The sequence below is a fragment of the Flavobacterium sp. Root935 genome (assembly GCF_001429295.1).
Classification (GTDB): Bacteria; Bacteroidota; Bacteroidia; order Flavobacteriales; family Flavobacteriaceae; genus Flavobacterium.
This window is the reverse complement of the sequence record NZ_LMJL01000008.1, coordinates 652,815-697,311: the sequence shown is the minus strand read 5'-3', so window position 1 is coordinate 697,311 and position 44,497 is coordinate 652,815. Positions and strand designations below refer to the sequence as shown.

Sequence of the window (44,497 nt, the reverse complement as noted above, 5' to 3'; positions counted from 1 at the left end):
TGTTCCTACTTCAACATTTGCACTGTTTTTCCAGGAATACGTTACTGTTCCCACAGCATTTGTTACTATGCCGNCAGTACTTTCACCAAAACATAAAACATCTGTTTTAGAAGAAATTCCCAAAGTTAAAGCAGCGATTGGCTGATCGATTGTAACCGAATTAGGTTGAGAAGAACAAGAATCTGTTACCGTTAAAGTATAAGTTCCCGCAGGCAGATTTGAAACAGAAGCTGTACTTCCTACTTCAACATTTGCGCTGTTTTTCCAAGAATAATTTACTGGTCCCACAGCATTTGTTACAGTGCCGGCAGTTACAGTTCCAGTACTTTCTCCAAAACATAAAACATCTGTTTTTGAAGAAACTGCAAGGGCTAAAGGAGCATTGGGTTGTAAAATACTAATTGTTATTGTTCCTTGGCAGCCATTGGCATCAGTTGCTGTAACCTCATAAACTCCAAATCCCAAATTATTTAAAGTTTGAGAAGTTCCAGCATAGGCAGAACCGTTCTTTTTCCATGAATAAGTGTATGGAGCAACCCCTCCAGAAGCATTATTTACAGTAATTGAGCCAGTAGCTTCATTAAAACATTTTACATCTACGTGCGAAGCAGTTAATTCTGTAACTATAACGGTGCTTTTGGTAATTACGACTGGTTTTATATCGTAACAATTAGAAGTATTTGTTCCTTTGATATAATAAGTTCCAGGAACGGCAGTACTAAAATTGGCATACGGAAGAGTCGCAGCAGCATCAGTCCAATACGTATAAGTCAAACCTGATGTGCTGCCAGCAGTGATATTTGCAGCGGTTAAATCTACTGTTGCTGCTGGTGCACAAATAGGAAGTGGATTGGTTATAGTTATTGTTGGTTTTGAATTTATATTGACTACAATTGCTTTTTTAGGACCAATACAGGCATTAGTTTTTCCTTCTGCAACATAATAGGTAAATTGTCCTGCAACAGCAGTAGAAGGTGTTAATGTCTGCTGGCCTGTTGAAGTGGTAGTTTGGTAATAGTATAATGTATACTCGGGTTTGCTTGGTACCGCAGTTAAAGGAAGCGCATTATCGCTAATACAATAGTTTACGGGATCTGTAACAGTTGGCATTGTTGTAATGCTTTCAACTTTTATCGTAAATTGAAAGTAACATCCGGCAGCAGCTCCGGGAGGAATTGCATAATAAGTTGATGTTCCCACTGTCGCAGGGAAAGGGTTGTTAATCGTATATTGGGTTGCTGTTCCCGCTACTACTGGGTATGCATTGTAAAATGTGGAACCAGAAGGAAACGAACCCGTTACATCTGTAATTGGAATTGAGGATGCATTATTACAAAAAGTAAAAGAAATAGTTGGTGAAGTAGCCTGACAATTCACATTTGTATAATTTGAAGAATCTATAGTAGTTTGAAGCGGTGCAGATATAGTAGTTCCTGTACAACTTCCAGAGGTTGTATAACCTAAAATTAAAGGTTTGTCGGTTACTGTTACAGTCGAATTTACACCTTGTCCGCTTAACGAGCCGTTTACTTGAATTACATTACTGCAGTTTGAGTTTTTAAGCAAAGCACAGTTTTCTGTAGATTTTAATTGGAAGGTCAGCTCCGCCAAAACAGTATTTGGATCAGATGGTAAAGGTAATGTGCCAATGTTCCAGACAATAGATCCGTTGGCGCCAATTGTAGGTTCGTAAGTAAGCAAATTTGGAGAAGGCGCTGGAGTGAAATTCACTGTTTTAGCTAAACTTCCGCTAACAAATGTGGCATTGTACGGAATTGGAATAACAATCTTGCTGTTTTGAATCGCTTCAGAACCTCTGTTTTTTATTTGTATTTTATAACCAAGTTCTTGACCTGGCAAAACAGTGTAAGGACCAGTACCAGCAGAACTTCCGTTAATAGTTGTAGCTGTAAGAACACCTTCAATTTCTGGTACGTAAGCATCAATTGCCATTACGATCGAGAAAATCGTATAGGTGTCAACCGTAGATCCATATTTAAAAGTCGTAGACGTCTGATTGTTTCCAATAATATCTTTGTTACTGTTTGGAAGTTTAAACATGCTGATATCAAGTCCCGAATTATTAACCAAATTCGGATTTCGGTTGTTTCCACCAGTGCTAATAGAAGAATTAAAAAAGTTATTGGCAGAATTTCCAGTTCGGCTTAAGCTTAAATAATTGTTGGTATTCAATTTTTGAATCTGAAAGTAATCACCCTCATAGTTCACATCACCTTCGCCGGCCATAACTCCAAGTTTAACATCGACAGGCCCAGATGTTACAGAGTTAAAGCCCGAAACAGGAAAACTATGTTCTGCGGTTATATTATTTTGCACAAAAGCGTGTCCGTCAAAAACAGTAATATCTCTGTTTTTCATGTTAGAATTTTCATAAACCACGACCAAACCCCATCCCGCATATTTTCCTATCGCGCCTCCGTCAGCACCTTCAGTTGCCGCGATGTTGGCCGCAAAATATTCACCAATTCCGTTTGTTCTTACATAATCCGTAACCTCCGCGTAAGCAGTAAACATATTGTTATCTGCATTTGTCGGAAAATAAATATCTGTCGCCGTAAATTCATCATAAGTACTGTCATTAGGTCCTTTAAACAGAATTTTTCTTTTATCTAAAGTTTTAGTCACGCCATTTTTAGTCACATTAAAAGAGTTTGGGCTGTAAGCAGCATCAGAAACTCTCCCAGTCCAGTACAATCCAGCATAAACAATATTATAGCAGTTCGTTAATTTAACTCCGCTGTCATTTAGCAAATCCAAAGTTGCCGCAGAAGAGTTAACAGTTTGATTGTTATTATCCTTATCTACATATACCATCGGGAAAGGTCCGTTGGTTTCACCAGCGTCGTAATTCTGCATAGTTAGATTAGTGTTTCCAATCATCGTAAAATCTCCTTTAATTTTATAAATCGTTTTGGTAGGAGAATAAGAAGATGTTCTTTCTTTAAACGGTTTTATAACCTGCGCATTTGCTTCAGTAATACCAATGATAAGCATCAAAAAGAAATAAAAAACCGCAAAATATTGAGAGTAGATTTTTTTCATAATAGTAGTTTTTTAAATTATCCGCCTATAGAAATTTTATACAGAAGAACATATTTTGAAGTATCATTTTTTATCAAATTATTGATAACAGAAGGATTAGTCCCAATTCCTGAAATGATGAAAATGTATTTTAATTTTTCGAAAGCGGAGAAAGCATTCAGATCGATGGATTGGTTTAAATCTGTCGTTTTTTCAATTTTAATCGATACAATTTCGATGTCACTTTTTGTAGCAATAGAAGAATTAAGACTATTAACCGAACTAATATCTGTGAACAAAGCAGTAGGCTGGTCGCCGTAAACATTTATATCTCCAGAAGAAACATAAACAGCTGATTGTAAATCGTAAAGAAGATGTTTGAGATCACTAAGCTTAGAATCCTGTCCCGAATTTTCTAAGTTGGTTAAGTACGAATCCACATTTTCACTTTGAGCAAATGAAAAAGTTGTTGTTAAAAAAAACAGCACGAAAAAAATGTTTTTTTGAAAGATGTTCTTTTTGAACGAAAAAATAAACTTACAATTGTAAACAAATTTTACTGCTTTTTCAAGAGTAGATTTAGTTCTCATAACTTAAGACTTTGTTTTGAAGTATTTATAAAATTTTAACAGAATCAAAGTTATAGGGTCTATTTATTTTTGATTTTTTTTGTCTGTAACTAACCTAAAAACTCGTTGAAATGTATTTTTTGTATATAAAACAGCGTCAAAAAGTATTTTTTTTAACACAAAAAAGCCAAATTTTTAATACATTTTTTTTGCTTTTTTGTTGAAAATAGAGCGTTTTTAAATATTGTAAGTTGTTAAAAATCAAATATTTAGTTAAAATTTTGAAAATTTAAAGAATATCGACTAAATACTCATTTTATAGATGAAGTACATAAAAAAGAAAAATCTGCGTTTTATGTTATACTTAAAAGTTAACGATTAATAAACTATTCATTCTTGTTAAAATTTGGATATAATGTTAACACAAATAAAAAAAAGAAAAGGTTTAAAATATCTTTTGTAAATTAGAACTTAATTAAAAATATAAGTCTGCAAGTCAGGTTTTTAAATTTATTGTTTATGAAAAATCTTATTTTAATACGTCATGCTAAATCAAGTTGGGAAGCACCATTAAAAGATTTCGATCGTCCGTTAATGAAAAGAGGAATCTTAGACGCGCATGATGTGTCATTAAATATCTCAGATTACCTTCCTAAAACCTATATAATTTGGAGCAGTACTGCAGCAAGAGCTTCAGAAACAGCTTTAATCTTTGCACAAAACATTTCTTACCCTATAGAAAGCATCGTTTATAAGGATGACCTTTATACTTTTGATGACAAACAACTCGAAAAAGTTATCAAATCGTGTGATAATAGTTTTGAAAGCGTTATTCTTTTCGGACATAACGAGGCTATTACAAATTTTGTTAATAAATTTGGGGATGTTTTTATAGAAAATGTTCCAACATCTGGCTTTGTCTCATTGCAATTTGATACCGACAGATGGAACACAATCGATAAAGGCAAAACACATAAAACTATTTTCCCCAAAGATTTAAAATAATTACAGTGTACGAACAGAAATATATCGATAGAGAAAAAAGCTGGTTAGCGTTTAATGCAAGAGTGCTTCAAGAAGCAGCAGACAACACGGTTCCACTTTTAGACAGACTGCGTTTTGTTGGAATTTTTTCAAACAATTTAGATGAATTCTTTAGAGTTCGGTATGCAGCCATTCGTAGATTGAGTCTCTCTGGAATTTCTGGCGAAAAATATTTGGGAGGTATTTCTGCCCATCAATTAATTAAAGATATTACAGAAATCGTAATTCAGCAGCAGTCTGAAAGTTTACGTATTTTAGGAAATATCGAAGCAGAGCTTGAATCTGAAAACATTTTTATTATCAACGAAGATCAGATCACGCCAAAGCAGGAATGCTTTTTAAAAGATTTTTTCACCCAAAAATTAAGTCCAGAATTAGTAACAATCATTCTGAATGATTTGGCTGTTTTTCCAGTATTAAAAGATACCTTAGGATATTTGGCAGTACGTTTGGAATTGAAAAATGATGAAGTTCGATATGCATTAATTGAAATTCCGAAAAACATAAACAGGTTTGTCGTTCTTCCTTCAGAAGACGAAAAACAATATGTAATTCTAATCGATGATGTTATTCGTTTTAAACTGAAAAACATCTTCAATATATTTGATTATAAGACTGTTTCTGCGCACATGATCAAAATTACTCGTGATGCGCAATTGGACATTGATAGTGATTTGAGTAAAAGTATGCTCGAAAAAATTGCTACATCTGTAAAAGACCGCCGAATAGGAGAACCCGTTCGTTTTATTTATGATAGTTTAATCGAAGAAGATACGCTGCGTTTCTTCCTAGATAAAATGAAAATCGTCGAAACAGATAGTATTATTCCAGGAGGAAGATATCACAACCGACGTGATTATATGAGCTTTCCAAATTTAGGACGTTACGATTTATTGTATAAGCCAAACGAGCCGCTTCCGGTTCCGGGTTTAAGTTTAGAAGGAAGTATTTTAGAAAAAATCAGTAAAAAAGATTATTTGGTACATGCACCATATCAGTCTTTTTCTTATTTGACAAAGTTTTTGCGCGAAGCAGCTTTAGATCCTAAAGTTACAAGTATTAAAATTACTTTATATCGTTTAGCAAAAAATTCACAGATTATCAGTTCGCTGATTAATGCTGCTAAGAATGGAAAAAGGGTAGTGGTTCAAATCGAGCTTCAAGCGCGATTTGATGAAGCTTCGAATATTTCCTATGCAGAGCAAATGCAGACAGAAGGTATCGAACTGATTTTTGGAATGAAAGGTCTTAAAGTACACAGTAAAATATGTGTTATTGAAAGGACAGAAGAAGATAAAAACCGACGTTACGGATTTATTTCAACTGGAAATTTCAACGAATCGACAGCAAAAATTTATACCGATGTTACGCTTCTTACCTGCCATCAGGGAATTTTAAAAGACACATCAAAAATATTTGAATTTTTTGACATCAATTATAGAGTTCACAGATACAAACATTTAATTGTGTCGCCGCATTATACCAGAACAAAATTTATAAAACTGATTGATCGTGAAATTCTTCATGCCTTAGCGGGTAGAAAGACACATATTAAATTAAAAATGAATAGTTTATCCGATTTTAAAATGATCGATAAATTATACGAAGCCAGTAATGCCGGTGTGAAAATTCAGCTTCAAGTGAGAGGAATTTGTTCTTTAATTCCTGGAATTCCGGGAATGAGCGAAAACATTGAAGCCATAAGCATCGTTGATAATTATTTGGAACATTCAAGAGTTTATATTTTTGGAAATGCAGGTTTAACAGAAGTTTACATTTCATCTGCCGATTTCATGACCAGAAATCTTGACGGAAGAGTTGAAGTAACGTGTCCGATCTATGACCTTGAAATTAAAAAAGAACTGATAGATAATTTTAACATTGCCTGGAAAGGAAACGTAAAAGTGAGATATCATTCGTATAAATTAGATAATAAATATAAACCTAAAAATCATCATGCCCCATTTAGAGCACAATTTGAGACCTATAAGTATTATCAGAATAAAATAGCAATGCTGGATGAGGTTCCTCAAAAAGTAAATTAATAATAAAACAATTTCAAATCATATAGTGAGCATGATTAATATAAGGAAGTTTGCAGCGATAGATATCGGTTCAAATGCCATGAGGCTTCTGATATCCAACGTTGTGGAACAAGATGGGAAAGAACCACAGTTTAACAAAAGTTCCCTTGTTCGTGTACCAATTCGTTTAGGACAAGATGCCTTTACAGTTGGAGAAATTTCACCAGAAAATATAGACCGAATGGTTGATGCTATGAAAGCATTTAACCTTTTAATGAAAGTACATAAAGTAGAGCGTTATATGGCATTTGCAACTTCTGCAATGCGTGAAGCCTATAATGCAAAAGAAGTCGTAGCTTTAATTAAGAAAAAAGCCGACATTAAAATCGAAATTATCGATGGTAAAAAAGAAGCAGCAATTATTGCTTCTACAGATTTACATCATTTATTAAAAACAGACGAAACCTATCTTTTTGTAGATGTGGGAGGTGGAAGCACTGAATTTACATTATTCTCAGATGGAAAAATGATAAATTCGAGATCTTTTAAAGCTGGAACCGTTCGTTTGCTGAACAATATGGTTCATGATGTGGTTTGGGACGAAATCGAAAAATGGATCAAAACGAATACAGCTGGATACGAGGAAGTTACTTTAATTGGTTCTGGAGGAAACATTAATAAATTATTTAAAATGTCTGGAAAGCAGCAAGAAAAACCGCTTTCTTACATTTATATTAATTCACAATATGCGTTCTTAAATTCTTTGTCTTACGAGCAAAGAATTGCCGAATTAGGTCTGAATTCTGACCGTGCTGACGTTATTATTCACGCTACCCGTATTTATCTAAATGCGATGAAGTGGAGCGGCGCACGCCAGATTTACGTTCCAAAAATTGGACTTTCTGACGGAATCGTAAAAGCGATGTATTACGGAAAAATTTAAAGTACAATAACTTTTTTTGCCACGAATTCCACAGATTTACACAAGTTATATTTTACAAAGCATAAAAAACCGTGTAAATCTGTGCAATTCGTGACAGACTTTTTTAACCTATAAGTTGAAAACTTAAATCTTAGTAAATGAATAAAACTAGACTTGAAGCCTTTAGTGATGGTGTTTTGGCAATTATAATAACTATTATGATCTTAGAAATTAAAGTGCCTGAAGGAAACGAGTTTGCAGATCTAAAACCATTGATACCTAAGTTTTTAAGTTATATATTGAGTTTTATTTACGTTGGAATTTACTGGAACAATCACCATTATTTACTGCACGGTTTATCTAAAGTAAACGGAAAAATTTTGTGGAGCAATCTGCATTTATTGTTTTGGTTATCCCTAATTCCAGTTTCGACAGGATGGATGGGAGAACATAATTTCTCAAAAGCAGCAATGGCACTATACGGAGTCATTTTGTTGTTGTGCGCAATAGCTTTTGTAATTCTTCAAAAAATAATTGTTGATACAGAAGGAAAAGATTCGCTCTTGGCTAAAGCATTAGGAAAAGATTTAAAAGGAAAAGCTTCTGCAGTTTTGTATATAATAGGAATAATAGCTTCATTTTATAACGAATGGATCTCAGGAGCTGCTTATTTTATAGTAGCAATGCTATGGCTTATTCCTGATAAAAGAATTGAAAGAGTTTTTTCTTAAAGTTGATATTTAATAAATGAGGTCAATTTTCCAGTCCATTCAAGATTTTTCTCAGGAAGAATTAGATCTTTTAGATGATTTAATCACATTTCGAACACTGAAAAAAGGCGAACTTTTATTAACAGAGAATCAGGTTTGCAATGAAATTGTATTTATAAAGAAAGGAATTCTTCGTTCCTTTTTTATCAATCATAAAGGAGATGAAATCACCAATTGCTTTGCCTTTGAAAATGAATTTATGGCTTCGTTTGCCAGCTTTATAACAGAAGAAAAAGCAGAAGAAAGCATTCAGGCCTTAGCAGATACAGAATTACAGGTTTTAGATCGAAAAAGCCTGGAAGAATTATATAAATCAAGTTTTAACTGGCAGGAAACGGGCAGGAAATTAACAGAACTAGAATTTGTAAACCTTCAAAAGAGAATGATTTCTTTTCAGAAATTATCAGGCGCACAGCGTTATGAAGAACTTTATAAAAATCAGAAAAAATATTTGGAGTTAATTCCGTTGCAATATTTAGCTTCCTATTTAGGAGTAACTCCAAGACATCTAAGCCGAATCAGAAAAGCAGCGATATAGTATTTTTTGTTTTACACAGATTTTGCAGATTACGCAGATTTTTTCAATCGTTTCTTCAGATAAAAAATCTGCTAGAAAATTAAATCAAGCAATTTCAATATTCAGGACATTTGTCCAGTAAAAGAAATAAGTCGAATAGTATTTTTGAAAAAAGAACAAAATGAAAAAAATACTGATTATAAACGGGCATCCAAATCCTGACAGCTTTAATTTTGGCATTGCAGAATCCTATAAAAATGGAGCCGAATCTTCTGGCGCTGTAATAGAAACTATTACAATTGCATCTCTAGATTTTAATCCCAATTTAAAATTTGGTTACCAAAAACGAACCGAATTAGAACCCGATTTGTTGGAATCTTGGGATAAAATCAAAAGAGCAGATCATTTGGTATGGATACATCCCGTTTGGTGGGGTGGACTTCCAGCTATTACAAAAGGCTTTATCGATCGTTTATTTCTCCCAGGAATGGCTTTTCAGTACAGAGAAAATTCAGTTTGGTGGGATAAACTGCTAAAAGGAAAAACTGCACACATTATTACAACTTTAGATCAGCCGAGCTGGTATTATAGATTTGTTTACGGAAGACCAAGTGTTAATCAGTTAAAAAAATCTACTTTAGAATTTTGTGGTATAAAGCCTGTAAAAGTAAGTTATATCGGAATCATAAAAGGTTCTGAAGAAAAGCAGAGAAAAAAATGGCTTGATAAAGTTTATAATTTCGGAATTCGAAATCTGTAAGCAGAAATAAAAAAATTAATCTTTCAAATCCAATCCAAATGTTGAACGTAAAAGTTCGATGTTTGGATTAATCTCTAAGAAACGATTATAACGGTCCTGATTGTTATAACTTCTTTTAGCTTCTACTTTTTCATTTACAATAACTTCAATAGTAATATCATGATTGTGTAAATGTCCTTTTAAATGCCCTAATAATCCATTAATCTGACTTTCAAACTCTAGTTTTGAACCTTCGTTTGGCAGTTCGTAAAGAATTCTTGTTCCATCCAAAACAGGATCGTTGATTAATAAGATAGATTCCATAATCTTAAATCCTTTTTGACCTAAACGTTCGGCATATTTGTTCCAATGCAATAACATTTCAGTTTCTGTAAATTCCTCAGTAGGTAAAACAGATGAGGGTTTTACGTAAGATTTACTGCTTGCCTCAAGTTCTTTCTTTTTTCGGATACTTGCCAATGAAAATGCAGAAACCTTAGGCGTATTGCTTGTTTCTGTTTTCGGAGTTTCCGTAGTTTGAACTTTTGGAACTTCTACAGCTGGAGTACTATTTCCAGTTTTTGGAACGTTAGAATTATCGTTTTCGCTGCCATTTTGATTGACATCGATATTGATTTTTTCTTCCGTATTTGGATTTTGGGATTTTAAATCTGGGGTTTTAACTTCCGTTATAGAGAAGCTTCCATTTTTATAATAAGTGGGCGGAATTATGAATTGCTCAACTTTTTTTTTTCTCCATCAAAGTTGATAGAGGCCAATTGCATCAAACATAATTCTACTAAAAGTCGCTGATTCTGACTCAATTTGTATTTCAAATCGCAGTCGTTTGCAATATCAATTCCTTTCAATAAAAATTCCTGAGTACATTTTTGAGACTGAGCGCCATACATTTGCTGTGCTTGTTCTCCCACTTCTAATAAAGCAATGGTAGAAGGCGTTTTGCTGACTAGTAAATCTCTAAAATGAGAAGCCAATCCAGCAATAAAATGATGTCCGTCAAAACCTTTTGCAAGAATATCGTTGTATGCTAATAAAAGATCTGGAATTTTATTTTCCAAAATCAAAGCGGTAATCGAAATGTAAGTTTCGTAATCTAAAACGTTTAGGTTTTCGGTTACGGCTTGACGTGTTAAATTAGTTCCGCAATACGAAACCACACGGTCAAAAATAGACAAAGCATCACGCATTGCACCATCTGCTTTTTGAGCAATAATGTGCAGTGCATCATCTTCAAAATTGATTCCTTGACTTTTTGCAACTTCAGCTAAATGTTCTTTAGCATCTTTTACTGTAATTCTTTTAAAATCAAATATCTGACAGCGAGATAAAATCGTCGGGATAATTTTGTGTTTTTCTGTTGTTGCTAAAATGAAAATAGCATGTTTTGGCGGTTCTTCTAATGTTTTAAGAAAAGCATTAAAAGCAGCCGAAGACAACATATGAACCTCGTCAATGATATATACTTTGTATTGTCCAGTTTGCGGCGGGATTCGAACCTGATCAATCAAGCTTCGAATGTCATCAACTGAGTTGTTTGAAGCAGCATCTAACTCAAAAACGTTAAAAGCAAAATCTTCATTTGGATCGTCATATCCAGGCTGGTTTATTTTACGAGCCAAGATACGCGCGCAGGTAGTTTTTCCAACTCCACGTGGTCCAGTAAACAAAAGGGCAGAAGCAAGGTGATTGCTGTCAATAGCATTCAACAAAGTGTTGGTAATGGCTTTTTGCCCCACAACATCCTTAAAGGTCTGCGGGCGGTATTTACGAGCCGATACTACAAATTGTTCCATATTCTGTTTTTATTCGATAGCAAATATAGGCTGAAAATTACCAAATCACAAATCTGAAAATCATAAAACTTTTAAAGGTTTTTTGAGTGGATTGAGTATTAGAAGATAATAGAGTTTATTAGCTAAATATCTTTTTTAATTAAGTCATTTTATAGGTTGAAATGAATATTTTTACAGAAGTAAATTATTTTAAAGTGAGATAAGTTTATAATTAAAAAACTCAATTAAATGAAAATATCTTGAGATGAATAAAAAAGAATTGAATGAACTAAAATTGCATGTTGCGGGTGCAACAGTAAGTCACAAGTCTCCTTTTGAAAATTTATATTTGTTTAAAAATGATTTTGAGTTAACGGAAAATTTTATTAAAAGATGGGTAATGCCATTCTACATGAATATTAGCGATATAAGTGAAGAGTGGATTAGAAAATTGATTGATGTAAAAAATGAAATCTCACCTGAAATTATTCAAAGCAATCTTGGTGATTTTAATTGGCGAACAAGGCAAACCGGAGCTTTTTTTTCTGCAATCACAAATCAAACACAATTTATAGATATTATTGGAACTCATCTATTAAAAAGTGAAGTCTGTTATGCAGGAACTGTATACTGTAAAGTCTTAGCGCACTTTAATTCAGAAAAATGTGTCGAATATTTGAATTTATATCTCGATTATTACTTAATAAAACCAGATTTATGGTTTGATCAAAGATCAGCACTGGAGGCTATTGCATATTTAGATAAAGTAAACTCAACAAATCATCTCGAAAGACATTTTGATAATTGGATGAAATTTTTAAATAACAAACCATTTTGGAGTAAAGAAATTTCAACAGTAAATTTAGAAAAACAGCTGGAATTAATTGAATTGGTGGAACGTTTTTAATTAATGTAATTTATGCAACAATATAATTTATCAAATAATACCTTAAATTTAAAAGTAAAAAAATCTCCGTTCTTAGTAAGAGTAGTGATGTTTTCCTTAGCTTTTTCTTTTTTTATTTTTCCAATAGTTGGGGCAGTTTTTAGTGTCGCACTTGGAAGTGGTTTACATATTGGCTTCTTTATCGGAATTGGTATATTCTCTCTAGTAGGTTTTCATACACTTAGAGTTTCTCTGTGGAATACTTACGGCGAAGAAAATATTCAGTTTTTAGAAAACAAAATCATTTATGAAGCCAATTACGGCTGGTTTAAAGATGGAAAGAAGGAAATATCAATTTCAAATCCAAAATTTTATGCTTTGGCTGCAGGATATGAAGAAGATAAGGAGGGAACTTTAGTAATAACTTCTAATGAAGCTGAAATTGATACTGTTGTAAAAATGCCAATGACTGAAGTAGGTGAATTAGTCTTATTGTTAGAAACTCTCAAAAATAAATCTAGCTTATTTTTACTGGAAAAGATATAAAATTCATTAGCATATCCTATAATGTTTTGATATTTAAACTGTTTAATTTTAGATAGTTAATTATTAAAACTTTATTATTATGAAAATCAAATCAATTTTATTGGGAATCGGTCTTTTTGTTTCACTTGCAGCATGCGCTCCTAAAGATGCAGATATAGAAAAAGCAATCAGCGAAAAATTAAGTGACACACCAAACATACAAGTTACTGTGCATGAAGGTGTCGCAACAATTACTGGAACTTGCGACGACGAAATTTTCAAAAAGAATATCGAAAAAAGTGTTAGAGCAACGAAAGGTGTAAAATCTGTAGTGAATACCTGCGAAATTGCAAGAGCTAATCAAGAACCTGCTGCAGCAACTGTGGTAATCAATTCAGATGCTGAATTAGATAAATCGATACATAAAGTTGTAGACTCGTATGATGGGGTAAGTGCAACTGTTGTAGGAGGTGTTGTAACACTTTCGGGAGAAATAAAAAGAGACAAATTACAGCCTCTATTACAAAGCATACAGGAATTGAAACCCAAAAAAGTTGATAACAAATTAACTATTAAATAAAGCATCATGAGTTTACTAGATAAATATAGAGAATTGACAAATTTGGCAGCTGAATTAGGAATCGCCAATTTGCAATTAAGAGAGCAGGATAACGTTTTATATATCGACGGAGAAGCAAAATCTGCTGAGGACAAAGAAAAACTTTGGAATTCTTACGCTAAAATTGATCCAGATTACAGATCAGGTGATGTGGTCATGAATATTCAAGTTGCCGCAAGACCAACAACAGATTATACTGTAAAAAGTGGTGATTCGCTTTCTAAAATTGGAAAAGAATTTGGAGTTTCCTGGCAGACAATCTTTGAAGCTAATAAAGATGTTATTTCAAACCCTGACTTAATTCAACCTGGTTGGAAATTGAAAATACCAACGGCGTAAATTAAATTACGCTTTTTGCATAAAAGTCCGTTTTATTGACGGGCTTTTTTTGTGGAGCATATTTAAAGTAAAAAGACGTTATAGTAAAAGAAAGTGGAAGGAATTACCAATTTTTGGTAACTTTATAATTCTAAAAATTAAGCATGGGAAGAAATACTTCTATATCATTAGGAAATCATTTTGAAAATTTTATTAAAAATAGACTTTCTGAAGGAAGATATAAAAATGCAAGTGAAGTTGTGAGAGCTGGATTGCGTCTTTTGGAAGAAGAAGAAAATAAATTATAACATTAAAAAAAGCTGTGAAGAAGGACAATACAGTGGTCATGTAGAAAACTTTGATCCAATAAAACATCTTAAAAGTTTAAAAGCAAAGAAAAAAATGGATTTAAGTTTTTAATGTTTTGAATCAGTTTTTAAGGTTAAAACTAACACATTTTTACAATAATTCTTTCCATTTATATCATCTCGACGAAAGAGAAATCGCATTTTACTTTACAGCATTTTAGTGTGATTTGTTTTTCGTCGAAATGACAAAAGTTAATAAACTACCTTCCTCTAATACTTAAATCAAATAAAAATTTAGCTGTTTCCTGATCTGAATCGGCTGAAAAACCAGCTACATACACGCCCTTTTTGCCGTTAGTAGATTTAATTCCGTATACAACTGCCTCATCCGCTGGGTCTGATTCCCCTTCGTATCGATACACATGAACAATTTCAAATTTCTCAGGATTCTTTTTAATCATGTCAGCATTTCGATTAAAATCACATGTAAATCCTTTTTCATTCAATTGATCTAAAGCCTTTGAGACAGTTGCGTAATGATACATTCTTTTCATGATAACTGAATTTAAATTAATAGATTTTTAAAGATAACTAATTTAAAATTAAAAAGTTATGATGAACTCATAAAATCGGAAATTTAAAACCAATATAGTTAAGTGATAAAATTGTACTTTTGCCGCGCAGACCGCCTTATCGTCGTTCCAATTTATTGGGAGGGAGGAAAGTCCGGACACCACAGAGAAGCATAGCGGGTAACACCCGTCGGTCTCGTCCCGAAGTCTCGGGATCGGGATTAGGACAAGTGCAGCAGAAAGTATGTACAGGTAATGCTGTAGTGAAAACAGGTAAACTCTATGCGGTGAAATACCAAGTATATCAGCATTTAAGGGCTTCTCGTCCGTTGCTGAAGGGTAGGTAGCTTGAGTCATGCAGTAATGCATGATCTAGATAAATGATAAGGTATTGTCTCGTTGTAAAATGAGACAAGAACAGAATCCGGCTTATAGGTCTGCATTTTTTATATATTTGTGAAACTATCTAAACCTGCTTCATGAATATTTCTACTCCAAATCCTTCTTCCAAAACTAATAAAAGTCTTTTCCGCGCTGTAATTACCAATTTGACTTTTTGGGTTTTAATTGCAATTATTGCCGGGATTCTGCTTGGACATTTTTCTCCTGAAAATGGAGTAAAAATGGAAATTTTGGGTAAAAGATTCGTTGATATTATCAAGTTTTTTATTGGGCCAATTATTTTCCTAACAATTGTTTTAGGAATTTCTGGAATGGGAAATCTAAAGAAAGTAGGGCGCATTGGGATAAAAGCTCTTGCTTATTTTGAGGTAGTTTCTACAATAGCATTGGCAATTGGCGTTGCGGTTGCTTATTTATTTCAACCAGGAAAAATAGATAAATCAGGATTAACTCTCGGAGATGCAAGTCAATATACAAATTCGAGTGCAGAGAACTTTTCGTGGATTCAATTTTTCTTTTCCAATTTTACGCTGCAGGTTTTGCTGGCAGCAATTATTTGTGGAATTGCTTTGAATTTCTACCAAAAAAGAGAACAAACTATTTTGGTTTTGGAACGTTTTTCTAAAGTTGTTTTTACCTGTTTAAAATATGTAATGTATCTCGCACCTATTGGAGCTTTTGGAGGAATGGCTTACACAATTGGAAAGTTTGGATTAGCAACTTTAATTCCGCTTGGGAAATTAATGCTTTGTGTATATTTAACCATGGCACTTTTTGTGTTTCTAATTTTAGGAAGTATTCTGCGATATTATAAAATCAGTATTCTTTCGATTTTAAAATATATTAAAGAGGAACTTTTATTGGTTTTAGGAACTTCCTCTTCAGAAGCTGCTTTGCCGAGTATTATGGTAAAACTAGAGAGAATGGGCTGCAGTAAATCGGTTGTAGGATTGGTAATTCCGACTGGATATTCTTTTAATCTCGATGGAACTTCGATTTATCTTTCGATGTCAGTAATTTTCTTAGCACAGCTATACGATGTACATTTGAGTTTCTTCGAAATCCTAACCGTTATCGGAATTTTAATGATTACTTCGAAAGGTGCGGCGGGAGTTACCGGAAGCGGTTTTATTGTTTTAGCATCTACATTAACGGCGCTTCATAAAATTCCCGTTGAAGGTTTGGCCTTTTTATTGGGAGTTGATAAATTTATGAGTGAAGCCAGAGCAATTACAAATTTGATAGGCAACACAGTAGCAACCATTATAATTTCTAAAACAGAAAGAGATTTTACAGAATTGAATCTTGATCCAGTTTTAGAAGAGTAGATTTTTTAAGGTTCAAAGGTTCAGAGTCACGAAGGGACAAAGTTTTTAAATCCTTTGAACCTCTGCACCTCTGAACCTTTGTTACTTTAAATGTTACTTTAAAAGAAACTAAGCCTCATCTTTTGTAGCACGAACCAAACTGATTCCTGACATAAAAAAAACGATTCCTAGTACACCGTAGATAATTAATGATTTGATATCTCTCGTTTCTCCAGATGTGCTGGCAAAAATTACAGCAGTATATATAAGTCCTACTATTCCTAGGATTGTCAATAATCCTCCGAAAAATCTTTTTAGGTTCATGATTGTTAGATTTAAAAGTTCTTATTCAAATGTATAATTGAAATAGACAAAAGTTGTTATACAATTGTTGGTGAAAGATTATATGATTACAAGCAAGAACTTGTGAGAAAATAAAATAAGGTTTTAAAGTTTTACATTGTTCAATTGCTATTTTTAACCAATTGATAGACAATGAATAATAATTCTCAAATAAAAAAACCTTGATACGTCAAGGTTTTTCTATTTTAAATTCTAAGCCGATATTACGAACGCTTTCAATTTTGATTTTTGGATCTGAATTAAAATATTTTCGAAGCCTGCTGATAAAAACATCCATGCTTCGGCCTGAAAAATAATCATCTTTTTTCCATACAGACATTAAAATTTGATCTCTCTTTAATAACTGGTTATGGTTTAGATATAAATATTCAATAAGAGAAGCTTCTTTCTCTGTAAGCTGTTGTACGTGATTTTTATTGTTGAGTGTTAATCTTTCATTATCAAAAATATAAGAACCAATTTCAATAATATTGTTTCCTTCCAGACTTCTTTTTTGTTCGATTCTTTTAAGGATATTCTGCAAACGGAGAACGAGTTCATCGACTTCAAAAGGTTTTACGATATAATCGTCCGCGCCTAATTTTAAACCAATGATTTTGTCTTCTTTTAACTTTCTTGCCGTCAGGAAAATAAATGGAATTTCAGGATTGATCGTAATTATTTTTTCAGCCAATGAAAATCCGTCCAATTTAGGCATCATGACATCAAAAACACAAATATCAAAAGTCTGGTTTTTGAAATACTCTAAAGCTATTTCGCCATTTTCTGCCCAGATTACTTCAAATTGATGCAGTTCTAAGTATTGTTTTAAAATTGCTGCAAAATCAAAATCGTCTTCAGCTAAAAGTAATTTTTTCAAAATAAGGGAATTAAACTTTTAATAAAATAGTAAACTGTGTTCCTTTTCCTAACTCACTCACAACGTTAACAGAGCCCTGATGTGCTTTTATAATTTGAGAAACATAATACAAACCTAAACCTAAACCTTTTGTATTATGAAGATTTCCTTGTTCTACGCGATAGAATTTGTCAAAAAGAAACGATTGTTTGTTTTTAGCAATCCCAATTCCATCATCTTCAATGCTTATCGCAAACTGATTTTCGACTATTCTAGCTTTGATAGTAATCGTACTAGAACCGTATTTTACGGCATTTTCCAATACATTCAAAAAAGCAGTTGTCAAGTGGAATTTATCTAAAACTAAAATCGTTTTCTGGGTTTGAAAATCGGTTTTTAAATTGATGTTTGGAAACGTAATTTTAAAATCATTTACAATAGAAAGCAGAAAATCTTCTGTTTCGATTTTTTCTTTTTGTAATTCCAATTCATTTTCGGCCAAAGAATTCGCCATAACCTGATCAATCAAACTTTGAAGGCGATTGTTCTGACGCGAAATTGTATTGACAATTGCATTGAAATTTTCATCGTTGTCACGAATGTTCTTCTGCTCCAAAATTTTTGTTGAAATTCCTAAAGTTGCCAAAGGCGTTTTGAGTTCGTGTGTGATATTATTGATGAAATCGGTTTTAACATCACTTACTTTTTTCTGTTTAATTAATGCTTTTAGCGCAATTACAAAAAGTGTGATCAGCGTGAGAATCGATAATAAAGACAAAATTAAAATGAATGTCATTCGTCTTAAAATAATCATTTCCCAATCGATAACCGAGACGTACATTGAATCTTCTGTCAGTAATTTATATTCTTGATTATCAAAGTTTCCGTTTGTGGTTCCAACATAACTTCTCACCAAAAAAGCATTGTTTAACGAAGTCAGATTACCGTATAATTTATTTTGGATAAAAGGTTTTTCAGAGAAAATAGTATCAGCTTTTGCAGCGTTTTTGTAGAGTATAAATTTATTGAGAACAATCGCAAAATCAATTTCGAAATTAGGTAAATCCCTTTCAAATTTTCGTTTAATTTTCTGTGTTAATGCATTTTCGAATTCATTTTCTAGAATTCCATTTTTAATATCCAGTTTGGATTTTTTTCCTTTAAGATAATTCTCAGATAGACTTTTATAAAGTGCTTCTTTTCGAGCAACCAACGCCGAATCGATATCACTGTAATTATTACTAATCTGTGCAATTTCATTTTTAATCTGCGTATGAAACTGAGCCACTTTATATTCGTAAGCGGTTTTTACCAAATAGCATTGTACCGTCATTAAAACAATTAATGCGACGACAGAAAATGCGATTAATAAATTGATTCTTTGTTTCATTTATAACACGACGATTAAGCTTCTTTTTTTGTGAAATTCGCACGCTGATCTAAAAAAATTGCGTTCGATTTCTCGATTCAAAAATAATGCTTTTAAAAGACAATCTGGAGATTAACCCCGCATTAACCTTCAATTAACTTTCGGAATTGGTTTTTCAAAGCACTTTTGCATTGTCATTAACCAAAACTTTTATTTCAAAAATGAATATTTACCTGCCGTTAAAACTTTTGATAGCTTTTATGCTTTTTTGTCTTTCATTTATAGCAAACGCTCAAAATGAAACCCCTAAAGATTCCATTTCGCAAAAACTAAATGAAGTTGTTATTACCCAAAACAAAAAGACTTTTACCAATTCAAACGGAAACATAAAAGTGGATGTTGTCAACTCAATTTACAATGCAATTCCGAATCCTGTTGATTTGCTTTCCAGACTTCCATTGGTGCAGGTAAGCCCAAACCGTGAAAGCGTTTCAATTGTAGGCAAAGGAAATCCGCTTATTTATATCGACAATCAAAGAGTGGGAATGAATGAGTTAAATGCCTTAGCTGTCGCTGATATAAAAACGATTGAAATCATCCAAAATCCATCTTCAAAATATGAAGCTGAAGGACGTGCGGTAATTTTGATTACCAGAAAATTGAGTAAAAAAGATAGTTTTAGAACTGAAATTAGCGAAACAGCTTCCTTTAAGAAAAACTACAATAATTATTTAGGTTTAAATTCGAGTTTCAAAAAAAATAAACTGGAATGGAAAGCTAATTTCAATTACAATAAACTCGAACCGTGGGAAAATCATAGTATTGCGTATCAAATTCCCCAAGCGGGCATAATTTCAGATTATGATGTTTCGGCTGTTACCAAAAGAAATCAATATATTTTTGGAGGAGGTTTATTTTATAAAATAAATGAAGAAGATTACTTCTCGGTGAACATAAATGGTAAAAGTCAGGGCGATAATTTTGATATTAATACCTTTACTTTTAATAAAAATCAGAACGATGAAAACAACGTTTATACTTTTAGCGATAATTCTAGGTCAAAGAATTTCATCAATTCATTTGTCAATTATTCAAAAAAAATAAAAGCAATTGATACTAAGCTTTTTGCAGGTTTTCAGTATTCCAATTTCAATCAGCATTTGTGGAGTTTGGTGCAAAATAATTACAATGAAACCGAATTGGAACTATCTCAAGACCGTGATCAAAAATTTAATGTTGATGCTTTTTCGGGACGAATTGATTTAGAAAAAAAGTTTAAAAACGAAATGAATTGGGAATACGGCGGACTTTATTCTGCCGCAAAATCTAAATCTAATTATGATGTTTTTGATTATGGTAAAAATGGAAAGACCACTTTTGATTATAATTTTAAAGAAGCCAATTTAACAGCATATTCCCAGCTTTCTGGAAAAATTAGAAAAGCAGCATTCTCGGTTGGACTTAGAATTGAAAACACCAATGTCAGCGGAAAATACAGCACAGAGAATTCTTTTTTAATTGATAAAAATTATACCAATATTTTTCCAAAAGCACAGCTTTCTTATGCGATAGACAGTACTAAAAGTTTAAGTGTCGATTATTCTAAAAGCATTTCGAGACCCAATTATTCTTCATTAAGTATGATTGCAACTTACATAAATCCGTATTTTATTTATGGAAGCAATATCAATTTAGGACCCACTTTTATGGATGTTATTTCGACGGTTTTTCAGTATCATGATAAGTCTTTAAAACTAACTTTATATCAAAACAAAAATCCTGTTTATCAAGATTTTGTTTTTGACAATCAGAATAATGTGCTGACTTTTACGGAGAAAAATTTTCAAAAAGAGTCAGGGTTTAATATTGAATTAACAGTGCCTTTTACCTATAGATTTTGGACCAATACAAACTCTTTAGTTTTTACTAAAAACAAAATTGAAGATGAAAAAGCATTATTCAACTCCTCTAAACCTTATTTATATTATTACTCTAACAATACTTTTAAGCTTCCAAAAGATTTTACATTTGTTCTGTCTTTTTGGGGAGCAACCAAGCAAAAAGAAGGTGTTTTTGAACGAAATGCAAAGCTGATTTTTGATATGTCGCTGGCAAAATCTTTCGGTAAAAACTGGAATTGTACTTTAAGTTACAATGACGTTTTTAAAAACACAATTTACTCAGAGCAATTCACAATCAATGACATAGGATCTCGAGCGAGATATTTGGTTGATGCGAATGAAGTTTCAATTACACTTCGTTATTCTTTTGGAAAAATAAAAGAAAGTGAATTTAAAGAAAAAAGTGTGAATGAAAATGAGAGCAGGATTCGATAGCTCGATTGCGTGTAATTATTTGCGGAGATTTCTCTTTCGTCGAAACAGTCATTTCGTTTAGAGATAAACGTAAAAAGAGTCTAATTTTAGACTCTTTTTATATCTTTTAAAAAAAAACTATCCTTCGTCTTCTTCAGTATCTTTTTTAGAACTGTCATGTGGCAGTTCTTCATCATCATCGGTTGAATTTAGTTCGAAGAAACTAAAAAACGAACCGCCGTAACTTTTTTGAAAAGAAAAATTACTCAAATGATCCATTTTGGTATACTTTGAATGCTCGATAATCATCATGCCGTCATCTTCTAGTAATCCTTTTTCAAAAACCGTTAAAACAACTTTTTCGAAAGTAGCTTGATCCAATCCGTAAGGCGGATCGGCAAAAATAATATCGTAAGTAGTTTTACAGTTTTCTAGAAATTTAAAGACATCGCTTTTAGTTGCAGCAATATCAAAATCATATTCGGATGAAATTTGTTTGATGAATTTAACGCATCCGAAATCGCCGTCAACAGACGTAATTGGCGCGCTTCCGCGTGAAGCGAATTCATAACTAATATTGCCAGTTCCCGAAAATAAATCCAGAACCTTTAAGCTGTCAAAACTAAAATGATTATTCAAAACATTAAACAATGCTTCTTTACTCATATCAGTCGTTGGTCTTACAGGTAGATTTTTTGGCGGAAAAATTCTGCGTCCTTTATATTTTCCTGAAATGATTCTCATGATTGAAATAAGATATAATGTTTTTGATTTTGAGCAGTTGTGAAATTGTTCTTTTCCTGCAGTTTTGTTACGTCCAGAAAAGAAATATGACGGATATATTTGTATGCAATGGAATAGAAAGGATCATTTTCTGTAATGGTTCCCAGCAATTCTAATTGAAAACTTTCTGGATTCAGACTCAATTGTTCTGCGGTAAATAAAATGTAATAGATAAAATCTTCCGGAGTATTGTATTCAAAAGAATTAAACAATAAAAGCTTCTGATTTTGAACAACAATGATTTCGAAATTTCCCGGATTGAAATTCACAATCATTTTCTTATCATCATTATTACGAGAATTATCCAAAATCTTTTCGACCAAAATACTGTTCGCATGTTTGTAGTCAAAAGATCCAACATTATCAATCAGGAAATTATTGATATTCACATACGGAATATAAACGGCATTCATTTCATAATTAGAAATTTGATCAAAAGTAAAAAAGTCAGTTTCAAATACTTTTGTAGTGTATTGAAGATAACTTCCTAAATAATTTTCATCAAACAAAGCAGTCGGAACAAAAGTTGAAAGATTGTTGGTATGAATAACCATTACTTCATCGTACGTGTTTTTTAATTCAGGATTATTCTTAAATGCATCAGCAAATAAGTCCTCAATTTTTGTTGATTTATTCGAATTGTCAAATTGAATTTCTTTAAACGAAGTGATGACATTATTTAAAGTATCAAAACAGCAATATGAAAATCCAGTCAGAGAAACCTGAATAGAAAGTTTTTTGTAATTTTTTGAAGTAATGTTAGTGTTTTGTAATGACATAGTTGATTTACAATTCGTTACCTGTTTTAAATCAAGAAAGAATTTAAGCGACCACAAACTTACAAATTAAAAAGGAACAATTATAATTGCAATTTCAAAAAACAAATGGAATTAAACTTTAATCTAAGGTTAAGAAAAAGTTTATTTATTTGGAATTAAATAAGTTAGGGTGTTTGCTTTTGATTATTTGGGGATTCTGTATTTTAAATCTAAAAGTTTGGAATTTGGAATTTGATTTTGGAATTTGATTTTGGAATTTGATTTTGGAATTTAAAATTTGAATTTTGCCATTGCCGTTTAAAAAACCGATCTTTGTCTTTCAATAATATTATATGAATTCTGCACTGTTTTACGGTATTTTACAAAAACGATTTCCTTTTGCTCCAACTCACAAACAGGATATTTTTTTTCAGAAGATTGCAATTTTTTTAACGGAACCTCAAAACGACACCATTTTCGTTTTGAAAGGATATGCTGGAACGGGAAAAACAACCGTAATCTCTACTATCGTCAATAATTTGGGAGATATCAATAAAAAGTTTGTTTTGCTGGCGCCAACTGGACGTGCGGCAAAAGTGATTGCAAATTATTCAAATACGCCAGCGTTTACGATTCATAAAAAAATATATTTTCCTAAAAAATCATCGGGTGGAGGAGTGGCTTTTACCAAGCAGGTGAACAAACACAAAAACACCATTTTTATCGTCGATGAAGCTTCTATGATTTCAGACAGCACATTAGACAGCGGTTCACTTCTGGACGATTTAATTAATTATGTCTATTCTGGAAACAATTGTAAAATGATTCTGTTGGGAGACACGGCACAGCTTCCGCCGGTAAACTTAGATATTAGTCCAGCACTCGATGTTCAGACATTAGGAATTCATTACGATAAAGAAATTGAACATATCGAACTAGACGAAGTAATGCGTCAGGAAGAAAGTTCTGGAATTTTATACAACGCCACAGAATTACGTGAATTGTTGAAAGAGAGTTTTATAACTGAGTTCCGATTTAATGTAAAAAAGTTTAAAGATATTGTTCGTTTAACGGATGGCTATGATATTCAGGATGCTATAAATATGGCGTACAGTAATTACAGCATTGAAGATACTGCTTTTATTGTTCGTTCGAATAAAAGGGCAAATCAATACAACGAACAAATTAGAACCCGAATTTTATTCAAAGAAAGTGAACTTTCGGTGGGTGATTTTTTGATGGTTGTAAAGAACAATTATTTCTGGCTCAAAGAAACCGATGAAGCCGGATTTATTGCCAACGGAGATATTATCGAAGTTTTAGAGTTATTCGGAATCAAAGAATTGTACGGATTTACTTTTGCGAAAGTAAAAATCAGAATGGTCGATTATCCCGATCAAAAACCTTTTGAAACGGTTTTGATTTTAGATACTTTAAAAAGTGAATCTCCATCTTTAACTTACGAAGAATCAAATCGTTTGTACGAAGAAGTTATGAAAGATTACGAGGATGAATCTACAAAATATAAGCGTTTTCAAAAAGTAAAAGAAAACGAATATTTTAACGGATTGCAGGTGAAATTCTCTTACGCTATTACTTGTCATAAATCGCAAGGAGGGCAGTGGAACACGGTTTTTATTGAACAGCCTTTTTTGCCAAACGGAATCGACCGCGATTACATACGATGGCTATACACAGCGATGACACGTGCTAAAAATAAGTTATATTTGATAGGATTTAAAGACGAGAATTTTGAAGAATAAAAACACGAATTTCACGAATTAGCACGAATTAAATAAAAAACAATTTGTGTAAATCTGTGAAATTGGTGTTTGAAATAATATAGCAATGACAACATTAAACGATTTACATTCGATTTCATCAACGTTTTCGAATACTGATAAAATGCCGGTTTTGTTTTTAGGACACGGAAGTCCGATGAATGCAATTGAGGAAAATCAGTTTGTGGCGGGTTTTCGTGATTTGGCTAAGACATTGCCGCAGCCTAATGCTATTTTATGTGTTTCGGCGCATTGGTTTACAAAAGGAACGAAAGTCACTGCAATGGAAATGCCTAGAACCATTCATGATTTTGGAGGTTTTCCGCAGGCACTTTTTGATGTGCAGTATCCCGCAAAAGGAAGTCCCGAACTAGCGGTTGAAACACAGAAAATCCTAGATCCTGTAATGGTCGAATTAGACGAACATTGGGGATTAGATCACGGTGCTTGGAGTGTAATTAAACATTTGTATCCGAATGCAGATGTTCCTGTAATTCAATTAAGTATCGATTATACCAAATCGGGACAATATCATTTTGAATTGGCGCAGAAATTACAGGCATTGCGATACAAAGGCGTTTTAATCATCGGAAGCGGTAATATTGTCCACAATCTTAGAATGGTCGATTTCAGAAATTTTGATAAAGACAATTACGGTTACGATTGGGCAATTGAAGCTCGTGAAACTGTGAATAATTATTTGCTTGATGGAAATTTCCAACCTTTAATTAATTTTGAAAAATTGAATAAAGCCATTCAATTGGCAGTTCCAACGCCCGAACATTATCTTCCGTTGTTGTATACGTTAGGTTTAAAAGATAAAGCTGATGATTTAAGTCTGTTTAATGATAAATTACTTGCAGGTTCATTAAGTATGACTTCAGTAAAATTGATGTGAAAAAAACTTTGAGAATCTCTGTGAAAACTCTGTGTATCTCTGTGGTAAGGTTATAACGCAAAGTGACACAAAGATTCGCAGAGAAAAAATAAATTTAAAAATAGAAGAATGAAAATAATAGCGGTAATTCCAGCCCGATATGCTTCAACTCGTTTTCCTGCAAAATTAATGCAGGATTTAGGAGGAAAAACTGTGATTTTAAGAACTTACGAAGCGGCAGTTTCAACAAATTTGTTTGACGATGTTTTTGTAGTAACCGATTCTGATTTGATTTTTGAGGAAATCGTTTCAAATGGCGGAAAAGCGATTATGAGCATCAAAGAACACGAATCTGGAAGCGACCGAATTGCAGAAGCTATTGCAGATCTTGACGTTGATATTGTGGTGAATGTTCAAGGCGACGAACCTTTTACAGAAGCAGAACCTTTGGCACAAGTTTTATCTGTTTTTGAAAATGATACAGATAAAAAGATTGATTTAGCTTCACTAATGCGCGAAATAACCAATGAAGATGAAATTAATAATCCAAACCATGTAAAAGTTGTCGTAGACCAATCGCAGTTTGCCTTGTATTTTTCCCGTTCAGTGATTCCATATCCAAGAGAGAAAAATGTTGGAGTGCGATATTTTCAGCATATCGGAATCTATGCTTTTAGAAAGCAGGCCTTATTAGATTTCTACAGCCTTCCTATGAAATCTTTAGAAGCTTCTGAGAAGTTGGAACAGCTAAGATATTTAGAGTTCGGAAAACGCATTAAAATGGTCGAAACAACTCATGTCGGTATTGGGATTGATACCGAAGAGGATTTGGATAGAGCTCGAGCAATGCTGCGTGATATTTAGACGCGGATAAAACGGATTCGCTTTCGCGAAGACGCTGATTTAAACGGATTTTTATTTCATTGCAAACAATCTCATTTGCTAAGTTCAAATTATAGAGAGATTGCTTCGTTCCTCGCAATGACTCTAACTTTGTGTATATAAAAACAAAAAGCTCCAAATATTTGGAGCTTTTTTAATATCTAAAACATTCTAAATCTTAGTATAAACTAGGAAACTTAGAAGGATTAACTTCGTGCATCATATCATATACTTTCTCAAAAATATCTTCAGCAGAAGGTTTAGAAAAATAATCGCCATCAGTTCCGTAAGCTGGTCTGTGTGCTTTTGCAGCTAGAGTCTGTGGTTTGCTGTCTAAATATTTATAAGCATCCTGCTCTTCTAGAATTTGCTGTAAAATGAAAGCTGAAGCTCCGCCAGGAACGTCTTCGTCGATTACTAAAAGACGATTTGTTTTGGCAATACTTTTTACAATGTCTTTATTGATATCAAACGGAAGTAGAGATTGAATATCAATTACTTCACAGTCAATTCCTAAATCTAATAATTCGTTAGCTGCTTGCTGCACCAGTCTTAAAGTTGATCCGTAAGAAACTAAAGTAATATCGGCACCTTCTTTTAAGGTTTCTACAACACCAATCGGCGTTTTAAATTCACCAAAATTTAGAGGTGTTTTTTCTTTTAAGCGGTAACCGTTTAAACATTCAATTACCAAGGCAGGTTCGTCGCACTCTAAAAGTGTGTTGTAAAATCCTGCTGCCTGCGTCATATCTCTTGGAACCAAAACGTGAATACCACGAATTGCATTGATAATCATTCCCATTGGAGAACCAGAATGCCATATTCCTTCCAAACGGTGTCCGCGGGTTCTAATGATTAATGGTGCTTTTTGTTTTCCAACAGTTCTATATTGTAAAGTAGCTAAATCGTCACTCATGATTTGAATAGCGTACAATAAATAATCTAAATATTGAATTTCAGCAATTGGACGTAAACCTCTCAAAGCCATTCCAATTCCTTGACCGATAATAGTCGCTTCACGAATTCCGACATCGGCAACACGAAGTTCTCCGTATTTTTCCTGCATGCCTTCTAGACCTTGATTTACGTCGCCAATGTTTCCAACATCTTCACCGAAAATTAACGTTTCTGGGTATTTAGAAAATAAAGCATCAAAGTTATCACGCAAAATCATTCTTCCGTCCAAATCTGGTTTAGCATTTTCGGCATATTTAGGAAGCACTTTTTCTACAGAAAATACATTTTGAGAAGATTCAGAATGCAGATTGCTGCTGAATTTTTCCTGCGTTTCTGCAATGAAATTTGTAATCCAGTTTGATAAAAGCATCTTACTGTTTGGAACTTCAATAAAACGAAGAATTTTTCTAGCGTAAACCAATAATTCCTTTTTCAAAGGAGCTTTGATAGCGCCTAATTCAGAAATCAATTTTTTGATTCTGTCTTTATGATTAATGCTTGCTTCAGCAATTTGTTCTAGTAAGCTCAGAAGATTTTTTTGATCTTCTATAATTGGGTTAATGAACGAATTCCAAGCCTCTTTTTTAGCTTCAAGAACCTCTTTCTTTATTTCAAAATCAAGTTCTGCCAATTCTTCTGGAGAAGCAATATTAATTGCAATCATCCATAAACGCATTTGACGAATACAGTCAAAATCTTTTTCCCACGCCAGTCTTTCTGCATTTTTATAACGTTCGTGAGAACCAGAAGTAGAGTGGCCTTGTGGCTGCGTTAATTCGTTTACGTGAATCAAAACCGGAATATGTTCTTCGCGTGCAATTGCTCCAGCTCTTTCATAAGTTGAAACCAATTCGGCATAATCCCAGCCTTTTACTCTAAAGATTTCATAACCTTTAGCGTCTTCATCGCGTTGATATCCTTTTAATATTTCAGAAATATTTTCTTTAGTAGTTTGATGTCTGGCGTGAACAGAAATTCCGTATTCATCATCCCAAACACTCATTACCATCGGAACTTGTAAAACCCCTGCAGCGTTTATAGTTTCGAAAAATAAACCTTCAGAAGTACTTGCATTACCGATAGTTCCCCAGGCAACTTCATTTCCATTTACTGAAAATTTGTCTTTGATGGTAATTCCGTCAACATTTCTATAAATTTTAGAAGCCTGCGCCAATCCTAATAATCTTGGCATTTGTCCTGCAGTTGGAGATATATCTGAGCTTGAATTTTTTTGTTTCGTTAAGTCTTTCCAAGAACCATCTTCGTTTAAACTGTGCGTTACAAAGTGCCCGCCCATTTGTCTTCCGGCAGACATTGGATCATAAGCTAAATCGGTATGACCATATAAACCAGCAAAAAACTGTTTAGCATCCAGTTCGCCAATAGCCATCATAAAAGTTTGATCGCGATAGTATCCAGAACGGAAATCACCATTTTTAAAAGCTTTTGCCATTGCCAGCTGTGGAACTTCTTTTCCATCACCGAAAATTCCAAATTTGGCTTTTCCTGTTAGTACTTCTTTTCGACCTAAAAGACTACATTCACGGCTTGTTACAGCAATTCTATAGTCATTCAATACCTCAGTTTTGAAATCTTCAAATGTCAGTGTAGTATTGTTTTTTTCTTTTATCATAATCTTGAAGGGTCATGTTTATGTCGCGAAATTACTTAAAAACAATCAATAATCATAATTCTTTAAACTAAATATAATTTAATTATTTGTATTTAAAATCAAAAAACTACGTACTTTTTTTATGCTATTTCTATTTAAAATTTATTATTATTGATAATTTCGCAAGTTTTTGTTTAAAATTTATTCGATTAAAACCATTTTCGGGTAAAAAGTGTGACTAAAGTTTTTGGCGAAAAAGTGATAATAAATCGTATTTTTTCATTGTATTTTGTTTGTGCTATTTCCCATCCGTTATTAGAATAAACAGGAAAATAGAGTTCAAAGTAGTCTGGAACAAGATTTAAACGCACACCAGTATCATAAGCAAAGAACTCTTTTTGGTGTTTATTTTTAAGGAAACCAATATCGCCATAAAGTTCAATCCAATTCCAAACGGCATAACTAGTATTCAAAGTGGTCATCCATTGATTGGCAAACGCAGGTTCTAATTGTGATTTAAAACCTCCCTCTGCAATTACATACTGCTGACTAAAAAAACCGCTGGTTTCAGATCTTCCAAAAAGATTGTAATCAAACAAATAATCGGTTGGCCGGTCTAGACCAAAACTAAAATAATCTGAATTTGTTTTGTTGTACAAGAAACTTCCAGCGTACAATCTTAAGTTTAGTTTACGATTGTTCTCAAATAATCTTCGGTATTCAACTTCTCCTGATACTTTTCCAAATCCACCCGAAAATTGCAAATCGGTCATAAAACTAAAATGGTCAATCAGTTCAGTTTTGATGTTTGAATAACGTGCATTAAAAACAGAATAATTAGGCTCAGAGTTATCCGTAATAAATTCGCTCGCTTCTCGCTTTACAATAATCTGGCGAAATAAAAATTGTTGTTTTCTATTGTCTCTAAAATCTTTTTCGCGAATGCGGAACAGCACCATCGGATTCAATCTCAAATAAGTAGCGTCTGGTGCGTAATGAAAATAATTTTGACTAATGGAATAACGAACATTGTATAAAGTGGAGTTTCTGTAATATTGATTCCAAGAAAAAGCAGACGAACCAGATATCGTTCCCGCTTTAAGGGAATAAGCTGGATTAATATCAAAATTAAAAGGTTTGTCTAAAATCGTCTTATTGCTAAAGCGAATTCCAGGCGTAAAACCATCATAATAATTATAAGTCAGCGTCGGAAGATATAAGATCTGATTGTAAAAAGGATCTTCTAAATCTTTGGCGAAGTTAAATTTAATTGGGCGATTGGTTACTGCAATATGTTTTAGCGATTTCCAATTATTTCTTTGGTTGTATTCTGGAACTTCATTATCGTAGTTTAAAACAATTTTATCAGCATTCTTTCTGTCGAATTCATAAACAGAATCCTTTGTTTTAGGTTCGATCCATTCTTTAAAAACAACTTCCTTTTTTTTAATTCCGTAAACGGGAATCGGAGCGTAAAATCCAGTTTTGTTTTTAATTGAAAATTTAACGCTGTCTGCAGTTCTAGAAACATTAGAGAATTTATAGTCGATAATGTCTCGAGAATCAATAATAGTATTAAAGAACCAATCTAGATTTTTGGGACTTTTTTTGGTTAATATTTTTTCAAAATCGTAGCGGTTTGTTTGTTGTTGTTTGTTGAGATTGTAAAATTCCTTTACACTTTCTGGAACAATATCATGATTCAGATAATCATCTAAATAACTCAAACTTAATCCAGCTCGATATTTACTGGCAATCTGTTCGTTGAATTTGATTAAAGTATTCTTGGGATCTCCCAGAGGCTGATCTAAATTTTTACGAGCCATTAACATGTAATAATAGCTGTATTGCTCATTAAAAGTTAAGTTGGTAATGTTGTAACTTTTAAAAAGCTTCATGTTTGAAAGTCTTCCCAGCATTTTTTGATCCAGGTGATTCTCTTCCATATATTTCATCATGGCATAAATCTGAATTCCATCATAAACCCAGTTGTCTTTTCGCGGATCCAAACGAAGACTGTTTTGGAGATAAGTATTTAAAAATGTCTTTAAAAACTGAATTTCAAATATAAAATCATCTGAAAACGGACTAATAAAAGAAGGAAGCTGATTTAATCCATAAAACGGATTTCGATCATAATCTATTTGAGAAACTGTTATTTTTTCATGCGGATATTTACCAATAAAGTTTTCTGCAAAAGAAGCAACTCGATCAATAATTATAGCTTTTTGAATTTCATCGATCTTCTTGCTTTTCAAATTAGTTGCAATTTCTATTGATTCATTCGCATAAGTTCGAAATCCGTTTTGCTTTTCTATAAAAAGACTAAAGTCGGTTCTGTCTTTACCAGAGAAGGAATAAATACTGTAATCGCTATTGCTTACATCTTTAGAAACCGAATTAAGGTCTGTTGTAATAGAATATTGATTCGGGATTTTAATAGCAATTTCGTAACTAGTTACTGCGTTGGCAATATCATCAAGATTGAAATTGTTGTACTTTATAAAATTATGATCTTCAAAACGCGCAGGACTTATAAACCAATTTTTCAAAGCCATTCCGCCATTTTGGTCAAAACCAAAACGAGTAAATTTGTCGTTTGGAATTTTTGAAATGTAAGTAAGATGTAAATCTATTTTTTCTCCAGGCGCCAATTTCCTGTTTAATTTTACCGTAATATAATCTGGATTTTTACCGTCTCTTTCCCATTCAAGAGCTATAAAATTGGGATCCAAAAGGTTTAGAATTGTAGTTTTTCCCCTGTCAGCAGCTTTGGCCAAATGAAAACCTCTATAAAATTCATCAGAAAATCGTTTTGCCAGAGGTGTGTTTTTATCAGCAAAAGCATTATTCCAGTCGTTTAAAACAATCGAGACTAAAGAATCATTCGAAGTATTGTAATACGTAATATCTTGTTTTACATTCAGTGTTTTCAATTCAAGATTTACCGCCACCTCCATCTTAGACAGATGTTGTGCATGAAGTTTTATCGAACTGAATAAAACTAAAATAGAGCAGATAATTTTAAAAAAGAATTTCAAGAATGGCGCAAAATTTATGAGTTATATACTTAAGTTACGTATATAAAGTTACTTCGGATTTTTGTAAAAATAGCATAAAAAAAGCTGTTTAAAAAAACAGCTTTCAATTTTTACGTATTTGAAGTAAAATTTAACCATATAAGTTATATAAGTTCATATAAAAGTATTGTTTTAAACGTTGCGCTTAAACGCTTATATCACTTATCTGTATAGCTTAAATTTAGAAATTCGGACTTAAATCGTATTTCTTGTAGAATTTATCTAATACGTCAACAACTTCATCTTCAGTATCTACAATCTTAAATAAGTTTAAATCTTCTGGGCTTACTGTATGCATTTTTTCAACCAATACCGTTTTTACCCATTCGATTAAGCCAGACCAAAATTCAACTCCAACCAAAATGATTGGGAATTTTCCAATTTTCTTAGTCTGAATCAATGTGATCGCTTCAAACATTTCGTCCAAAGTTCCAAAACCACCTGGCATAACCACAAAACCTTGCGAATATTTAACGAACATTACTTTTCTCACAAAGAAATAATCGAAATTCAAGTTTTTATCATGATCGATATACGGATTAAAATGTTGCTCAAAAGGAAGTTCGATATTCAATCCAACCGAAGTTCCACCGCCCAAATGTGCGCCTTTATTTCCAGCTTCCATAATTCCGGGACCACCTCCTGTAATCACACCGTAACCTGCTTTACTAATTTTGTAGGCAATTTTTTCAGCTAGTAAATAATATTTATCATCTGGTTTGGTTCTCGCAGATCCAAAAATCGAAACACAAGGACCAATACGTCCCATTGCTTCGTAACCATTTACAAACTCAGACATAATTTTAAAAATCGCCCAGCTGTCATTGGTTCTAATTTCATTCCACGTTTTTTGTTTCAAACGGTCCTGAATTACTTTATCTTCATCATTATCAAAATCTTCTAATCTCATTTTAGGTATTTTAATTTATTATTTTATTATGTTTTTCCTCATTGTCATCATGAACTCAGACTATGAATAAGGAGCTGATTCCTGCTGTCCGCTATATTCCAGATAAACAAAAACTATGGCTAAAAAGCCTTGTTTTTCTAAATCGGGAGATGCCGCTCCCATCAGAGCTAGGGCAGTTGGTTCCAAAATAAACAATTGGTTTAATTTAAAGATCTCTCTTTAAAACTTTGAAGTTTTCAGAAAAAGCGGATACTAAATTAACGCTTTTTTCTAGAATTGTTATAAAATGAGGGATTAATTAAATTGTAAAAGTAACAGAATTCGACTTTTTTTGTGTATGCGTGTTGAATACCAGTGGCTTGTGAAGTAAGTAAAATATTTTTTTTTAATAATAATTTATCTTTCTAGTTCTTTTAGAATGGATAGATCCATTTCTAATAATTGTGATTGTAATCCAATTATCATTCATGTCATATTGATAATCGTATTCCAAACCATTAGAATCTTTATCGTAGTTACTATCAGATTTTATTATCTCAGAAATAACATTATTATTTTCGTCATATTTATAATTAAAAATTACCCCTTCATTAGATAATTCAACAATGTTGTTTTTTGCATCAAATTCAAAGCCATAAGTACCAGTGACTTTAAATTTAGTCGAATTAACTGAATTAATTCTGTTGAATTCGTCATATTTTATAGTGATTGAATTTTCTATTTTATTTGAAAAAAAATGATCAATTTTTGAAAATTCACCCTTTTTATCTAAATAGTAAATCTTTTTTTGAGGATTTGAATTGAATATTGTTGAATCTTTTTTTAATTCTTGAATGCTATGATTCTTATCTCCAAAATTATATGTTTTTTCAGTAATGGTATTATCCGCATATTCAAAAAGAGATAAAGACCCAAAAATGAATGGTACATTTTCTCTGATCTCATATTGATATTTTTTTACTAATTTATTTTTGTCTATGTATTGATAATCTTCAATATGTCTTTCGATAATATTTTGTTTTTGATCATAATTGGTAAGTGATTTTTTTATGATATTATTGTTGTAATCGTAGAAAATACTATCTGTAGAAGATAATTTATCCGCAATATTGGTTCCAATAGCGTAGGATTGTCTTGTAATAATTTTGTTGGAGTAATTGAAAGTTATTTTTTTATGGTAATAAAAATTCTCAATCTTTTGTATTTTACCATCACGTGTAAACTCTATGAAATACATTTTAGCTTTATTATTATTGTAATAATAACTAACATCTTTAATAGGTTTGTTTTTATTGAAAAAAAAGTCTTCTAAATTAATTTCAAAATAATAATCATAATAAGCCTGATAATTCGGTGTTGGGTTAATGCTAAATTTATTTTTAATGCTTCGATAAGTATTTTTCGGATAATTAAAAGTTTCTATTTGCTGACTAAATATAGCATGATTTACAAATAACAAAATGTAAAAGATTTTCTTCATATACTTAAAATATTACTCCAATTCTTTTTTCAAAAACTTAGCCGTATAACTTTTTTTATTCTTTGCTACTTCTTCAGGAGTTCCTTTAGCAACCAATTGTCCGCCGCCTTTTCCTCCTTCTGGGCCAATATCGATAATATAATCCGCAAGTTTTATAACGTCCATATTGTGTTCGATAACCAGAATTGTATTTCCTTTATCAACTAGTTTGTTAATTACTTCCATTAAAACGCGAATGTCTTCAAAGTGTAATCCGGTTGTAGGTTCGTCTAGGATATAAAATGTATTTCCAGTATCTTTTTTAGATAGTTCTCCAGCCAGTTTAATTCGCTGCGCTTCTCCTCCGGAAAGAGTGGTACTTTGTTGACCAAGTGTAATATAGCCTAAACCAACATCTTGGATGGTTTTGATTTTACGGTAAATTTTCGGAATGTTTTCGAAAAACGGAACCGCTTCATCAACTGTCATATCCAATACATCAGAAATTGATTTTCCTTTATATCTAATTTCTAAAGTTTCTCTGTTAAAACGTTTTCCCTGACAAGTTTCGCATTCTACGTAAACATCTGGAAGAAAGTTCATTTCGATTGTTCTTACACCAGAACCTTCGCAGGTTTCGCAACGTCCGCCTTTTACGTTAAAGCTGAAACGCCCCGCTTTGTAACCACGAATCATGCTTTCAGAAGTCATGGTAAACAGATTTCTAATTTCTGTAAAAACTTCGGTATAAGTCGCTGGATTTGAACGCGGTGTTCTTCCAATCGGACTTTGATCTATATCAATTACTTTGTCAATATGTTCTAAACCTTCAATCTTTTTATAAGGCTGTGGTTTTTTTACGCCATTAAAATAATACGCATTTAGAATCGGGTAGAGTGTTTCGTTAATTAAAGTCGATTTACCACTTCCAGAAACTCCAGTTACGCAGGTTAATTGTCCCAAAGGTATTTCAATAGAAACATTTTTCAGGTTATTTCCTGTTGCGCCGGTTAGTTTTAAGAATTTCCCATTTCCTTTTCTACGCTTTTTCGGAATCTCTAATTTCATTTTACCATTCAAATATTGAGCAGTAATGGTATTTGATTTTAAAGTTTCTGCGGGAGTTCCAATACTGATGATTTCTCCGCCGTATTTTCCTGCTTTTGGACCAATATCAATAACGTAATCAGCTGTTTCGATCATGTCTTTATCATGTTCAACCACAATAACCGAGTTTCCGATATCACGTAACTGCTCCAAAGATTTAATCAGTTTTTCGTTGTCTCTTTGATGTAAACCAATACTTGGTTCATCCAGAATATAGAGAACTCCAACCAATTGCGAACCAATTTGTGTTGCCAAACGAATACGCTGTGCTTCACCACCAGAAAGCGATTTTGAGCTTCGGCTTAAAGCCAGATAATTCAAACCAACATTCATCAAAAAGTTCAAACGATCTTTTATCTCTTTTACCACTTCAGAAGCAATCAAAAGCTGTTTGTCTGATAAATGATTATTCAAATCCTGAAACCAGGCAGTCAAATCAGATATATCCATATCACACAATTCGGTGATATTTTTTTCATTCACTCTAAAAAACTGTGCTTCTTTTTTCAAACGAGAACCATCACAAACGGGACAGTTAATTTCGTCCATAAAATCTTTTGCCCAGCGTTTTATGCTTGTTGTGGCACTTTCATCGTATTGATTTTTGATGAAATTAGAAATTCCTTCAAAATCAATTTTATATTCTCTCGTTACACCAAGATCTTTTGAGTTTACAGCAAATTTATCTTTTCCGCCATACAAAATCATAGTCATGGCTTCTTCTGGAATTTTCTCGATTGGATCCGTAATTTTAAATCCAAATTTTTCTCCGATTGTTTCTAACTGCTTGAAAATCCAAGAAGATTTATATTCGCCAAGCGGAGCAAAACCACCGCTTTTTATCGATAATTTCGGATTCGGAATAATCTTTTTTACATTGATTTCATGAACAGTGCCTAATCCATTACAATGCGGACAAGCTCCTTTTGGAGAGTTGAAAGAGAATAGATTCGGCTCTGGATTTTGATAAGATATTCCAGTCGTTGGACACATTAAATTTCTACTGAAATAGCGCACTTCATTACTGTCCTGATCTAAAATCATCAAAACATTTTCACCATGATGCATTGCTGTATTAATACTTTCAGCCAACCTTTTCTGATTGTCAGGTGTGTCTTCAATCTGCATTCTATCTACAACAATTTCAATGTCATGGGTTTTGTAACGATCCAGTTTCATTCCAGAAACCAAATCCTGAACTTCGCCGTTTACGCGGACTTTTAAAAATCCTTGTTTGGTAATCTGCTGGAATAATTCGGCATAATGTCCTTTTCTGGCTTTAATTACGGGAGCGAGAATATTAATTCTTTTTCCTTTGTAATCCTGAATAATCAAATCTTTAATTTGTTCATCAGAATACGAAACCATTTTTTCGCCAGTGTTGTAACTGTAAGCGTCTGCACCACGTGCGTATAGAAGTCGCAGGAAATCGTAAATTTCAGTGATAGTTCCAACAGTCGAGCGTGGGCTTTTGCTGGTAGTTTTTTGTTCAATAGCAATTACAGGCGAAAGTCCGTCGATTTTATCTACATCAGGGCGTTCCAACCCGCCGAGGAATTGTCTGGCATATGCCGAAAAAGTTTCAACATAACGACGCTGACCTTCAGCATAGATAGTGTCAAACGCCAAAGACGATTTTCCAGAACCAGATAAACCAGTAATTACAACTAGTTTTTCTCTCGGAATAGAGATATCGATATTTTTTAGATTATGAACTCTTGCACCAAGAACTTCAATAGTATTGTCTTTTTCTAACATAAATTTGAGCAAAACGCAAAGTTACCACTTTGATTTGTTCTTTTTGCACTAGACTATAGAAGTTTATGTTAAAAATTGTAACAAAATGCGCTGATGAAAATCAGCGCATTTTTTACTTTTTTCTATTAAAAAAATAATCTAAATTATTTTGTACTAATATTATTTGATGCTAAAATTTTATTAAAAGCATCTTCTTTCCCATCTTTTTTCATTTGAGCATAAATCATTTGAATTATTTTTTCAGCATCAGTACGATAGGGCGATTTTTGGTCTATATAAATATTATATGCTTTACACATGTTATCTAAACCTTTTTCTGAATCGTTTAAATGCAAGGCATACATTTGTCCAATTCCATAAAAAACTTCTGGATTGTTAGGTTCTATTTGTGCTAGTTTTTCGTATGTCTTTACGGCCTTTTTATAATCTTTTTTATAAGAGTAAACAACAGCAATATTTTGAAGCGGCATTAAACCGTTCGGATCTATTTTTAGTGATTTTTCGTAAGCATCAATCGCTTGGTCGTACTGCTCTAACCTGCGATAGCAAATTCCCATATTATCATATGCAAAAGCAAAATTAGGATCAATTTTTACAGCTTTTTTATAATATTCAATTGCTCCTTTGTAGTTTTCTTTTTTTGTTTCTTCAATTGCGAGCTGATAATTGTCTAAAGCTTCTTTGTTTTTAGAAACAGAGTTCGTATTCTCTTTGTCATTAGCTGCTATTTTATCTTTTAGAGGAACACAATTTGCCATTAAATAACGTTCGATTTTATAATAAATATCCTTGAACTCTGCGGAGTTTTGATCAAAATTCATTTCCATATTTATCTCCTTGTTGCCGCTTGAATCTGTTGCTGCCTTTGATAAATCAAGATTTGCAAATTTTTCTCCCAATTGGTATGCGCCAACTCTTACGCTTATACAAGAATGTATATCTGCAGTTACAGAATCTCTTGCTCTATCTATTGTTGAAATAGAATCAATACATTTACAAGCTTCATCAGCTATTTCAGCCAGCAATTTTTTTGTGTCAATTTTTGATGTTTCCTGCGATTGAGCATTTTCCAATCCAGCAAGTAAAAGAAGAATAATAAAAATGTTTTTCATTCTTAATGGTTTTTGGTTAGTTTTTTTAATATTAAATCATAACCAAATATAGTATATTCTGTATGAATATGTCTATTAATATTTTACCATAAAAATTATTCAATCGTCATAGAACGAAGTTTTGTTCTATAAGCTTCAAGTGCTATTGATTTGGAAATGAAGCCGTGATATTTGCCGTTTCTTAAAACAGGAAGAAATGCCGATTTCGATTTTTCAAATTTACTCATCACGATTTCCATACTGTCAAATGAAGAAATTGTAGCAGCTGGCGTTTTCATTACATCTTTAATCTGGGTATATTTTACGCGGTAAGCATTGAAAATAATTTCTCTAATATCATTAAAATGTACAACGCCGACTAAATCTTTATCATTGTTAACAACTGCGAAAACAACTTGGTTAGAATGTGAAATAAGATCGACCAATTTACTTAAATTTTCATCGGGATGAACGGTTAAATAATCACATTGAATGATGGTGTCGATATCTAAAGTTGAAAGAATATTAGAGTCTTTATTACTGGTAAAGGCGTGACCTTTTTTCGCTAATCCTTTTACGTCAAGCGAATATTTTTCATAACGTTTAGAAATTGCAAAACTAATAGAAGAAACTATCATAAGCGGAATCATTAATCCGTAACCTCCTGTTATTTCTGCAATCAAGAAAATAGCGGTCAAAGGAGCATGAAATAAACCACTCAAAATTCCAGCCATTCCGACCATCGTAAAATTGGTGATAGGAAGTTTTGATAAACCGATAAGTGTTATAAATTTAGAAAAGAAATAACCCAAATACGAACCTAAAAATAGAGAAGGAGCAAAGTTTCCTCCATTTCCACCACTTCCAATAGTTAATCCTGAAGCAAAAACTTTAACCATCATTGTTGCTCCCACAAATAGCAGCAAAACCCATTGGTTATTTCTAAAATCTGCAAACAAAGTATTGTCTAATAGTTTTCCAGGATCTGTTTCAGACAAAGTTTTGATGCTTTCATATCCTTCACCAAACAACGTTGGAAAAATAAAAATTAGTAACGCTAAAAGCGATGAACCAATTAACGCTTTTTTGTATGGATTAATCTGCTGCTTGGAAAAATAATGCTCAACTCTCTGAAAATTTCGAGAATAATAAATAGCAACTAATCCCGTAAGAACACCTAAAACAACGTAAAAAGGAATATTATGAAAATCGAACGTTTCTTGCTTTTTAAAACTCAAAAGAATCGTTTCATCTAAAACAATTGCGGAAACTAATGCACCTGTTGCAGCAGAAATCATAATGGGTGTAAAGGCAGAAATACTAACATCTACCAGTAAAACTTCAATAGCAAAAAGAACTCCAGCAATTGGAGCATTAAAAGCAGCTGAAATTCCAGCCGCAACGCCACAGCCAATTAATAAAGTTCTGTCTTTGTACGGCAGTTTGTAATTTTGAGCGAAATTTGAACCAAATGCAGCTCCAGTAATCACAATCGGACTTTCTAAACCTGCAGAACCTCCCAAACCGACGGTTAAGGAACTGGTAACAATCTGAGCATACATCTGTTTTCTCGGAATAATGCTGGCTTTTTTTGCAACAGCATAAAGTATCTGTGAAGTCCCTTTTTGTATAGAGCCGTTAAGTACTTTTTTTACCACAAAAACCGTCAGTAAAATACCAACAATTGGCAGAATACTATTAATGAAACTTAGTTTTAAAATTCCGTTGATGTAAGTGGCAAAAGAAAATACGCTGTGAGCAAAAGTTTTTAAAACGATTACTGCTAAAGAGCATGAAATCCCAATTAAAACACTTGATAAAAAAATAAACTGCTTTGGAGTCATTAACGATTGCGCCAAAGCAATTATGCTTTCGAGTCTTCTGAAATATTTTTTTAGCATTAGGTTTTAAAAATTATCGTTCTTACAAAATTAGGCTATAATCTTAGATTAAAAAAATAAAAAGGCAGAACTATTAAAAACCAACGGCAGTATCATCTCCACGAAAATCAGCTCCGCCTTCAAGACTTTTATTTGGAAGAACTAAAATTGCATCCACTTTTCCGATGATAGGAGTTGGTTTTTCGTTGATTAGATAATTTTTAGCTTTAAGCTTGTCAATTGTTTTTGTTTCGAAGGTACTAGGTTCAAAAGTAATTAAATCGGGAAGCCACTGATGATGGAAACGTGGTGCATTTACAGCTTCCTGCATACTCAAATTATATTCGTAAACATTTAAAATGGTTTGTAAAACAGACGTAATAATGGTTGAACCTCCAGGAGTTCCTACAACCATAAATAATTTTCCGTCTTTCTCTACAATTGTCGGTGTCATTGAACTTAACATGCGTTTTTGCGGTGCAATGCTGTTGGCTTCATTTCCAACTAAGCCAAACATATTAGGAGAACCCGGTTTAGCGCTGAAATCGTCCATTTCATTGTTTAAGAAGAAGCCTAATTCATCACAATAGTATTTTGAACCGTAACCATCATTTAAAGTTGTAGTAGCAGCAATTGCATTTCCGAATTGGTCTACAATAGAATAATGTGTGGTTTCGGTACTTTCGGCGTAATTTACTTTTCCTTCTTTTATTTCAGAAGATAGAGTGGCTTTTTCTGGATTGAAACTAGCCATTCTATTCTGTAAATAATTTTTATCTAATAATTCTTTAATCGGAATTTTTACAAAATCTGGATCTCCTAAAAAGAAACTGCGGTCGGCATATGCTCTTCTTTCAGCTTCTACAATAACCTGAATAGATTCAGCTGTATTATGTCCCATTTTTGCCAAATCGTAAGGTTCCAGCATTTTTAAAATTTGTGCCAGACAGATTCCTCCGCTGCTAGGAGGTGACATCGAAGTAATTTTTAAGTCTTTATAAGTAAATTGAAGTGGTTTTCTCCATTTGGCTTCATATTTCGCTAAATCCTGCAGGGTAATAATACCGCCTTTTTTTTGAAGATAATCTACAAGAATTTTAGCCGTTTCGCCTTTGTAAAACTCATTTCTTCCTTTTTTCTGAATTCTTCTCAAAGTCTTAGCTAAAGCTGGATATTTAATAGTATCATTCTCTTTAAAATTTCCAGATAAAAGAGAAGTTTCTCCGTTTATCTTTACTATGCTTTCGTGATAATCTTTTAAGCTTTTTTCTTGTTTTTTGGTCACTACAACTCCTCTTTCTGCAAGAGCAATTACAGGTTCTAGAATTTTAGAAATTGGCATTGTTCCGTACTTTTTATGTACAGCAAAAACTCCGGCAATAGTTCCAGGTACACCAATAGCAAGAGCTGTTTCGGTGCTTTTTCCTTTTATAACATTTCCTTGGCTGTCTAGAAACATATCTTTTGTTGCTGCCAACGGTGCTTTTTCGCGGTAATCTAAAGAACCAACTTCTCCATTTGCTTTTCTATACACCATAAATCCGCCGCCGCCAATATTTCCAGCAAAGGGAAATGCAACTGCAAGCGCTAATTCGGTTCCTACCATGGCATCAAAAGCATTGCCGCCTTTTTTCATAATATCGGAACCAATTTTAGAGGCTTCTTCGCGTGCAGAAACGACCATTGCTTTTGTGACAACTAATCCCGTTGGTGCTGTATTTACCTGCTGTGCATTGCTGCTAATATAAATAAGGGCTATTAAAAGCGTAATTTTTTTCATGTGTGTAATCATTTTGTAAATGAGAAAAAGCAGTTAAAGAGAAATCAATTTTGCTTTTGCTTGTATTTTTATTTCTTCAAAAAATGAAGTAAATTCTTCTTCAAATTCGTCGTAAAATTCATTAAGTTCTTCTATCGCATACTGCATTTTAGAAATGTTTTTGGATCTTCGATCCATCTGTGTTAGAATCTGGTGAATCCCCTCTGTAGTTCTGTAACTTAAAAGCCAGTTTCTTTCGATCATATAAGGCATTAGTCCTTGTGTTTTTTCGGTCAGAATACTATAATTCTCATGTAAAGAATTATAGAACCGATTAATAAAACTTTCTAGTTTTTCTTCAGAATAATTACTCCAGTTTTTGGCTAGAAAATGATCGTAAACGATATCTACAATAACTCCCGAATAGTGGTGATATCTGTCGTGCAAACGTTTGGTGCTTTTTCTGAAAATATCGTGAGAATCGGTATAAGTGTCAATGAATCGATGCAGTAAAATTCCTTTTTTTACATCTTCGGGAAAATGCTCAAATTGTTTCCCGCGAATTCCATCGGCCATAAAATTTCCAATTTTGATCAAATCATTTTCTCCAGAAAGATATATGTGGGCTAAGAAATTCATTTTTTTGAGTTGCTAAGATTCTTAGAGGCTAAGTTTCTAAGTTATTTTAGTAAATGTATAAAAACTTTTTTAAATCATTTTGTTATAAAATTGTGTTCTTTCAAAGCAAAACCGTACTACAATTTCAAATTCTTAGAAATTTACTGCGGGAGTAACTCAGTAACTTTTCTATATTTGTAATAAAATAACCCTAACTCACAAAAATGACTCTAATAAAATCTATTTCTGGAATCCGTGGGACGATCGGAGGAAAAGTAGGAGATAATTTAACTCCTGTTGATGCGGTAAAATTTGCGTCGGCATACGGAACTTTCTTAAAAAATAATATTTCTAAAGATAAATTGACAGTTGTAATTGGTCGCGATGCCAGAATTTCTGGGCCAATGATTCACAACCTAGTAGTAAATACTCTAATTGGTTTAGGGATCAATGTAATCGATCTTGGACTTTCAACAACCCCAACGGTTGAAGTTGCCGTTCCTTTGGAAAAAGCCGATGGCGGAATTATTTTAACTGCGTCGCATAATCCAAAACAATGGAATGCTTTAAAATTATTAAATGCAAAAGGAGAATTTTTAAGCGGTGCAGATGGTGCAAAAATCCTTGAAATTGCTGAAGCTGAAGCTTTTGATTTTTCGGATGTTGATAGTTTAGGTGAAATTATACCAAACGATGCTTACATGGATATTCATATTGATGAAGTTTTAAACTTACCATTGGTAGATATCGAAGCGGTAAAAGAAGCTAAATTTAAAGTGGTTGTAGATGGTGTAAATTCTTCTGGAGGCATTATTATTCCAAAACTTCTTAAGCAAATGGGAGTTGAAGTGGTAGAATTATACTGTGAACCAAATGGACATTTCCCTCACAATCCAGAGCCTTTAAAAGAGCATTTAACTGATATTTCTGAATTGGTTGTAAAAGAAAATGCAAATTTAGGAATTGTTGTCGATCCAGATGTTGACCGTTTGGCTTTTATCAGCGAAGATGGTGAAATGTTTGGGGAAGAATATACTTTGGTTGCCTGTGCAGATTATGTTTTGAGTAAAACGCCAGGAAACACAGTTTCAAACATGTCGTCTTCTCGCGCATTGCGTGATGTAACTGCAAATCATAACGGAAGTTACGAAGCAAGTGCAGTAGGAGAGGTGAATGTTGTTGAATTGATGAAGAAAAACAATGCTGTAATTGGCGGTGAAGGTAACGGCGGAATTATTTATCCTGAATTGCATTACGGACGTGACAGCTTGGTGGGAGTTGCTTTGTTCTTAACGCATTTGGCTAATAAAAAAATGTCGGTTTCTGCATTGAGAGCTTCTTACCCGGAATATTATATGAGCAAAAATAAAATTGAATTAACACCACAGATCGATGTTGATGCCATTTTAACTCAAATGACTGAGAAATATAAAAACGAAGATATTTCGACAATTGATGGTGTGAAAATTGATTTTGCAACAGAATGGGTTCATTTAAGAAAATCGAATACAGAACCAATTATCCGTATTTATACAGAAGCACCTTCTCAAGATGCCGCAGATAAACTGGCTCTTCGTATTATTGATGAGATTAAAGTAATAGCTGGAATCTAAGATTTTAGTTTTTTTATATATTCAAAGGGTTGTCTTAAGTAAAGACAGCCCTTTTTTTTAAATCAAACGTTCCTACGGAACGTGAAATTTGGTGACGTTATATNAATGTTCCTACGGAACAAATATTTTTACAATGTTCACTCAACTTTTTAGTTTTTATATTTACAATTATCATTCCGTAGGAATGTTTCGTCGGTAGAAAAAAAAATAGCACACGCATGTAGACGTTCCATAGGAACGTTTGAGATTAGATTGTTAAAAATGCGGTCAAAAATCAAACGTTCCTACGGAACGTGAAATCTGGTGACGTTATATTTTTTTTCTACCGAC

General features: G+C 32.9%; 36 protein-coding genes, 1 other RNA gene and 1 pseudogene. 18 read left to right on the top strand and 20 right to left on the bottom strand.

The window, feature by feature from the left end; translation table 11 throughout:
- Positions 1-74: 74 nt before the first annotated feature.
- The coding region (locus ASE40_RS22590; protein WP_410503476.1) for a SprB repeat-containing protein at positions 75-1,110 on the bottom strand (1,036 nt) is incomplete at its 3' end.
- Between the two features lie 1,970 nt (positions 1,111-3,080).
- A complete protein-coding gene (locus ASE40_RS08155; RefSeq protein ID WP_057116452.1) occupies positions 3,081-3,632 on the bottom strand; it encodes a hypothetical protein in 552 nt (183 codons plus the stop codon).
- Between the two features lie 498 nt (positions 3,633-4,130).
- Between ASE40_RS08155 and ASE40_RS08150 the strand changes: the two genes are divergently transcribed.
- From ASE40_RS08150 to ASE40_RS08125, 6 genes are all read left to right on the top strand, one after another.
- Positions 4,131-4,616 carry a SixA phosphatase family protein gene (locus ASE40_RS08150; protein WP_057116451.1) on the top strand — a complete coding sequence of 162 codons (486 nt, stop codon included), beginning with the start codon at positions 4,131-4,133 and terminating at the stop codon, positions 4,614-4,616.
- 5 nt (positions 4,617-4,621) lie between these two features.
- Positions 4,622-6,700, top strand: a complete 2,079-nt coding sequence (ppk1, locus tag ASE40_RS08145; RefSeq protein ID WP_057116450.1) for a polyphosphate kinase 1 — start codon at positions 4,622-4,624, stop codon at positions 6,698-6,700.
- 31 nt (positions 6,701-6,731) lie between these two features.
- A complete protein-coding gene (locus tag ASE40_RS08140) occupies positions 6,732-7,622 on the top strand; it encodes a Ppx/GppA phosphatase family protein (protein ID WP_057116449.1) in 891 nt (296 codons plus the stop codon).
- Between the two features lie 137 nt (positions 7,623-7,759).
- A complete protein-coding gene (locus ASE40_RS08135; RefSeq protein ID WP_057116448.1) occupies positions 7,760-8,332 on the top strand; it encodes a TMEM175 family protein in 573 nt (190 codons plus the stop codon).
- A gap of 16 nt (positions 8,333-8,348) precedes the next feature.
- Entirely contained in the window at positions 8,349-8,909 is a 561-nt protein-coding gene (locus ASE40_RS08130) for a Crp/Fnr family transcriptional regulator (protein ID WP_057116447.1), read from the top strand.
- Between the two features lie 160 nt (positions 8,910-9,069).
- Positions 9,070-9,648, top strand: a complete 579-nt coding sequence (locus ASE40_RS08125; RefSeq protein WP_057116446.1) for an NAD(P)H-dependent oxidoreductase — start codon at positions 9,070-9,072, stop codon at positions 9,646-9,648.
- A 15-nt stretch (positions 9,649-9,663) separates the two neighbouring features.
- On the opposite strand, the gene ASE40_RS08120 is transcribed toward ASE40_RS08125, so the two are convergent.
- Positions 9,664-10,107, bottom strand: coding sequence for a hypothetical protein (locus ASE40_RS08120; RefSeq protein WP_057116445.1), 444 nt, complete (start codon positions 10,105-10,107; stop codon positions 9,664-9,666).
- A gap of 248 nt (positions 10,108-10,355) precedes the next feature.
- Entirely contained in the window at positions 10,356-11,441 is a 1,086-nt protein-coding gene (gene dnaX / locus ASE40_RS08115; protein ID WP_057116444.1) for a DNA polymerase III subunit gamma/tau, read from the bottom strand.
- A gap of 244 nt (positions 11,442-11,685) precedes the next feature.
- On the opposite strand from dnaX, the gene ASE40_RS08110 reads away from it, so the two are divergent.
- The 5 genes and pseudogenes from ASE40_RS08110 (at position 11,686) to ASE40_RS08090 (ending at position 14,188) form a co-directional block, all read left to right on the top strand.
- Positions 11,686-12,327 carry a DUF6000 family protein gene (locus ASE40_RS08110; RefSeq protein ID WP_057116443.1) on the top strand — a complete coding sequence of 214 codons (642 nt, stop codon included), beginning with the start codon at positions 11,686-11,688 and terminating at the stop codon, positions 12,325-12,327.
- A 12-nt stretch (positions 12,328-12,339) separates the two neighbouring features.
- Complete coding sequence (locus ASE40_RS08105; RefSeq protein WP_057116442.1) at positions 12,340-12,852, top strand: hypothetical protein; 513 nt, start codon at positions 12,340-12,342, stop codon at positions 12,850-12,852.
- 79 nt (positions 12,853-12,931) lie between these two features.
- A complete protein-coding gene (locus ASE40_RS08100) occupies positions 12,932-13,411 on the top strand; it encodes a BON domain-containing protein (RefSeq protein WP_057116441.1) in 480 nt (159 codons plus the stop codon).
- Positions 13,412-13,417: 6 nt separating this feature from the next.
- Positions 13,418-13,789 (top strand): LysM peptidoglycan-binding domain-containing protein, encoded by a 372-nt coding sequence (locus ASE40_RS08095; RefSeq protein WP_057116440.1) that lies wholly within the window; start codon positions 13,418-13,420, stop codon positions 13,787-13,789.
- Positions 13,790-13,932: 143 nt separating this feature from the next.
- Positions 13,933-14,188: pseudogene (locus ASE40_RS08090) on the top strand (type II toxin-antitoxin system ParD family antitoxin).
- 148 nt (positions 14,189-14,336) lie between these two features.
- Here the strand turns inward: ASE40_RS08090 and ASE40_RS08085 are convergent.
- A complete protein-coding gene (locus ASE40_RS08085; RefSeq protein WP_057116439.1) occupies positions 14,337-14,630 on the bottom strand; it encodes a hypothetical protein in 294 nt (97 codons plus the stop codon).
- A 123-nt stretch (positions 14,631-14,753) separates the two neighbouring features.
- Here ASE40_RS08085 and rnpB point away from each other — a divergent pair.
- Together rnpB and ASE40_RS08075 are read left to right on the top strand one after the other, a co-directional pair.
- Positions 14,754-15,096, top strand: an RNA gene (gene rnpB / locus ASE40_RS10900) — RNase P RNA component class A.
- Between the two features lie 31 nt (positions 15,097-15,127).
- Positions 15,128-16,378: a cation:dicarboxylate symporter family transporter gene (locus tag ASE40_RS08075; protein ID WP_057116437.1), complete on the top strand. Its 1,251-nt coding sequence runs from the start codon at positions 15,128-15,130 to the stop codon at positions 16,376-16,378.
- Between the two features lie 108 nt (positions 16,379-16,486).
- On the opposite strand, the gene ASE40_RS08070 is transcribed toward ASE40_RS08075, so the two are convergent.
- The 3 genes from ASE40_RS08070 to ASE40_RS08060 form a co-directional block, all read right to left on the bottom strand.
- The gene (locus ASE40_RS08070; RefSeq protein WP_057116436.1) at positions 16,487-16,681 is read right to left on the bottom strand and encodes a hypothetical protein; all 195 of its coding nucleotides are present in this window, start codon (positions 16,679-16,681) and stop codon (positions 16,487-16,489) included.
- A 208-nt stretch (positions 16,682-16,889) separates the two neighbouring features.
- Positions 16,890-17,579 (bottom strand): response regulator transcription factor, encoded by a 690-nt coding sequence (locus tag ASE40_RS08065; protein ID WP_057116435.1) that lies wholly within the window; start codon positions 17,577-17,579, stop codon positions 16,890-16,892.
- A gap of 10 nt (positions 17,580-17,589) precedes the next feature.
- A complete protein-coding gene (locus tag ASE40_RS08060; RefSeq protein WP_057116434.1) occupies positions 17,590-18,948 on the bottom strand; it encodes a sensor histidine kinase in 1,359 nt (452 codons plus the stop codon).
- A gap of 200 nt (positions 18,949-19,148) precedes the next feature.
- On the opposite strand from ASE40_RS08060, the gene ASE40_RS08055 reads away from it, so the two are divergent.
- On the top strand, positions 19,149-21,263 hold the full coding sequence (locus ASE40_RS08055) for an outer membrane beta-barrel family protein (protein WP_057116433.1): 2,115 nt from the start codon (positions 19,149-19,151) through the stop codon (positions 21,261-21,263).
- Positions 21,264-21,380: 117 nt separating this feature from the next.
- On the opposite strand, the gene ASE40_RS08050 is transcribed toward ASE40_RS08055, so the two are convergent.
- Both ASE40_RS08050 and ASE40_RS08045 read right to left on the bottom strand, forming a co-directional pair.
- Entirely contained in the window at positions 21,381-21,986 is a 606-nt protein-coding gene (locus tag ASE40_RS08050; RefSeq protein ID WP_057116432.1) for an RsmD family RNA methyltransferase, read from the bottom strand.
- Complete coding sequence (locus ASE40_RS08045; protein ID WP_057116431.1) at positions 21,983-22,804, bottom strand: DUF3822 family protein; 822 nt, start codon at positions 22,802-22,804, stop codon at positions 21,983-21,985. The genes ASE40_RS08050 and ASE40_RS08045 overlap by 4 nt, the downstream gene beginning before the upstream one ends.
- A 332-nt stretch (positions 22,805-23,136) precedes the next feature.
- Between ASE40_RS08045 and ASE40_RS08040 the strand changes: the two genes are divergently transcribed.
- From ASE40_RS08040 to kdsB, 3 genes are all read left to right on the top strand, one after another.
- The gene (locus ASE40_RS08040; RefSeq protein ID WP_057116430.1) at positions 23,137-24,546 is read left to right on the top strand and encodes an ATP-dependent RecD-like DNA helicase; all 1,410 of its coding nucleotides are present in this window, start codon (positions 23,137-23,139) and stop codon (positions 24,544-24,546) included.
- Positions 24,547-24,631: 85 nt separating this feature from the next.
- Positions 24,632-25,462 carry a 4,5-DOPA dioxygenase extradiol gene (ygiD, locus tag ASE40_RS08035; protein ID WP_057116429.1) on the top strand — a complete coding sequence of 277 codons (831 nt, stop codon included), beginning with the start codon at positions 24,632-24,634 and terminating at the stop codon, positions 25,460-25,462.
- A gap of 108 nt (positions 25,463-25,570) precedes the next feature.
- Positions 25,571-26,305 (top strand): 3-deoxy-manno-octulosonate cytidylyltransferase, encoded by a 735-nt coding sequence (gene kdsB, locus ASE40_RS08030; protein ID WP_057116428.1) that lies wholly within the window; start codon positions 25,571-25,573, stop codon positions 26,303-26,305.
- Positions 26,306-26,501: 196 nt separating this feature from the next.
- Here kdsB and ASE40_RS08025 read toward each other — a convergent pair whose 3' ends face one another.
- From ASE40_RS08025 to ASE40_RS07985, 10 genes are all read right to left on the bottom strand, one after another.
- A complete protein-coding gene (locus ASE40_RS08025) occupies positions 26,502-28,913 on the bottom strand; it encodes a thiamine pyrophosphate-dependent enzyme (protein WP_057116427.1) in 2,412 nt (803 codons plus the stop codon).
- Positions 28,914-29,101: 188 nt separating this feature from the next.
- Entirely contained in the window at positions 29,102-31,852 is a 2,751-nt protein-coding gene (locus tag ASE40_RS08020; protein WP_057116426.1) for a hypothetical protein, read from the bottom strand.
- Between the two features lie 301 nt (positions 31,853-32,153).
- Complete coding sequence (locus tag ASE40_RS08015) at positions 32,154-32,882, bottom strand: TIGR00730 family Rossman fold protein (RefSeq protein ID WP_057116425.1); 729 nt, start codon at positions 32,880-32,882, stop codon at positions 32,154-32,156.
- Between the two features lie 60 nt (positions 32,883-32,942).
- Positions 32,943-33,068: a hypothetical protein gene (locus ASE40_RS22500; RefSeq protein ID WP_262487368.1), complete on the bottom strand. Its 126-nt coding sequence runs from the start codon at positions 33,066-33,068 to the stop codon at positions 32,943-32,945.
- A gap of 199 nt (positions 33,069-33,267) precedes the next feature.
- Positions 33,268-34,362, bottom strand: a complete 1,095-nt coding sequence (locus tag ASE40_RS08010; RefSeq protein WP_057116424.1) for a hypothetical protein — start codon at positions 34,360-34,362, stop codon at positions 33,268-33,270.
- Between the two features lie 12 nt (positions 34,363-34,374).
- Positions 34,375-37,206 carry an excinuclease ABC subunit UvrA gene (uvrA, locus tag ASE40_RS08005; protein WP_057116423.1) on the bottom strand — a complete coding sequence of 944 codons (2,832 nt, stop codon included), beginning with the start codon at positions 37,204-37,206 and terminating at the stop codon, positions 34,375-34,377.
- Between the two features lie 143 nt (positions 37,207-37,349).
- Positions 37,350-38,318, bottom strand: a complete 969-nt coding sequence (locus tag ASE40_RS08000) for a tetratricopeptide repeat protein (RefSeq protein WP_057116422.1) — start codon at positions 38,316-38,318, stop codon at positions 37,350-37,352.
- A 95-nt stretch (positions 38,319-38,413) separates the two neighbouring features.
- Complete coding sequence (locus tag ASE40_RS07995) at positions 38,414-40,198, bottom strand: chloride channel protein (protein ID WP_057116421.1); 1,785 nt, start codon at positions 40,196-40,198, stop codon at positions 38,414-38,416.
- A gap of 73 nt (positions 40,199-40,271) precedes the next feature.
- Positions 40,272-41,957, bottom strand: coding sequence for a gamma-glutamyltransferase (gene ggt, locus ASE40_RS07990; RefSeq protein ID WP_057117000.1), 1,686 nt, complete (start codon positions 41,955-41,957; stop codon positions 40,272-40,274).
- 33 nt (positions 41,958-41,990) lie between these two features.
- Positions 41,991-42,575, bottom strand: coding sequence for an ACP phosphodiesterase (locus tag ASE40_RS07985; protein WP_057116420.1), 585 nt, complete (start codon positions 42,573-42,575; stop codon positions 41,991-41,993).
- A 203-nt stretch (positions 42,576-42,778) separates the two neighbouring features.
- On the opposite strand from ASE40_RS07985, the gene glmM reads away from it, so the two are divergent.
- The gene (gene glmM, locus ASE40_RS07980; RefSeq protein WP_057116419.1) at positions 42,779-44,167 is read left to right on the top strand and encodes a phosphoglucosamine mutase; all 1,389 of its coding nucleotides are present in this window, start codon (positions 42,779-42,781) and stop codon (positions 44,165-44,167) included.
- The last annotated feature ends 330 nt before the right edge of the window (positions 44,168-44,497 follow it).

Excerpts from the sequence above, each read along its gene's own strand:
- ASE40_RS08155 (WP_057116452.1), bottom strand. The coding sequence starts at position 3,632 with ATGAGAACTAAATCTACTCTTGAAAAAGCAGTAAAATTTGTTTACAAT.
- ASE40_RS08150 (WP_057116451.1), top strand. The coding sequence starts at position 4,131 with ATGAAAAATCTTATTTTAATACGTCATGCTAAATCAAGTTGGGAAGCA.
- ASE40_RS08140 (WP_057116449.1), top strand. The coding sequence starts at position 6,732 with ATGATTAATATAAGGAAGTTTGCAGCGATAGATATCGGTTCAAATGCC.
- ASE40_RS08135 (WP_057116448.1), top strand. The coding sequence starts at position 7,760 with ATGAATAAAACTAGACTTGAAGCCTTTAGTGATGGTGTTTTGGCAATT.
- ASE40_RS08130 (WP_057116447.1), top strand. The coding sequence starts at position 8,349 with ATGAGGTCAATTTTCCAGTCCATTCAAGATTTTTCTCAGGAAGAATTA.
- ASE40_RS08125 (WP_057116446.1), top strand. The coding sequence starts at position 9,070 with ATGAAAAAAATACTGATTATAAACGGGCATCCAAATCCTGACAGCTTT.
- dnaX (WP_057116444.1), bottom strand. The coding sequence starts at position 11,441 with ATGGAACAATTTGTAGTATCGGCTCGTAAATACCGCCCGCAGACCTTT.
- ASE40_RS08110 (WP_057116443.1), top strand. The coding sequence starts at position 11,686 with ATGAATAAAAAAGAATTGAATGAACTAAAATTGCATGTTGCGGGTGCA.
- ASE40_RS08105 (WP_057116442.1), top strand. The coding sequence starts at position 12,340 with ATGCAACAATATAATTTATCAAATAATACCTTAAATTTAAAAGTAAAA.
- ASE40_RS08100 (WP_057116441.1), top strand. The coding sequence starts at position 12,932 with ATGAAAATCAAATCAATTTTATTGGGAATCGGTCTTTTTGTTTCACTT.
- ASE40_RS08095 (WP_057116440.1), top strand. The coding sequence starts at position 13,418 with ATGAGTTTACTAGATAAATATAGAGAATTGACAAATTTGGCAGCTGAA.
- ASE40_RS08085 (WP_057116439.1), bottom strand. The coding sequence starts at position 14,630 with ATGAAAAGAATGTATCATTACGCAACTGTCTCAAAGGCTTTAGATCAA.
- ASE40_RS08075 (WP_057116437.1), top strand. The coding sequence starts at position 15,128 with ATGAATATTTCTACTCCAAATCCTTCTTCCAAAACTAATAAAAGTCTT.
- ASE40_RS08070 (WP_057116436.1), bottom strand. The coding sequence starts at position 16,681 with ATGAACCTAAAAAGATTTTTCGGAGGATTATTGACAATCCTAGGAATA.
- ASE40_RS08060 (WP_057116434.1), bottom strand. The coding sequence starts at position 18,948 with ATGAAACAAAGAATCAATTTATTAATCGCATTTTCTGTCGTCGCATTA.
- ASE40_RS08055 (WP_057116433.1), top strand. The coding sequence starts at position 19,149 with ATGAATATTTACCTGCCGTTAAAACTTTTGATAGCTTTTATGCTTTTT.
- ASE40_RS08050 (WP_057116432.1), bottom strand. The coding sequence starts at position 21,986 with ATGAGAATCATTTCAGGAAAATATAAAGGACGCAGAATTTTTCCGCCA.
- ASE40_RS08045 (WP_057116431.1), bottom strand. The coding sequence starts at position 22,804 with ATGTCATTACAAAACACTAACATTACTTCAAAAAATTACAAAAAACTT.
- ASE40_RS08040 (WP_057116430.1), top strand. The coding sequence starts at position 23,137 with ATGAATTCTGCACTGTTTTACGGTATTTTACAAAAACGATTTCCTTTT.
- ygiD (WP_057116429.1), top strand. The coding sequence starts at position 24,632 with ATGACAACATTAAACGATTTACATTCGATTTCATCAACGTTTTCGAAT.
- kdsB (WP_057116428.1), top strand. The coding sequence starts at position 25,571 with ATGAAAATAATAGCGGTAATTCCAGCCCGATATGCTTCAACTCGTTTT.
- ASE40_RS08025 (WP_057116427.1), bottom strand. The coding sequence starts at position 28,913 with ATGATAAAAGAAAAAAACAATACTACACTGACATTTGAAGATTTCAAA.
- ASE40_RS08020 (WP_057116426.1), bottom strand. The coding sequence starts at position 31,852 with ATGGAGGTGGCGGTAAATCTTGAATTGAAAACACTGAATGTAAAACAA.
- ASE40_RS08015 (WP_057116425.1), bottom strand. The coding sequence starts at position 32,882 with ATGAGATTAGAAGATTTTGATAATGATGAAGATAAAGTAATTCAGGAC.
- ASE40_RS08010 (WP_057116424.1), bottom strand. The coding sequence starts at position 34,362 with ATGAAGAAAATCTTTTACATTTTGTTATTTGTAAATCATGCTATATTT.
- uvrA (WP_057116423.1), bottom strand. The coding sequence starts at position 37,206 with ATGTTAGAAAAAGACAATACTATTGAAGTTCTTGGTGCAAGAGTTCAT.
- ASE40_RS08000 (WP_057116422.1), bottom strand. The coding sequence starts at position 38,318 with ATGAAAAACATTTTTATTATTCTTCTTTTACTTGCTGGATTGGAAAAT.
- ASE40_RS07995 (WP_057116421.1), bottom strand. The coding sequence starts at position 40,198 with ATGCTAAAAAAATATTTCAGAAGACTCGAAAGCATAATTGCTTTGGCG.
- ggt (WP_057117000.1), bottom strand. The coding sequence starts at position 41,957 with ATGAAAAAAATTACGCTTTTAATAGCCCTTATTTATATTAGCAGCAAT.
- ASE40_RS07985 (WP_057116420.1), bottom strand. The coding sequence starts at position 42,575 with ATGAATTTCTTAGCCCACATATATCTTTCTGGAGAAAATGATTTGATC.
- glmM (WP_057116419.1), top strand. The coding sequence starts at position 42,779 with ATGACTCTAATAAAATCTATTTCTGGAATCCGTGGGACGATCGGAGGA.